Origin of the sequence: Nioella sp. MMSF_3534 (genome assembly GCF_030732985.1) — a bacterium.
In the GTDB taxonomy this organism is placed as follows: Bacteria; Pseudomonadota; Alphaproteobacteria; order Rhodobacterales; family Rhodobacteraceae; genus Nioella.
In genome coordinates, this window is the sequence record NZ_JASHJX010000033.1 from 1 (window position 1) to 49,927 (window position 49,927).

Annotated in this window: 54 protein-coding genes; 35 read left to right on the forward strand and 19 right to left on the reverse strand. The window is 64.6% G+C overall.

Translation table 11 applies throughout. The features are described from left to right. The first annotated feature begins 157 nt into the window (after positions 1–157). Positions 158–1,039, forward strand: coding sequence for a Hint domain-containing protein (locus tag RBB16_RS13970; protein WP_306046757.1), 882 nt, complete (start codon positions 158–160; stop codon positions 1,037–1,039). Between the two features lie 30 nt (positions 1,040–1,069). On the opposite strand, the gene RBB16_RS13975 is transcribed toward RBB16_RS13970, so the two are convergent. Beyond that, the gene (locus RBB16_RS13975; RefSeq protein ID WP_306046758.1) at positions 1,070–1,900 is read right to left on the reverse strand and encodes a protein-disulfide reductase DsbD domain-containing protein; all 831 of its coding nucleotides are present in this window, start codon (positions 1,898–1,900) and stop codon (positions 1,070–1,072) included. 136 nt (positions 1,901–2,036) lie between these two features. Between RBB16_RS13975 and RBB16_RS13980 the strand changes: the two genes are divergently transcribed. Continuing rightward, positions 2,037–2,594 (forward strand): YqgE/AlgH family protein, encoded by a 558-nt coding sequence (locus RBB16_RS13980; protein ID WP_306046759.1) that lies wholly within the window; start codon positions 2,037–2,039, stop codon positions 2,592–2,594. 167 nt (positions 2,595–2,761) lie between these two features. On the opposite strand, the gene RBB16_RS13985 is transcribed toward RBB16_RS13980, so the two are convergent. Beyond that, the gene (locus tag RBB16_RS13985) at positions 2,762–3,721 is read right to left on the reverse strand and encodes an L-threonylcarbamoyladenylate synthase (protein WP_306046801.1); all 960 of its coding nucleotides are present in this window, start codon (positions 3,719–3,721) and stop codon (positions 2,762–2,764) included. A 115-nt stretch (positions 3,722–3,836) separates the two neighbouring features. Between RBB16_RS13985 and RBB16_RS13990 the strand changes: the two genes are divergently transcribed. From RBB16_RS13990 to RBB16_RS14015, 6 genes are all read left to right on the forward strand, one after another. Beyond that, entirely contained in the window at positions 3,837–5,534 is a 1,698-nt protein-coding gene (locus tag RBB16_RS13990; RefSeq protein ID WP_306046760.1) for an acyl-CoA dehydrogenase, read from the forward strand. Continuing rightward, positions 5,531–6,559 carry an MBL fold metallo-hydrolase gene (locus tag RBB16_RS13995; RefSeq protein WP_306046761.1) on the forward strand — a complete coding sequence of 343 codons (1,029 nt, stop codon included), beginning with the start codon at positions 5,531–5,533 and terminating at the stop codon, positions 6,557–6,559. Before RBB16_RS13990 ends, RBB16_RS13995 begins: the two co-directional genes overlap by 4 nt. Continuing rightward, positions 6,556–7,023, forward strand: a complete 468-nt coding sequence (locus RBB16_RS14000) for a DUF6173 family protein (protein WP_169829070.1) — start codon at positions 6,556–6,558, stop codon at positions 7,021–7,023. Before RBB16_RS13995 ends, RBB16_RS14000 begins: the two co-directional genes overlap by 4 nt. Continuing rightward, positions 7,023–7,853 (forward strand): endonuclease/exonuclease/phosphatase family protein, encoded by an 831-nt coding sequence (locus RBB16_RS14005; protein WP_306046762.1) that lies wholly within the window; start codon positions 7,023–7,025, stop codon positions 7,851–7,853. Before RBB16_RS14000 ends, RBB16_RS14005 begins: the two co-directional genes overlap by 1 nt. Before the next feature lie 94 nt (positions 7,854–7,947). Continuing rightward, positions 7,948–8,088, forward strand: coding sequence for an aa3-type cytochrome c oxidase subunit IV (locus RBB16_RS14010; protein ID WP_306046763.1), 141 nt, complete (start codon positions 7,948–7,950; stop codon positions 8,086–8,088). Next, positions 8,085–8,735 carry a hypothetical protein gene (locus RBB16_RS14015; RefSeq protein ID WP_306046764.1) on the forward strand — a complete coding sequence of 217 codons (651 nt, stop codon included), beginning with the start codon at positions 8,085–8,087 and terminating at the stop codon, positions 8,733–8,735. The genes RBB16_RS14010 and RBB16_RS14015 overlap by 4 nt, the downstream gene beginning before the upstream one ends. Positions 8,736–8,922: 187 nt before the next feature. On the opposite strand, the gene rpsU is transcribed toward RBB16_RS14015, so the two are convergent. Beyond that, positions 8,923–9,129 (reverse strand): 30S ribosomal protein S21, encoded by a 207-nt coding sequence (rpsU, locus tag RBB16_RS14020; RefSeq protein WP_025310998.1) that lies wholly within the window; start codon positions 9,127–9,129, stop codon positions 8,923–8,925. A 114-nt stretch (positions 9,130–9,243) separates the two neighbouring features. On the opposite strand from rpsU, the gene RBB16_RS14025 reads away from it, so the two are divergent. The 3 genes from RBB16_RS14025 (at position 9,244) to RBB16_RS14035 (ending at position 12,506) form a co-directional block, all read left to right on the forward strand. Then, the gene (locus RBB16_RS14025) at positions 9,244–9,945 is read left to right on the forward strand and encodes a COQ9 family protein (RefSeq protein WP_306046765.1); all 702 of its coding nucleotides are present in this window, start codon (positions 9,244–9,246) and stop codon (positions 9,943–9,945) included. A gap of 3 nt (positions 9,946–9,948) precedes the next feature. Further along, positions 9,949–10,938, forward strand: a complete 990-nt coding sequence (locus tag RBB16_RS14030; RefSeq protein WP_306046766.1) for an NAD(P)H-quinone oxidoreductase — start codon at positions 9,949–9,951, stop codon at positions 10,936–10,938. Between the two features lie 239 nt (positions 10,939–11,177). Further along, positions 11,178–12,506, forward strand: a complete 1,329-nt coding sequence (locus tag RBB16_RS14035; RefSeq protein WP_306046767.1) for an MFS transporter — start codon at positions 11,178–11,180, stop codon at positions 12,504–12,506. Between the two features lie 33 nt (positions 12,507–12,539). Here the strand turns inward: RBB16_RS14035 and RBB16_RS14040 are convergent, their stop codons facing one another. The 4 genes from RBB16_RS14040 to RBB16_RS14055 form a co-directional block, all read right to left on the reverse strand. Further along, positions 12,540–12,851, reverse strand: a complete 312-nt coding sequence (locus RBB16_RS14040) for a hypothetical protein (RefSeq protein WP_306046768.1) — start codon at positions 12,849–12,851, stop codon at positions 12,540–12,542. A 19-nt stretch (positions 12,852–12,870) separates the two neighbouring features. After that, complete coding sequence (locus RBB16_RS14045; RefSeq protein WP_306046769.1) at positions 12,871–13,305, reverse strand: SRPBCC domain-containing protein; 435 nt, start codon at positions 13,303–13,305, stop codon at positions 12,871–12,873. Between the two features lie 2 nt (positions 13,306–13,307). Continuing rightward, positions 13,308–13,643, reverse strand: a complete 336-nt coding sequence (locus RBB16_RS14050) for a metalloregulator ArsR/SmtB family transcription factor (RefSeq protein ID WP_306046770.1) — start codon at positions 13,641–13,643, stop codon at positions 13,308–13,310. Positions 13,644–13,891: 248 nt separating this feature from the next. Further along, positions 13,892–14,596, reverse strand: a complete 705-nt coding sequence (locus RBB16_RS14055) for an HAD family hydrolase (protein WP_306046771.1) — start codon at positions 14,594–14,596, stop codon at positions 13,892–13,894. A 107-nt stretch (positions 14,597–14,703) separates the two neighbouring features. On the opposite strand from RBB16_RS14055, the gene clpS reads away from it, so the two are divergent. From clpS to RBB16_RS14070, 3 genes are all read left to right on the forward strand, one after another. Next, a complete protein-coding gene (gene clpS / locus RBB16_RS14060) occupies positions 14,704–15,048 on the forward strand; it encodes an ATP-dependent Clp protease adapter ClpS (RefSeq protein WP_071691286.1) in 345 nt (114 codons plus the stop codon). 64 nt (positions 15,049–15,112) lie between these two features. Next, positions 15,113–16,078 (forward strand): class I SAM-dependent methyltransferase, encoded by a 966-nt coding sequence (locus tag RBB16_RS14065; RefSeq protein ID WP_306046772.1) that lies wholly within the window; start codon positions 15,113–15,115, stop codon positions 16,076–16,078. A gap of 20 nt (positions 16,079–16,098) precedes the next feature. Beyond that, a complete protein-coding gene (locus RBB16_RS14070) occupies positions 16,099–16,908 on the forward strand; it encodes an SDR family NAD(P)-dependent oxidoreductase (protein ID WP_071691284.1) in 810 nt (269 codons plus the stop codon). Between the two features lie 18 nt (positions 16,909–16,926). Here the strand turns inward: RBB16_RS14070 and RBB16_RS14075 are convergent, their stop codons facing one another. From RBB16_RS14075 to RBB16_RS14085, 3 genes are all read right to left on the reverse strand, one after another. After that, on the reverse strand, positions 16,927–17,505 hold the full coding sequence (locus RBB16_RS14075; RefSeq protein WP_306046773.1) for a YARHG domain-containing protein: 579 nt from the start codon (positions 17,503–17,505) through the stop codon (positions 16,927–16,929). 101 nt (positions 17,506–17,606) lie between these two features. Further along, positions 17,607–18,182, reverse strand: a complete 576-nt coding sequence (locus RBB16_RS14080) for a DUF4453 domain-containing protein (RefSeq protein ID WP_306046774.1) — start codon at positions 18,180–18,182, stop codon at positions 17,607–17,609. A 109-nt stretch (positions 18,183–18,291) separates the two neighbouring features. Further along, on the reverse strand, positions 18,292–19,044 hold the full coding sequence (locus RBB16_RS14085) for a DUF1013 domain-containing protein (RefSeq protein WP_071691281.1): 753 nt from the start codon (positions 19,042–19,044) through the stop codon (positions 18,292–18,294). A gap of 131 nt (positions 19,045–19,175) precedes the next feature. Here RBB16_RS14085 and RBB16_RS14090 point away from each other — a divergent pair, with 131 nt between their 5' ends. Beyond that, positions 19,176–19,808, forward strand: coding sequence for a ribonuclease T2 (locus RBB16_RS14090; protein ID WP_306046775.1), 633 nt, complete (start codon positions 19,176–19,178; stop codon positions 19,806–19,808). Positions 19,809–19,814: 6 nt separating this feature from the next. Here RBB16_RS14090 and RBB16_RS14095 read toward each other — a convergent pair whose 3' ends face one another. Next, on the reverse strand, positions 19,815–20,723 hold the full coding sequence (locus RBB16_RS14095; RefSeq protein WP_306046776.1) for a sugar kinase: 909 nt from the start codon (positions 20,721–20,723) through the stop codon (positions 19,815–19,817). Beyond that, a complete protein-coding gene (locus tag RBB16_RS14100) occupies positions 20,720–21,409 on the reverse strand; it encodes a GntR family transcriptional regulator (RefSeq protein ID WP_306046777.1) in 690 nt (229 codons plus the stop codon). Before RBB16_RS14100 ends, RBB16_RS14095 begins: the two co-directional genes overlap by 4 nt. A gap of 74 nt (positions 21,410–21,483) precedes the next feature. Here RBB16_RS14100 and uxaC point away from each other — a divergent pair, with 74 nt between their 5' ends. Both uxaC and RBB16_RS14110 read left to right on the forward strand, forming a co-directional pair. Continuing rightward, complete coding sequence (gene uxaC / locus RBB16_RS14105; RefSeq protein WP_306046778.1) at positions 21,484–22,890, forward strand: glucuronate isomerase; 1,407 nt, start codon at positions 21,484–21,486, stop codon at positions 22,888–22,890. Next, positions 22,887–24,323 carry a mannitol dehydrogenase family protein gene (locus RBB16_RS14110; RefSeq protein WP_306046779.1) on the forward strand — a complete coding sequence of 479 codons (1,437 nt, stop codon included), beginning with the start codon at positions 22,887–22,889 and terminating at the stop codon, positions 24,321–24,323. Before uxaC ends, RBB16_RS14110 begins: the two co-directional genes overlap by 4 nt. A gap of 7 nt (positions 24,324–24,330) precedes the next feature. Here RBB16_RS14110 and RBB16_RS14115 read toward each other — a convergent pair whose 3' ends face one another. Continuing rightward, positions 24,331–25,494, reverse strand: a complete 1,164-nt coding sequence (locus RBB16_RS14115; protein ID WP_306046780.1) for an amidohydrolase — start codon at positions 25,492–25,494, stop codon at positions 24,331–24,333. Between the two features lie 105 nt (positions 25,495–25,599). Here RBB16_RS14115 and RBB16_RS14120 point away from each other — a divergent pair, with 105 nt between their 5' ends. The 5 genes from RBB16_RS14120 to RBB16_RS14140 all read left to right on the forward strand — a co-directional run bounded on the left by RBB16_RS14120 (position 25,600) and on the right by RBB16_RS14140 (position 32,427). Continuing rightward, positions 25,600–26,496, forward strand: coding sequence for a LysR family transcriptional regulator (locus RBB16_RS14120; RefSeq protein WP_306046781.1), 897 nt, complete (start codon positions 25,600–25,602; stop codon positions 26,494–26,496). 82 nt (positions 26,497–26,578) lie between these two features. After that, positions 26,579–28,666: a hydantoinase/oxoprolinase family protein gene (locus RBB16_RS14125; protein ID WP_306046782.1), complete on the forward strand. Its 2,088-nt coding sequence runs from the start codon at positions 26,579–26,581 to the stop codon at positions 28,664–28,666. Further along, positions 28,659–30,365 carry a hydantoinase B/oxoprolinase family protein gene (locus RBB16_RS14130; protein ID WP_306046783.1) on the forward strand — a complete coding sequence of 569 codons (1,707 nt, stop codon included), beginning with the start codon at positions 28,659–28,661 and terminating at the stop codon, positions 30,363–30,365. The genes RBB16_RS14125 and RBB16_RS14130 overlap by 8 nt, the downstream gene beginning before the upstream one ends. Further along, positions 30,365–31,582, forward strand: coding sequence for an FAD-binding oxidoreductase (locus RBB16_RS14135; protein WP_306046784.1), 1,218 nt, complete (start codon positions 30,365–30,367; stop codon positions 31,580–31,582). Before RBB16_RS14130 ends, RBB16_RS14135 begins: the two co-directional genes overlap by 1 nt. A gap of 17 nt (positions 31,583–31,599) precedes the next feature. Next, entirely contained in the window at positions 31,600–32,427 is an 828-nt protein-coding gene (locus tag RBB16_RS14140) for an NAD(P)-dependent oxidoreductase (protein WP_306046785.1), read from the forward strand. An 88-nt stretch (positions 32,428–32,515) separates the two neighbouring features. Here the strand turns inward: RBB16_RS14140 and RBB16_RS14145 are convergent, their stop codons facing one another. Together RBB16_RS14145 and RBB16_RS14150 are read right to left on the reverse strand one after the other, a co-directional pair. Then, positions 32,516–33,568: a sn-glycerol-3-phosphate ABC transporter ATP-binding protein UgpC gene (locus tag RBB16_RS14145; RefSeq protein WP_306046786.1), complete on the reverse strand. Its 1,053-nt coding sequence runs from the start codon at positions 33,566–33,568 to the stop codon at positions 32,516–32,518. A gap of 24 nt (positions 33,569–33,592) precedes the next feature. Then, entirely contained in the window at positions 33,593–34,372 is a 780-nt protein-coding gene (locus RBB16_RS14150) for an IclR family transcriptional regulator (RefSeq protein WP_071691269.1), read from the reverse strand. A 137-nt stretch (positions 34,373–34,509) separates the two neighbouring features. Between RBB16_RS14150 and RBB16_RS14155 the strand changes: the two genes are divergently transcribed. The 10 genes from RBB16_RS14155 to RBB16_RS14200 all read left to right on the forward strand — a co-directional run bounded on the left by RBB16_RS14155 (position 34,510) and on the right by RBB16_RS14200 (position 46,017). After that, on the forward strand, positions 34,510–35,772 hold the full coding sequence (locus RBB16_RS14155; RefSeq protein WP_306046787.1) for an ABC transporter substrate-binding protein: 1,263 nt from the start codon (positions 34,510–34,512) through the stop codon (positions 35,770–35,772). 127 nt (positions 35,773–35,899) lie between these two features. Continuing rightward, positions 35,900–36,811 carry a carbohydrate ABC transporter permease gene (locus tag RBB16_RS14160; protein WP_071691267.1) on the forward strand — a complete coding sequence of 304 codons (912 nt, stop codon included), beginning with the start codon at positions 35,900–35,902 and terminating at the stop codon, positions 36,809–36,811. 14 nt (positions 36,812–36,825) lie between these two features. After that, positions 36,826–37,674, forward strand: a complete 849-nt coding sequence (locus tag RBB16_RS14165) for a carbohydrate ABC transporter permease (protein WP_071691266.1) — start codon at positions 36,826–36,828, stop codon at positions 37,672–37,674. Next, positions 37,671–39,014, forward strand: coding sequence for an alpha-glucosidase/alpha-galactosidase (locus tag RBB16_RS14170; RefSeq protein WP_306046788.1), 1,344 nt, complete (start codon positions 37,671–37,673; stop codon positions 39,012–39,014). Before RBB16_RS14165 ends, RBB16_RS14170 begins: the two co-directional genes overlap by 4 nt. A 22-nt stretch (positions 39,015–39,036) precedes the next feature. After that, positions 39,037–40,746: an IlvD/Edd family dehydratase gene (locus RBB16_RS14175; protein WP_306046789.1), complete on the forward strand. Its 1,710-nt coding sequence runs from the start codon at positions 39,037–39,039 to the stop codon at positions 40,744–40,746. Positions 40,747–41,008: 262 nt separating this feature from the next. After that, the gene (locus RBB16_RS14180) at positions 41,009–41,776 is read left to right on the forward strand and encodes an SDR family oxidoreductase (protein WP_306046790.1); all 768 of its coding nucleotides are present in this window, start codon (positions 41,009–41,011) and stop codon (positions 41,774–41,776) included. Continuing rightward, on the forward strand, positions 41,773–42,675 hold the full coding sequence (locus tag RBB16_RS14185) for a 2-dehydro-3-deoxygalactonokinase (RefSeq protein ID WP_306046791.1): 903 nt from the start codon (positions 41,773–41,775) through the stop codon (positions 42,673–42,675). The genes RBB16_RS14180 and RBB16_RS14185 overlap by 4 nt, the downstream gene beginning before the upstream one ends. Next, positions 42,672–43,277, forward strand: coding sequence for a 2-dehydro-3-deoxy-6-phosphogalactonate aldolase (locus RBB16_RS14190; RefSeq protein ID WP_306046792.1), 606 nt, complete (start codon positions 42,672–42,674; stop codon positions 43,275–43,277). The genes RBB16_RS14185 and RBB16_RS14190 overlap by 4 nt, the downstream gene beginning before the upstream one ends. Continuing rightward, entirely contained in the window at positions 43,274–44,125 is an 852-nt protein-coding gene (locus RBB16_RS14195) for an SMP-30/gluconolactonase/LRE family protein (RefSeq protein ID WP_306046793.1), read from the forward strand. Before RBB16_RS14190 ends, RBB16_RS14195 begins: the two co-directional genes overlap by 4 nt. After that, complete coding sequence (locus tag RBB16_RS14200; protein ID WP_306046794.1) at positions 44,122–46,017, forward strand: beta-galactosidase; 1,896 nt, start codon at positions 44,122–44,124, stop codon at positions 46,015–46,017. The genes RBB16_RS14195 and RBB16_RS14200 overlap by 4 nt, the downstream gene beginning before the upstream one ends. Here the strand turns inward: RBB16_RS14200 and RBB16_RS14205 are convergent. Further along, entirely contained in the window at positions 46,014–46,823 is an 810-nt protein-coding gene (locus RBB16_RS14205) for a division plane positioning ATPase MipZ (RefSeq protein WP_306046795.1), read from the reverse strand. The two genes, RBB16_RS14200 and RBB16_RS14205, sit on opposite strands and share 4 nt — an antisense overlap. Before the next feature lie 111 nt (positions 46,824–46,934). Then, positions 46,935–47,621: a helix-turn-helix transcriptional regulator gene (locus tag RBB16_RS14210; RefSeq protein WP_306046796.1), complete on the reverse strand. Its 687-nt coding sequence runs from the start codon at positions 47,619–47,621 to the stop codon at positions 46,935–46,937. 77 nt (positions 47,622–47,698) lie between these two features. Between RBB16_RS14210 and RBB16_RS14215 the strand changes: the two genes are divergently transcribed. The 3 genes from RBB16_RS14215 to RBB16_RS14225 all read left to right on the forward strand — a co-directional run bounded on the left by RBB16_RS14215 (position 47,699) and on the right by RBB16_RS14225 (position 48,996). Next, the gene (locus RBB16_RS14215; RefSeq protein ID WP_306046797.1) at positions 47,699–48,022 is read left to right on the forward strand and encodes an NIPSNAP family protein; all 324 of its coding nucleotides are present in this window, start codon (positions 47,699–47,701) and stop codon (positions 48,020–48,022) included. After that, the gene (locus RBB16_RS14220) at positions 48,019–48,363 is read left to right on the forward strand and encodes an antibiotic biosynthesis monooxygenase (RefSeq protein ID WP_306046798.1); all 345 of its coding nucleotides are present in this window, start codon (positions 48,019–48,021) and stop codon (positions 48,361–48,363) included. Before RBB16_RS14215 ends, RBB16_RS14220 begins: the two co-directional genes overlap by 4 nt. 150 nt (positions 48,364–48,513) lie before the next feature. Next, entirely contained in the window at positions 48,514–48,996 is a 483-nt protein-coding gene (locus tag RBB16_RS14225; protein ID WP_306046799.1) for a hypothetical protein, read from the forward strand. Positions 48,997–49,071: 75 nt separating this feature from the next. Here the strand turns inward: RBB16_RS14225 and rpmE are convergent, their stop codons facing one another. Together rpmE and rplS are read right to left on the reverse strand one after the other, a co-directional pair. Then, positions 49,072–49,293, reverse strand: a complete 222-nt coding sequence (gene rpmE / locus RBB16_RS14230) for a 50S ribosomal protein L31 (protein ID WP_306046800.1) — start codon at positions 49,291–49,293, stop codon at positions 49,072–49,074. 11 nt (positions 49,294–49,304) lie between these two features. Continuing rightward, positions 49,305–49,688, reverse strand: coding sequence for a 50S ribosomal protein L19 (gene rplS, locus RBB16_RS14235; protein WP_071691255.1), 384 nt, complete (start codon positions 49,686–49,688; stop codon positions 49,305–49,307). Positions 49,689–49,927 lie beyond the last annotated feature (239 nt).

Genomic DNA, 49,927 nt, shown 5'->3' on the forward strand with positions numbered 1-49,927 from the left:
TCGCTGCCCAAGGGTCTTCCTATCGGCAATCGCCCTCGCAGCGACCGTCATCTATTGGCTATGAGTCCTGAGCCTAGGCTTGGTTCAGCCAGGACTCTTCTGCGACAAAGCGCGTAGGCATCTCAGTTTCACAAGAATAAGCGAGAGGTAGCAGCAAATGGCTCAGGAAACATACGCCTATTGGAATAGAATTGGGGATGTCAGCGGAGGTGGCGGCAACTACGTGATTTACGCGTTCGGCAGCGCCAGTTCCGACCCTCTTATCGAAGCGGATGGTCTCATCGACGGAAGCACACCTGCGGGCGGCACAGTCTCGTTTCAGGGAACCAGCTACTATTTCATAGGCTATACCACTGCCGGTGATCCTGTAATTTCTCTGCTAGCATCCGGCGATACTGCCGATAGTTTTGTGCTATCGAACGGAAACCTGATCGGAAAAACGGTCACCTTCGTGCCGGGCGGAACCTACACCTATTGCTTTTGCTCGGGCACAGGCATTGCGACCCCGACCGGTGAAGCACTGGTTGAGGATCTGGCGATTGGCGATCTGATTTTGGCAGAGGGCGGGCGCATTGTTCCCGTCAAATGGATCGGTCGCCAGACGGTGATGACCCGCTTCGGCCCCGCAGAACGGCTGATGCCGGTGCGCTTTGCTGTCGGGTCTCTGGGTGCGGGCCTGCCGCATGCTGACCTGACCGTCACCGCCGATCACGGGATGCTGGTGGATGGGGTGATCTGTCACGCCGGGGCGCTGGTGAATGGAACGACGATCACCCGAGTGCCTTTGGCCGAGATGGGCGAGAGCTACACCGTCTACCACATCGAGACGGAAGTGCACGAGATCATCCTCGCCAATGGCGCGCCCGCCGAGACGTTTATTGACAACGTGAGCCGCCGGGTCTTCGACAATTATGCCGAGTTCGACGCGCTTTATGGGGACGTGCCGGAGATGGAAGAACTGCCGTATCCTCGTGCCATGAGCGCGCGGCAGGTGCCGGGGCGGATTGTCTCAAAGCTGGCCGGAAAGGCCGTGGCCTAGATAGAAGTTCCGAATACCGGCTGACCGGGGTTATCCCTGACAGCCGGTCAGTTCCACCGCCGTTCCCGCAGCCAGCACGGTCATCCTCAGGGAAGACCGGTCCATTGCGAAGGGGCCGGCATCGGGGGGGACGATATCGGCGGTGGCGGTGAGCGTGGTGCCGCTGCGCGTGACCATCGCCTCGGATATCCAGATCGAGGGGTCGGGCAGCTCGAAGACCACGGTTTCGGCGCTGCCCTGACGGGGCAGGGGAATGCGGGCGACGACCCGCAGACCGTCGCTGATCGGGGTCAGATCACAGGACACGCGCCCGGCCCCGGCTTCGGCCCCTGTCAGGGGACGGTCGGCCAGCGCCGCGGCGATCCGGGGATCGGGGCGCCCGCCCGCGGGCAGGGTGCCGCGCAGGTCCAATGACACCGGCATGCAGATATCGTGACAGACGCCCAGGTCTATCCGGCCCGCAAGGCGCAGGGCACCGGTGCCCTCGGCAAGGGTCAGTTCCAGCGGGAAGATCACGTCAGAGCTGTAGCCGATGGATTGCATGCCGTTCGAATGAAAGACCTCGGGCACCGGCCAGTGCAGGGCGGCGGATAGCAGGCCGCTGCGGTCGCGCAATTGCAGGCGCGGGGGAATGCCCGCTTCGCCCGGCGCGCGCCAATAGGTTTTCCAGCCGGGGCTGAGCCGGATCAGAAGACCGGCCATATGGCTGCCATCGTCCCGCCGCCAGCCTTCGAGCAGCTCGATCTGGACCACGTCTTCCGGCACTGCGCCGGATTGGGCGGAGGCCGCCCCGGGCGCAAGATGCAAGGTCAGACAGCAGGTCAGCGCAATCAGCGCGCGGGAGAGGATGGATTTGCTCATGGCATGTCAGGTATTGCCTCGGTCGATCAAAGGGAAGTCACGTTTTGGCGAATTGGCCCCCGTCGGATAGGTTTGCGCGCTTGCACCCATGCAGAATTCCGCACATGTTCATGGGGAGGCACGAAAAATATCGGTTATGACCACATATCTGACGGGACAGCTTCTGATCGCCATGCCCGGAATGGGTGACCCCCGGTTTGCCGGGGCGGTGATCCTTCTTTGTGATCATTCCGATGACGGGGCCATGGGGCTGATCGTGAACAAGCCCGTGACCGAGGTGAGCTTTGCCGAGATGATCAGCCAGCTGGGAATCGAGGCCATGCAGCCGCCGAAAATCCCGATCCTCTATGGCGGGCCGGTTGAAACCGGGCGCGGGTTTGTGCTGCACAGCGCGGAATATGGCGACGAGGGTGGCACAATGCGTGTGCCCGGTGGCTTCGGAATGACGGCGACCCTCGATGTTCTGGAAGACCTGGCCAATGGCGAGGGGCCTGACAGGGCGGTCATGGCGCTTGGATATGCGGGTTGGGCACCGGGGCAGCTGGAGGCCGAGATCGGCCAGAACGGCTGGCTGACCTGCGACGCGGATGCGGGGATCGTCTTTGGCAGCGATATGGATGGAAAATGGGAGGCGGCGCTGGCCAAGCTGGGGGTGTCGCCCCTGATGCTGTCCGCCGAAGCCGGGCGCGCCTGACCCGCGTCGGCGGGGGAGCGTGCCTCCTCAAGCCCCCCTTTCAGGGGAGCCTTCGTCGGCCCGCGTTGCCACGGGCCTGTGGTGAGGGGCGGCTTTTTACGGTCAATGTGGTGGTTGTTGAGAGCGCGGATGCCTCCGGCGGAGGTATTTTTGCCAAGATGAAAGGCTTAGCGCGGTGCGGCGGCGCGGGTCAGGCGATCGTTGATGGCGCGGCCGAAGCCCTGGTCGGGGATCGGGGCGATGTGAATTTCGCGGGCGTTTCTGGCCTGGGCGAGATCATCGGCGGCATGCAGCGTCGAGAAGAGGTTTGCTGCGGCCTCGATCAGGTCGCCTGACGGGGACAGGGAGAGGTCCGCATCACCTGGGCCGAAACCCACGCGGATGGCGTTCGGATCGGTGAGCGGGGCGTTCAGTCGGACCTGTGCCTTTGGCGCGTAATGGCTGCTGAGCTGGCCGGGGGCCTGAACCTTGCCGGGCGTGGTGTCGGTGGTGAGCGGGCCGGTCAGCGGCTCGATCGCCTCGCGTGGCAGGCCGCCCTCGCGCAGCAGCCGTGTGCCGGTGTCCTGTGGCGCGAGGATGGTGGATTCCAGGCCGACCCCGCAAGGACCGCCATCGAGAACGGCGGCGATCCGGCCATCCAGGCCGCTCAGCACATGGTCGGCTGTCGTCGGGCTGATCCGGCCGGAAGGGTTGGCGGAGGGCGCGGCGATGGGTCCGCCGAACGCGTCAAGCACGGCGCGCATCAGGGGATGGGCGGGCAGGCGGATGGCGACGGTCTGCAGTCCGGCGGTGACAAGCGGCGAGAGGCCGTGGCCCTCGCGCAGCGGCAGGACCATCGTCAGCGGGCCGGGCCAGAAGGCGGCGGCGAGCGCGCGGGCCGGGTCGTTGAGGATTGCGATCCGCTCCACCGCATCGAGGGACGGCAGATGCACGATCAGCGGATTGAACCGGGGGCGGCCCTTGGCCTCGAAGATCCGGGCGCAGGCCATGTCGCTGGTGGCGTCGCCGGCCAACCCGTAGACGGTCTCGGTCGGCAGCGCGACAAGCTGCCCGGCAGACAGGAGATCCGCCGCGCGGGCGATGCCTGCGGAGGTCGGGGAAAGCAGTTCTGTCTTGCCGTTGGACATGAGCGACGTAACGTTTCTGTTGATCGGGGCGGGTATGGCAAAATATCTGCCGCAAGGACAGGCCCAAAGCGAGCGGCCCGCCCCGGTGCCAAGCCCGTGCCAAGGAGGAATGACCATGCCCTATACCGCGCCCGTGACCGATTTCGAATTTATCTTCCAAAATATTGTTGGCCTCGACCGAGTGGCCGCGACTGAACGATTTGCCGAGGCCACGCCGGATATGGTCACCGCAATCCTGACGGAAGCGGGCAAGATGGCGGAGACGGTGCTGGCGCCTTTGAACCGGGGGGGGGACCTGCAGGGGGCCTATCTGGAAAACGGCGTGGTGCGCACGAGCCCCGGCTTTGGCGATGGTTATCGGGCGATTGCGGAGGGCGGCTATGTGGGGATGTCGGCAGATCCGGACTATGGCGGGCTTGGCCTGCCGATGGCTTTGACGACGGCAGTCAATGAGATGGTGGGCTCTGCCTGCCTGTCGCTGCAACTGAACCCGCTGATGACCCAGGGCCAGATCGAGGCGCTGGAGCATCATGCGAGTGATGAGCTGAAGGCGATCTACCTGCCCAAGCTGATTTCGGGCGAGTGGAACGGGACGATGAACCTGACCGAACCGCAGGCCGGGTCGGATGTGGGTGCGCTGCGGTCGAAGGCGGAGCCCAATGGCGACGGCACCTATGCGGTCACGGGGCAGAAGATCTATATCAGCTGGGGCGACAATGACTTCACCGCCAATACCTGCCATCTGGTGCTGGCGCGGCTGCCCGACGGGGTGCCGGGGACCAAGGGGATCAGCCTCTTCATGGTGCCCAAGTTCATCCCCGACGAGAACGGCGAACCGGGCGCGCGCAATTCGCTGAGCGTCGTGAGCCTGGAACACAAGATGGGGCTGCATGGCTCGCCCACGGCGGTGATGCAGTATGACGGCGCAAAGGGCTGGATGATCGGCAAACCGCATGGCGGGATGGCCGCGATGTTCACCATGATGAACAACGCGCGGCTTGGCGTGGGGGTGCAGGGGCTTTGTGCTGCCGAGGGCGCCTATCAACACGCGCTGGCCTATGCGCTGGAACGCAGGCAGGGCCGCAGCCCGGTTGAGGGCGGCACGGGCACGATCCTCGATCATGCGGATGTGCGCCGGATGCTGATGCAGATGAAGGCCGAGATCTTCGCGGCGCGGGCGATTGCACTCGACAACGCGGTGTCGATCGACATGGCGACGGCGACAGGCGATGCGGCCTGGGCGGCGAGGGCGGCTCTGCTGACGCCGGTGACCAAGGCTTACGGGACCGAAACCGGCATCGCGGTCAGCCAGTTGGGCATTCAGGTGCATGGTGGCATGGGGTTCATCGAGGAAACCGGCGCGGCGCAGTATCTGCGCGATGTGCGGGTGACAGCGATCTACGAAGGCACCAACGGCATTCAGGCGATGGACCTTGTGGCGCGCAAGATGATGGATGGCGGTGCGGCGATGTTCGCGCTGCTCGATGAAGTCGATGCGACGGCGGCGGCGGGCGATCACGCCGGGCTGGCGGCGGCCTCCAAGGCGCTGCGCGCGGCCACGGAAACGCTGGTCGGCATGGAGATGAACGACCGCTTCGCCGGTGCGGTGCCCTATCTGATGGGCGTCGCGCGGGTTCTGGGCGGGCACTATCACCTCAAGGCATCGCTGGCCGAGGGGGGCGAGGGTCCGCGCACGAAACTGGCGCGCTTCTTCCTTGGCCGTCTGCTGCCAGAGGCCCATGGGCTGCTGACGCAGGCGCTGGCCGGGGCGGAGGATGTCTATGCCCTCAGCGCGGACGAGTTCGCGGCGTGATCCGCTACCCGTTCGAAACGCCCCCCGCCCCCGGTGAGGCCATCGAGGTCGCCGAGGGTGTCCTCTGGCTGCGCTTCCCGCTGCCGATGGCGTTGGACCATGTGAATATCTTCGCCCTGCGGGATGCGGAGGGATGGACCATCGTCGATACCGGGTTCGACAGCCGCAAGGGGCGGGCATTGTGGGAGGCCGTGCTGGCCGGGCCGCTTGGCGGCCTGCCCGTGGCGCGGGTTCTGGTCACCCACCACCACCCCGATCATGTGGGTCTGGCGGGCTGGTTGCAGTCCCGTGGGGCGGAGCTGATCACCACCCGCACCGCCTGGCTGATGGCGCGGATGCTGGTGCTCGATGTGCAGGAGGCGCCGACCGAGGAAACGCTTACCTTCTGGCGTGGCGCGGGGATGGACCCGGAGATCTACGCCAGACGCGCGGCGGAGCGGCCCTTCAACTTTGCCGATGTGGTGGCCCCGATGCCGCTTGGCTACACCCGCATCCGAGAGGGCGACCACCTGCGGATTGGCGGGCGCGACTGGGACGTGCGGATTGGCCATGGCCATGCGCCGGAACATGCGACGCTGTGGTGTCGGGATGAGGCTCTGGTTCTGGGTGGGGATCAGCTGCTGCCGTCGATTTCCCCCAACCTCGGCGTCTACGCGACCGAGCCGATGGCCGACCCCGTCACCGACTGGATCGAAAGTTGCGGTCACCTGGCCCGCTATGCCCGTGCCGATCAACTTGTCCTGCCCGGACACAAGCTGCCCTTCACCGGATTGCCCGACCGGATGCACCAGCTGATCGAGAACCACCACGGCGCCCTGTCACGTCTGCGTGAGCATCTGGACCGGCCCCGCGTTGCTTCCGATTGCTTTCTGCCCTTGTTCAAAAGGCAGATCGGCGAGGGCACCTATGGGTTGGCGCTGGTCGAGGCCATGGCCCATCTCAATCATCTGCTTGCCCTGGGCGAGGTCACGCGCGAGAAACGGGAGGACGGCGCGTGGCTGTGGCAACTCAGGGAGGGGACGTGACACAGGATATCCAGACATCGGCAGAGGCCATGGAGGCAGCAGCGTTGCCAGATGCGGGCGTTGTGCATTGCGATCCCTGCACGCCGCCAACGCCCGAGCAACTGCCCCTGCCCGCGAAAGTGCAGGAAAAACCGGTGGAAGAGAAATCGCCCGCCGAATGGGCCTATGAACGGATCATCCTCTACATCCAGAATTTCGAGAAGCAGCTCGATGCGGAGCACGAGGTCGCCATGGGCTTTACCGGGTCCGACAGCGGCGTGATGCGGATCGAGGGGATGGGCTTTTTCGGCCCCGATATCCTCACCTTCTACGGCAGCGACGACGTGGGCATCAAAACCCAGATGATCCAGCATGTGAGCCAGTTGAACGTTACCCTGCGCGCCCTGCCGAAACTGCCCGACCGGCCCGCTCAGAGGATCGGGTTCCGGCTGGCGGGCGATCTGGAGGCCGAGGCCGAGGGCTGATGCGCGTTCTGTGCCTGAATGCCTGGGGTGGCAAGCTGCATGACGCGCTGATCGCGTATCTTGCGGACGCGTCCCCGGACATTCTGTGCCTGCAAGAGGTGACCCACAGCCCCGAAAGCGACAAGGATTGGCTGACCTATCGGGACGGCGATCATGTGCTGAACCAGCGCGCCAACCTGTTTCGCGATATTGCCGCCGCGCTGCCCGATCATGCGGGGCAGTTCTGCCCGGCCGCGCAAGGCGTGCTGTGGGACGGGGACCGCCCGGTGCCCTCGCAATGGGGGCTGGCGACGTTTGTGCGGCGGACGGTGCCGGTGATCGGGCAGGTGCAAAGATTCGTTCACAAGGGCTATGGGGCACAGGGGTTCGGGGACCATCCACGGTCCAGGAATGCCCATGGCGTCCGGGTCTGGGACCACACCCGCGACCGGGCTTTGACCGTCGTTCACATGCACGGGCTGCGTGATCTGTCCGGCAAGGGCGACACCCCCGAACGGATTGCGCAGGCGAAGCGTCTTGCGGCCCTGATCCAAAGCCTGGCCGAGCCAATGGGTGACGTTGTGGCCTGCGGCGATTTCAATGTTCTGCCTGACAGTGCCAGCTTCGATATTCTGGCCGGGATCGGGCTGCGCGATCTGGTCACAGGCCGGGGCCATGACGGGACGCGCACCGGGCTCTATCCCAAGCCGGGCAAGTTTGCCGACTACATGCTGGTCAGCGCCTCTCTGGCGGAGGCCGGGTTCGACGTGGTGCGGAACCCGGAGGTGTCGGACCACTGCCCGCTGTTGCTGACCATAGAGCCCCGAGAGCCGGGTAAAACGGTCACATAAGGCCGCTACAACGGGGTGAAGCCCGTGACAGGCGCGGCGAAATCGTCTAATTCGAATCGCAACGCAACACACAGGACGAATGGGGACAGACCCGATGGCAGACAACACCCACAAGCACGGTGAAATGGAGATCCGTGATCAGGAAGCAACCTTCAACGGCTTCGTGAAATTCCTGACCAACAGCATCATTGCCTGTCTGGTCGTGGTGGTGATCCTGGCGGTGTTCTTCCAATGATCTTCCGGCGCGCGTTTCTGGCCCTCGGGCTCCTGCTCGGATTGGCCGCCTGTGGCGCGGAACCGGTCTGGGCCCCGGACGAGGCCGTTGCGCGTGCCCGCTACGTTCCCGCCGGTCCGCCGACGGTGACGCTTTATACCATGATCTCGAACACCTCGGGGGCTGGTGGCCATTCCGCTCTCATGATCGACGGGGAACAGCGGCTGCTGTTCGATCCGGCTGGCACCTGGCACCACCCGCAGGCCCCCGAACGCAATGACGTGTTCTTCGGGATGAGCCCGCAACTGCATGACTTCTACATGGATTACCACGCGCGCGAGACCTACCACGTCGTGGTGCAGGAGGTCGAAGTGACTCCGGAGATTGCTGCACAGCTGAGCCAGGCGGTGCTGTCCTACGGCGCGGTACCCAAGGCGCAGTGTTCCTTCTCGATCTCGCATATCCTCAGCCAGGTTCCCGGATGGGGTCACATCCAGCGATCCTATTTCCCACGCCGGACCATGGAATCCTTCGCGGAAATCCCCGGTGTGCGTGAAGAGCGGGTCTATGACGATGATTCCGACAACAACCGCGAGATTCTGGCACGACAGGCGGCGGTGGAACTGCGCAATCAGCGGGTGGCCGAGATTATCGCAGATGGCGGCTGACCGTTGCCGCCAGGTCTGACCGCTTTCGCACCCCGCACCATCCGGTAGCGGGGTGTTTTCTTGCGCCCCCCCCCGCGCCGGTCTGACTGATCGCCACGCGATGCCAAGGAAAAACCCCCGGGCCGGGTGGCGCGGGGGCGTCGTTCGGGCGGCAAGCCGCCCCTTGGTTCGCAAAGCCTGAAGGCCCTTAGAGGAGACCCTCGCGCTGCGCTTTCTTCCGAGCCAGCTTGCGAGCACGGCGAATTGCTTCGGCCTTCTCACGCGCTTTTTTCTCGGACGGTTTTTCGTAATGCTGCTTGAGCTTCATCTCACGAAAAACACCCTCACGCTGCAGCTTTTTCTTCAGAGCCCGGAGGGCCTGATCGACATTGTTGTCACGAACGCTAACCTGCATGTGGTTTTCACCACCTTTCTAAGTTGGAGTTGCAAGAATTTGCAGGAGGTGGCCGTTTAGCAAAAGCCCGGCTATATGTCCAGCATCTGCCACGCGTCCCGAAAGGAGACCCCGATGCAAGATCTGAAAGACCAAATTCTCGATGCCGCCCTGCTGCATGTCGTCTTTGACGGCTGGTCCGAGGCCACGCTTACCGCCGCAATCGCGGACACCGGCGCCGATGCGGGCGAGGTGCGGGCGCTGTTCCCGCGCGGGCCAGTGGATCTGGCGCTGGCCTTTCATCGGCGCGGCGATGACGCGATGGTCGCGGCCCTGACGCCTGCGGCGCTGGCGGGCCTGAAGATCCGCGAAAAGATCACGCACGCGATTCGGCTGCGGCTGGAGCTGATGGAACTGGACAAGGAGGCGGTGCGGCGCGGCACGACGCTCTTTGCGCTGCCCATTCATGCGGGCGACGGGGCCAAGGCGCTGTGGGAAACCGCCGACAAGATTTGGACCGCGATCGGGGATACCAGCGACGACTACAACTGGTACACCAAGCGCATGACTCTGTCGGGGGTCTATTCCTCGGTCGTGCTCTACTGGTTGGGAGATCACTCCGAGCGGCACGAGGCGACCTGGGCCTTTCTCGACCGGCGGATCGAAGACGTGATGCGCTTCGAGAAGTTCAAGGCACAGGCGCGGGACAGCAAGCTGCTGAAACCGCTGATGGCGGGGCCGGAATGGCTGCTGAGCCAGATCAAACCGCCCTCGAAAACGGGCATGGCCGACATGCCGGGACATTGGGGCCGGGGTGACGGCCAAGGGGAAGGATAAGCGATGAACCTGCCAGAGATGATGCGCGCGGTTGAAATCACGGAAGCCGGCGGGCCGGAGGTGCTGCGCCCGGTGGAGGTGCCGGTGCCGACCCCCGGTGCCGGGCAGATCCTGATCGCCGTGGACTATGCGGGCGTGAACCGCCCCGACGCGCTGCAACGGGCAGGCAGCTACGCGCCGCCCCCCGATGCCTCGCCCTTGCCGGGGCTGGAGGCGGCGGGGACCGTGGCTGCCGTGGGGCCGGGCGTGTCACAGTGGCAGGTGGGTGACAGCGTAACGGCGCTGCTGCCCGGTGGCGGATATGCTGAATACGTGCTGACCCATGCCGACCATGCTTTGCCGGTTCCGCAAGGCATGGCGATGGACCGCGCGGCGGCGCTGTGTGAGACCTTCTTCACCGTCTGGTCCAACGTCTTCATGCGCGGCGGGCTGCAGGCGGGGGAGCGGTTCCTTGTCCATGGCGGATCGTCGGGCATCGGCACGACAGCGATCCAACTGGCGCGGGAATTCGGCGCGCGGGTCTTCGCGACGGCGGGTTCGGCAGACAAATGCGCGGCTTGCGAGGAATTGGGGGCCGAGCGGGCGATCAACTATCGCGAGGAGGATTTCGCGGAGGTGCTGCGCGGGATGGGCGGCGCGGACCTGATCCTCGACATGGTGGGCGGGCCCTATATCGCCCGGAACCTCAAGGCGCTGGCCGATGACGGGCGGCTGGTGCAGATCGCGTTCCTGCAAGGCCCCAAGGCCGAGGTGAACTTCGCACAGCTTATGACGCGGCGGCTGACCATGACGGGATCGACCCTGCGCCCGCAAAGCGTGCAGGCCAAGGCGCGCATCGCGGCGGAGCTGGCGACCCATGTCTGGCCGCTGCTGGAGGCGGGCAGGATCGGGCCGGTGATGGATTCCGAATTCCCGCTGGAAGATGCCGCCGGGGCGCATGCGCGAATGGAAAGCTCGGCCCATATCGGCAAGATCGTCCTGAAGGTCCGCTGACGCGGTTTCGCCGACTGCGTCGTCGACCCGGGAGCGCCCCTCGTCAAGCCCCTGCGGGGCCCTCCTCGGGCCGCGTTGCCACGGGATGGGGGTGAGGCAGGTTTGGACCGGTGAGGATTGCTCCGGGCCGAACGGGAGGCGGGTCGCGCCCGTGCGTCGTGCCGGTACCAGGGATTGCTGCCGGGCTGCTTTTGTCGCTGAATACGTGGCATACGGCCCTGTCCGAGGAGTGACCGACCATGCTGCGCATTCTGAAACATCCGGTGTTCCTCCGCCTTTTCACGGCGCAGGTCGTGGCATTGCTTGGCACCGGACTGCTGACCGTTGCGCTGGCGCTGCTGGCCTATGATCTGGCGGGCGAGCGGGCGGGGACGGTTCTGGGCACCGCGCTGACGATCAAGATGGTGGCCTATGTGGTACTGTCGCCGGTGCTGGCCGCCGCATTGGCGCATGTGCCACGCAAGGCGGTGCTGGTGGGGGCGGACCTGATCCGGGCAGGCGTGGCGCTGGCGCTGCCCTTCATCGACGGGGTCTGGCAGATCTATGGGCTGATCTTCGTATTGCAGGCGGCCTCGGCCAGCTTCACGCCCGCGTTTCAGGCCACAATCCCGGATGTGCTGACGGATGAGGCCGATTACACCAATGCGTTGTCGCTGTCGCGGCTGGCCTATGATCTTGAAAACCTGCTCAGCCCCACGATTGCCGGTCTTCTGCTGCTGGTTGTCAGCTATTCGATGCTGTTCGTCGGCACCGTCGCGGGCTTCCTGATTTCGGCGGTCCTGATCCTGAGCGTGTCCCTGCCTGCACGGGCCAGCGGAACGCAGCGACCCTTCCGCGAACGGCTGACACGCGGGACGTTCATCTACCTCGCCACGCCCCGTCTGCGGGGGTTGCTGGCCCTGAACATGGCCGTCGCCGCCGTCATCGCCTTCGTGCTGGTCGATACGGTGGTCCTGGTGCGGGGGCGATTTGACGGAGGAGAGCGAGAAGTGGCCATTGCGATGGCAGCCTTCGGGGCCGGGTCCATGGCAGCGGCGCTGGTGCTGCCCCGGTTGCTGATCCGGCTGGCCGATCGGGCGGTGATGCTGGCGGGTGGAACCGGACTGGCCCTGATCGGGTTCGGCTATGCGCTGGTTCTCCGGGGGGAGGGGCAAAGCTGGGGCCTGCTGCTGGCGATCTGGGCGGTTCTGGGCCTGTGCAATTCGGCGGTGATGACGCCCTCGGGCCGCTTGCTGCGCAGGTCCGCGCATGAGGAGGACCGGCCGGCGATCTTCACGGCACAATTCGCGCTGTCCCATGCCTGCTGGCTGCTGGCCTATCCCGCGGCGGGGTGGCTGGGGCCGTGGCTGGGGCTTGAGTCGACGCTGGCCGTGCTGGCAGTGCTGGCGGGCGGTTCGGTTCTGCTGGCCATGCGGGTCTGGCCCGCCAGCCGCCCCGACGTGATTGAACACAGCCACCCTGATCTGCCGCCCGATCACCCGCATCTGCGCGCGCATGGCGGCGCGCGGCGGCATAGCCACCGGATCATCATTGATGATGAACACCTGCACTGGCCGTCCCAGGGCTAGGGGGCGGGGAACGCTCCCGCCCCTTGGGGGCCGTCACATGGACAGGATCTCGGCCACCTCAACGCTGCCGCCATCGTCAAGGATCGGGCAGGTCCCGGCCATTCCGGCTGCGGCATCCTGATCGGCGGCCTCGACAATGGAATAGCCCGAAACAGGGTTCGATCCGCCATCATCGGCCACACCAGCGGAGCTGACGGTCTTGGACAGCCCAACCGGCGCGCCGCCATCCACGAGGGCGTTGCCGAGGCTTCCCATCCAGGCGCCCCAGGCAGCCATGACACGCTCCTGCTCGGCGGGGTCGGATGGGGCCTTGCCGCCGTGATAGACGAAAATGAACTTGGACATGGGGAGGATCTCCTTCGGGTCAGGCGGCGAAAAGGGCGTCGAGCTTGGTCAGCGACGAGCTCCAGCCGGTGTTGTGGTTTGCGACGGCATCTTCATCGGCCAGATCGACATGAGAGAGACGGAACACTGTGCCGCCCGATCCGTCCGGTTCCACCGTGAAGGTCACGTGGCTTTCCGGCCCGCGCGTGTCAGTGTCGTCATGCCAGGCCCAGGTGAAGCCGACAGAGCGGGGCGGGTCCACATGGGTGACCTGGCCCGTCACCTTGTAGCGCGCGCCGTCGGCATTGATCATGACCGAGCCCCAGGGGCCGAGCCGGGTGAAATCGAGAGTGTCGGGCTCGACCCGGAGCCCCTCGGGACCCCACCATTGCACAAGAACCTCTGGCCGGGAGATCGCTTCGAAAACCCTTTCGGGGTTTGCCGCGAAGTGGCGGGTCAGGGTGAGATCGGCCATTGTCAGCTCTCCTTCTGGCTGTCGAGGATCTGGGCAAGTCGGTCGAGGCTGCCCTCCCAGAACTCCCGCTTTGAAATGGTCCAGCTGGCGATGGCCTGAAGGGCCTCGGGCTCGACTGAATAGATGCGCCGCTGCGCGTCGATCTGCTGGCGGATGACACCGGCCTGGCGCAGCACCTTGAGATGCCGGGAAATGGCCGGGGCGGAGATATCGGCGATATCCTGAAGCTGGCCGGCGCTTTGCGGTCCATCCGACATCAGCCGGGTGACAATGGCCAGCCGTGTGGGGTCGCCGAGGGCCGCGAATGTGGGCGCGAGGGGGGTGCGGGTGCTCTCCATGGTTGAATAATATATTAGTTAATTAACGAAGAAGTCAATCGAGTCCTGTCAGCTGCTGTGCGAAACCCGGTTTCGCCGCCTTTGGCGTCGACCCGGGAGCGGCCCTCCTCAACCCCCGGCTGACGCCGGAGGCCTCGTCTGGCCGCGTTGCCACGGATGCGTGGTGAGGGAGGAGCACGATGGACACGAGCGGTCCAGTGGCGCGGGAGGGATGCCTCCGGCGGGAGTATTTGGGCCAAGAAGAAGGATCAGGATTCGATCTCTTCGATCAGCGCGGGCAGGGCAGAGAGATCGGGGATTTCGCGGAAGCGAGGATGGGTGTCGGGGGCATCCGCATGTTCCAGCTCCCATGTCAGGCCATGGGGCACATGGGTGCCGAAGGCCCCGGCCTCGATCGCGGGCACCACGTCGGATTTCATCGAATTGCCGACCATCATTGCGCTTTCGGGGCCAGTGCCGTGGCGGGCGAAGGCGCTCGCATAGATTGCGGGCGTCTTGTGCGAGACGATCTCGACCCCGTGGAACAGATCCCCGAGCCCGGATTGTGCCAGCTTGCGTTCCTGATCCAGGAGATCGCCCTTGGTGATCAGCACGATCCGGTGACTGTTGGCCAATGTCTCTACCGCCTCCTGCGCATGGGGCAGCAGGTGGATCGGGTGGCCAAGCATGTCCTGCCCGGCGGCAAGGATTTCGGAGATCACGCTGGCGGGCACCTTGCGATCAGTGACCTCGATGGCGGTTTCGATCATCGACAGCATGAAGCCCTTGATGCCGAACCCGTAGTGGCCGATGTTGCGCTTTTCCGCCTGCAACAGCCGGTCCATCAGGTGATCGCGTTCCGTGAAGTCGGCCAACAGCGCGGCAAATCGGGCCTGGGTGATGTGAAAGAAGGTTTCATTCTGCCAGAGCGTATCGTCGGCATCGAAACCGATTGTTTGCAATTTCACCGGCATTCTGCCCCCCTGATACGTGATCGCGTGACAATCCCCCCCTTTTCTGCGAGGGGGAGCAGCTTATATAGTGACCCCTACCGAAACTCTGCGACTCCCGGAACCCTGTGATGGCAATCGACATCCCGACATATCTGGCGGACAAGACTGCCCCCGGCAATGATGCCGACCTGCTGACGCAGACCAAGCCCAAGACGCAGCGGCCACCCTTGTACAAGGTGCTGCTGCTGAACGACGACTATACCCCGATGGAATTCGTCGTGCATGTGCTGGAACGGTTCTTCGGGATCGGCCACAGCCAGGCGGTGGAAATCATGCTGACGGTGCACAAGAAGGGGTTGGCCGTTGTCGGCGTGTTCTCCTATGAGATCGCGGAAACCAAGGTGGCGCAGGTGATGGATTTCGCTCGCCGCAATCAGCACCCCCTGCAATGCACCATGGAGAAAGAGGAATAGCCGCCCGGCCGTTCCCTGACCTATGACTCCCGATCGTTGGACCCTCGCGCTGGAAGACGGCGACATGACCTGGCCAGGGGATGGCCCGGTGCTGGTGTTGCGTGCCCGGGCCGAGGCGGATTTTGATGCGCTTGGCCGCGACCGGGTGCAGGCCGTGCAGGGCTTTGCCCCCGATCATGACCGGCTGACGGCGCGCGGGCTGGATGCGCGGGTGGAGCCCGAGGGCGAGTTCGCCGCCGCGCTGGTGCAGATCGTGAAAAGCAAGGGCGAGAGCCTGTCGCTGGTAGCCGAAGCGCTGACGCTGGTCCGCCCCGGCGGGGTGATCGCTGTCGATGGGCAGAAGGATGAGGGGATCGAATCGATCCTCAAGGCGGTGAAGAAGCTGCTGCCGCTCGACGGGACGCTTTCGAAGGCGCATGGCAAGCTCTTCTGGCTGACCCGGCCGGACGTCCTGCCCGACGGGGTGGCCGACTGGATCGCGGAACCGGGCGAAACCGAGGATGGTTTCGTCACCGCCCCCGGCATGTTTTCGCCCGACGGTGCCGATCAGGGGTCGGAGGTTCTGGTGGCGCTGGTGCCGCAACTGAAGGGCCGGGTGGCCGATCTGGGGGCGGGCTGGGGCTATATGTCGGCGGTGCTGCTGGACGAGCAGGAGAGCATCGCGGCGATGGACCTGATCGAAGCGGAATACTCCGCATTGCAGGCGGCGCGGGCCAATGTGGACGATCCGCGCGCGCGGTTCTTCTGGGCCGATGCCACGGCGTTCGAGCCGGAAGAGCGCTACGACGCCATTATCTTGAACCCGCCGTTCCACACCGGACGGGCCGCCGACCCCGCGCTTGGGCAGGCCTTTATCGCGGCGGCGGCGCGGATGCTGAAACCCACGGGGCAGTTCTTCATGGTGGCGAACCGGCATTTGCCCTATGAAGCGACGCTGAAAGCGCATTTCGGCACCGGCAAGCTGCTGGCGGAAATCGCGGGCTACAAACTCTATCAGGCGGGCAAGCCCAAGGGCACGCGCCGCGGCTGAGGGACGAACGGAGACGGACCATGTCGCTTTCCATCCAGGGCAAAACGGCCATCATCACCGGCGCGGCCAATGGCGTCGGGCTGGCGATTGCCCGTCATTTCATCGAGCGCGGCGCCAAGGTGATGCTGGCTGACCGGGACGAGACACGCCTTGCCGATGTTGTCGGGGATTTCGTGAAGGAAGAAAGCCGGGTGCGCTATTTCGCCGGTGATCTGCGGGAAAGGCTGACCGTGGCCAATCTGCTGTCGGCCACCATCGACGCCTTCGACCGGGTTGATATTCTTGTGAATGCGTCGCGCCAGGTGATGTCATCCGACCCGCTCGATCCGTCGGACAAGACAGTCGAGACGCTGATGGAACAGAATATGTTCACGGCGCTGCGGCTGTCTCAGGCGGTGGCCAAGCGGATGATCGCGCAGGCAGAGGAAGATGGTGTCGAAGAGGGTCCGATCGGGGCGATCGTGAACCTGTCATCCATCGCCGCGCGGCGCACCCATCCCGATCTGCTGGCCTATTCGATCAGCGCCGCGGCGCTGGATCAGGCCACGCGCAGCCTGGCCGTGGCGCTGGCCCCTCACCGGATTCGCGTGAACGGTGTGGCCTTCGGGTCGCTCATGTCGAACAGCCTGAAGGAATCGCTGAAGGACAATCGCGACCTGCGGCAGGAGATCAAGCATTGTACGCCCATGGGCCGCATTGCCTCGGCGCGCGAGGTCACGGGCGCGGTGCAGTTCCTGTGCTCCGATGGGGCGGCCTTCGTGACCGGCGAAGTGATCACCGTGGATGGCGGCCGCACCTTGCTTGACAGCGTCGGAACGGCGGCCCACTGAGGCGCAACCGATAGCCTGCTAACCCGCGATCTCGCGGCATTGTGGCTGCTGCTGCCCCAGGTCGATCCAGCCGGATGGGCCGGGCGGGCCTTCCCAGCCGTTGGGGTACACGGTGACGAATTCCCAGCCATCCTCCGGCAGGAAGTCGAACAGGATGCTGCTTTCCAGTGTCAGGGTGCCCAGAACCGGCCCGTCATAGGCCCCCGGTGCAACAAGCAGAGGCAGTTGAGGACCGAGATAGCCGATACAGCCGCTGGCGGCGTTGACGGGGATCGGCAGCAACGCGAAGCGGCGCAGCTGGTTTAGCTCTGGCAATGTGGACAGGGTCTGAACCGACGTGTCCATATTACAGTCCAGCAGGTCTTCCATCTCGCGGATCAGGGCCACAGCCTCGCGGTCGCGTTCTGAAAGCGTCACATCGGTTCCGGTGCAGTCCGCATTGTCGAAGACTGCCCGCCCAAGCGGGGAGGAGAAACAGTATCCGGCGCGGTCGAATATCAGGTTGCGAATGAACCAGGGTTCCTCGCAATAGGGCTCGTTTGCGAAAACCGGGCCTGACAGGCCAAGCAGGGCAAGCGCAAGGACAAGACGGGGCATGGCAATCCTCCGGTGCGATGTCTGTTGCAAGTATAGAGTACCGGCCCGTTCAGTGCAAAACGCGCTGAAATCCCGCGCATTGTACGTCGCGGACCGATGGGCTACCCGGCATACATCTCGCATTCGATGCGGCCCAGTCCGACCGGCGCCCACCCCGCTTCACGCAGCGTTGACATGTCGTCCGGGTCGTTGATCAGCACGTAGTCCCAGATGCCTTCATTGAGAAAGATGAAGCCGACATTGTCACCGGGGCGCAGTTCGCCGATCACGCGCGCATCTGCCTGCGGCGCGGCGCGTAAGGGCAGGACCGGGCCGGTATATCCGATGCACCCGCTTTCATGCTCAACCGGGGCGGGCACCACGTCGGCATTCCGCAGATGTTCGAAATGGGCCAGATGTTCCAGCCGGGGCCTGCTGCTGTCGATGGCGCAGTCCAGCGCTTCTTCCAGATCGAGGATATGATCAATGGCGGCGCGATCCCGCTCTGACAGGGTCACATCCGATCCGGTGCAGCCGGTGTTGTCGAATGTCGCGCGTCCGAGCGGGGAGGCAAAGCAATACCCGGCCCGATCGAAGATCAGGTTGCGGGCGAACCACGGCAACTCGCAATAGATGACATCGGCAAAGGCGGGAACCGGCAGCAGCGCAAGCGCGGCAGAAAGGGCAAATCGTTTCATCAATGACTCCGCTTCAAAATAGCACGGGGTCAATCTAACGCGGAGCCGGGCCAAGAAAAAACCCCCGACCGCAGGGCGACCGGGGGCTGTTCTGGCGGATCCGAAAGGATCAGGGCTGTTCGTCTTCGTCGTCATCCCCGCCGGAGGGCAGGTTGAAGAAGCTGTCGGCATCCAGCAGGTCGCCCTTGTCGTCGTCCTCGGACTCATTGTCGGACAGCGAGAAGGTCTCCAGCCCCGAGATCGACGAGGGGATGCGCGGTTCCGTATCCATGCCGAGCGAGGTTTCGGTCGAGACCAGCTTGCGCCGTTCATCATCGCTCATGGCGCCGCCTTCACGGGCGGCCTTGGCGGCGGCCTTCTGCACGGCGGCATCAAGTTCGGACTGTTTGCACAGGCCAAGCGCCACCGGGTCGATGGGCTGCATGTTCGAGATGTTCCAATGGGTGCGTTCGCGGATCGACTGGATCGTCGGCTTGGTGGTGCCGACCAGCTTGGCAATCTGGCTATCGGTCAGTTCGGGGTGGAACTTGACCAGCCATAGGATCGAGTTGGGCCGGTCCTGACGCTTGGACAGCGGCGTATAGCGCGGGCCACGGCGCTTTTCCTCGCCGACGGCGGCGGCGTAGAATTTCAGCTTGAGCTTGTGCGCCGGGTCTTTTTCGGCCGCGTCGATTTCATCCTGGGTCAGCTGGTTGTTGGCGATCGGGTCGAAGCCCTTGACGCCTGCCGCCACATCGCCATCGGCGATGCCCTGGACCTCCAGCTCGTGCAGGCCACAGAAATCGCCGATCTGCTTGAAGGACAGCGTGGTGTTGTCCACCAGCCAGACAGCTGTGGCTTTTGCCATGATCGGTTTGTTCATCTCGGTCGCTCCTTCGCGAAAACAAATCTCCCTCGGGCCGTGACTCGGCTGGCGGGGCGGGCCCCGCGCTTCCTTATTGTAAGGGAGGTCGAGGCGTATATAAGCGGGAAGGCACGACTTGGGAAGGGCAAATGATCAGAGCATTCTTGGCATTTCTCATGCTGGCAGGCATGGCACGGGCCGACGGGGAACCGGCGGGGGACTTCGATTACTACGTCATGGCGCTGAGCTGGACACCCTCCTGGTGCGCCATCGAGGGTGATGACAGGGATTCGCCGCAATGCGACCCCGGGCAGGGGTTTGGGTTCACCCTGCACGGGCTCTGGCCGCAATACGAAGATGGCTGGCCAGCCTTCTGCCCCACTGTCGAACGCAATCCGTCGCGCGGGATGACCAACGCCATGGCCGATATCATGGGCACGTCCGGCCTCGCCTGGTACCAGTGGAACAAGCATGGCGTCTGCTCGGGCCTGTCGGCCAGCGATTATTACGCCCTGTCGCGTCTGGCCTACGAAAGCGTTGAACGCCCGGCCCTGCTGCGCCAGTTGACCCGAGAGGTGCGCCTGCCCGCCGAAGTGATCGAAGAGGCATTCCTGGAGGCCAACCCGCAGCTGTCAGACGACATGCTGACCGTCACCTGTCGCGCGGGCCGCGTGCAGGAGGTGCGCATCTGCCTGACCAGAGAGCTGGAGCCGCGCGCCTGTGCACCTGACGTGGCGCGCGATTGCACCCTGACCGACGCGCTGTTTTCACCGATGCGGTGACGTGGCTCAGGCCCTGGCGCTTCTGACCGGCACCAGGGCACCGCGCGCCCCGATCACCTGAGCGGCCACGGTGCATCCCGCGTGAATGCTGTCCGTCAGGGATGCACCGGTAAGTCGCGCACTGAGGAAACCACCGTTGAAGGCATCGCCGGCGGCGGTTGTATCCACCACGGCCGGGATTTCCGGCGGATGAACCGTCACCGCCGGTGCCTCCCCCTCGGACGCCATGACCGGGCCTGCCCCGTTCTTGACCACGACGCTTGCCGCCCCCGCCGCGCGGTAGCGGGCGAGCGTGGCTTCGGGCGAGGCATCGCCGAAATGGGTGGCCTCATCGTCGAAAGAAGGCAGCACAAGGTCTGACAGCGCCGCCGTTCTCATGATCTGGCGGCACATCTCCTCGGGGCTGTCCCACAGGCGCGGGCGAATATTTGGATCGAACGCGATCAGCACCCCCCGCGATTTCGCTTCATGCAAAAACCCAAGCAGCCGCGCGCGCCGGTCATCGTCCAGAATGGCGAGTGTGATGCCCGAGACCAGAACCCAGTCACCGGACACCAGCCCCGGCAGGCGGTCCAGCCCGTCCGTCAGCCGCCGCGCGGCGGAATCCGAGCGCCAGTAGGAAAAGCTGCGCTCCCCGTCTTTCAGCGAAATCACGTAGAGCCCGACGCTCTTGCCGGGCACCACGGATAGCAGCGGCTCGACCCCCGCATCGCGGATGAACTGCTCCATCTTGCCCGACACTGCGTCGTCTCCGATCGCCGACAGGAAGGCCACGCTCAGCCTATCCCCCGCCACCTGCCGTGCATACCAAGCGCTGTTGAACATGTCCCCGGCAAAGCCCATGGCAAAGCGCCCGTCGTCGCCCGGCGCCATTTCCACCATGCATTCTCCGATGGTCATCAGGGTACGGGTCATGTGCCGGTCTCCTCGAAATAGGCCGGGTGGTCGCCCCGCAGCCGGTCCATGGCGCCTTTGACGCGGCCCAGATGTTGCTTCATGACCGTTTCCGCGTTGTCCCGGTTTTTTGCGCGTATTGCGCGCAACAGGTGACGGTGGTCGTCCAGCGCGTCGGCGCTGCCGATGGCCAGCGAAAGAAAGCGGACCCGGTCCATATGCGCCTTCTGCTCGCGGATCAGATCCCAAGCATAGCCGTGCCCGGCAATCTCGCAGATGCGGCGGTGGAACCGGTCATCCAGTGCGTGGAAACCGGGCCGGTCCCCGGCGGCGATGGCATGGTCCTGCGCGGCGATATCGGCGGCCAGATCGTCCAGATCGGCTGCGGTCAGGCGGGGCAGGGCGGCGTTCAGGCAGGCCAGTTCCAGCGCCGTCCGGATGAAGGCGGCGCGCAGAACGGCGGTTTCTGATATGCGCGTGACCAGGGTGGCCCGCTGCGGACGGATGCTCAGGAACCCAAGTTTCGACAGCCGAAAGAACGCATCGCGCACCGGCTGGCGAGAGACGTCGAGCGATCTGGCGATCTCGGCTTCCGAGATTTTCGAGCCCGGCGGCAGGTCCAGCGACACCACGGCGTCATGAAGCCGGTCAAAGACCATGTCCGTGGTGCTGGCTGGCTGGATCGGGGACAGGGGGGCTAGGGGCATCTGGTTCGGCTTTGACAGGTCTGATAGACTAGCATATTAGTTGGCGAAACACCGTTGCTCAAGGATGTATTCGCATGGCGCTGACCGACCCGGACCGCCTGTTTCCGCTCGATCCCGGTGCGCGCGGGCTGGCGCGGGCGCTTTACGATACAGTGTCCGATCTGCCGATCATCAGCCCCCATGGCCATTGCGATCCGGCGTGGTTTGCAGGGAATGAGCGTTTCCCGAACCCCGCCGCGCTGTTTGTGATCCCCGACCACTACGTGTTTCGGATGCTGGTCTCGCAGGGCGTGCCGCTGGCCGATCTGGGCGTGCCCTCTGCCGATGGCCGCCCGGTGGAAACCGATCCGCGCGTGATCTGGCGACGCTTTGCCAGCCAGTTCCACCTGTTTCGCGGCACCCCCTCGGCCCTGTGGCTGAACCACGCGTTCGAGCATGTCTTCGGGCTGACCGAGCCCCTCAACGCCGACACGGCGGACGCCGCCTATGATCGGATTGAGGCGCTGCTGGCGACAGATGCCTACCGGCCCCGCGCCCTGTTCGACCGTTTCGGGATCGAGTGCCTCGCCACCACCGACAGCGCGCTGGATGACCTCTCGTCCCATTCCGCCATCGCCGCCAGCGGGTGGTCGGGCCGGGTCATTCCCACCTACCGGCCTGATACGGTCGTGGACCCCGAAACGCCGGGCTTCGCCATCCAGATCGACCGCCTTGGCGCGCTGACGGGCGAAGACACGCGCACATGGCAGGGCTATCTGGCTGCGCATCGCGCCCGCCGGGCCTATTTCAAGCGCCACGGCGCGACGGCCAGCGATCATGGCCATGCCAGCGCCCGCACCGCCGACCTGCCCGCGGCGGAGGCCGCAGCGCTGTTTCAGAAGGCGTTGAACGGGGCCTGCACGGCAGAGGAGGCCGATCTCTTCCGGGGTCAGATGCTGACGGAAATGGCAAGGATGAGCCTCGATGACGGGCTGGCCATGCAGATCCATCCCGGATCGTGGCGCAACCATTCCGGGCCGGTCTTTGCGCAGTTTGGCCGCGACCGGGGCTTTGACATCCCCATGCGGGCAGATTTCGTCGGCGGGCTGAAACCGCTGCTCGATGCCGTGGGGATGGAACCGGGCCTTGCGATCATTCTGTTCACGCTCGACGAAACCACGCAAAGCCGCGAGCTTGCGCCCCTGGCGGGCGCCTATCCGGCGCTGAAACTCGGCCCGCCCTGGTGGTTCTATGACAGTGCCGAGGGGATGCGCCGCTTCCGTGAAGCCACGACCGAGACCTGCGGGTTTTACAACACCGTCGGGTTCAACGACGACACCCGCGCCTTTTGCTCGATCCCCGCCCGCCATGACGTCGCCCGCCGCGTGGATTGCGCCTATCTGGCGACGCTGGTGCGCAGCGGGCGGTTGCGTGAAAACGAGGCGGTCGAGCTGGCCCATGACCTCAGCTACCGGCTGGCGAAGGAGGCCTACCGCCTGTGACTCATCCCCGCCTGTCCCGCAGTACCCCCGCCGCCCCTGTGGGCATCGTCCATCTGGGCCCCGGTGCCTTTTTTCGGGCCTTCAACGCCGTCTATACCGCCGATGCAATGGCCCGCGATGGTGGCGATTGGGGGATTTGCGCCGTCAGCCTGCGCAGTCCCGAGGCACGCGATCAGCTGACGCCGCAGGGCGGGGCCTATACAGCCGTGTCGCTTGGTCCGGACGGGCCAGCGCCGCGCGTCATTCAATCTGTGTCAGAGGTCTTGGTCGCCCCGGAAGACCCCGCCGCCGTGCTGGACCGGATGACTGCTCCGGCAACACGGGTCGTCTCCCTGACGATCACCGAGAAGGGCTATTGCCACAATCCGGCAACCGGACAGCTGCGACGCGACCACCCCGACATCGTGCATGACCTAGCCCATCCCGACACCCCCCGCAGCGCGCCGGGATTTCTGGTGGAGGCCCTGGACCGCCGTCGCCATGCAGGCACCGCGCCCTTTACGGTGCTGTCTTGCGACAACCTGCCCTCCAACGGCCATCTGGCGCGCGGCGTGGTTCTGGATTTCGCCCAAGCCCGCGACCCCGAGCTTGCCGATTGGATCGCACAGAAGGTCAAGTTCCCGGCCACGATGGTCGACCGGATCACACCTGCAACCACGTCCGAGGATATCGAGCGGCTGGCCGCGCTCACCGGCTATCACGATCCGGCCTGTGTCTGGCACGAACCGTTCCGCCAATGGGTGATCGAGGATGATTTCACCGACAACGCCCGCCCCGGCTGGGACGCGGGCGGGGGGCAGTTCGTGCGCGATGTATCAGCCTTCGAGACGATGAAACTGCGTTGCCTGAACGGCACCCATTCGGCGCTGGCCTATCTGGGCTACCTCGCCGGATACCAGACCATCAGCGAAAGCGTTGCGGACCCGGCTTTCGCGGCTCTGTGCCAAAAGCTGTGGCGGGACGAGATTCTGCCCACGGTTCCGCAACCCGAAGGCGAAGACCTGACCGCCTACACCGGTGCCCTGCTGGCCCGCTACCAAAACCCGTCGATCCGGCACCGTACCTGGCAGATCGCCATGGACGGCTCGCAGAAACTGCCGCAACGCATTCTGGGACCGGTGGCGGAGAACCTTGCTTCCGGTCGCCCGGTTCCGGGACTGGCGCTCGTGGTGGCGGCCTGGATGCGCTACGTGGGCGGCGTGGATGAGGCGGGCCAGCCCATTGACGTGCGCGACCCGCTGGCGGATCATCTGCGTGCTGTCTCGGACGAGGCCGCTGACCCCGCCGCCAAGGTCGCCGCGCTTCTGGCGGTCGATCAGGTGTTTGATCCGGTGCTTGCCGGGCATCCTGTTTTCCGCGAGACCGTCACCCGCGCCTATCTCGGCCTCTGCCAACACGGCGCAGCCGCCAGCGTCACGGGATATATCGCCTGATCAGGCGTCAGTCGCCCAGTATTTCCCGCAGAATCTCACCCAACAGCGCCGTGCCCGGTCCGATCAGGTCATCGGGAAAGTCGTAGTCGGGATTGTGCAGGTCGGGGCCGTCCTTCCCCGCCCCGAGCAGGATGAAGGCGCTTTCCGCCCCTGTGGCCATGCCGAAGTGGCCGAAATCCTCTGACGGGCGCATCGGCAACAGGCCCGGCCCCGTGGGCAGACCCGCCCGCGCCCCGGCCCGGCGGACGATCTCTGCCGCGACCGGGGTATTCGTGCAGGCCGGGAAGATGTCGTGATAGTCGACGGACAGGGCCAGGTTGCCCGCCGCGTCCCGCGCCATGGCTTCGGCATCGGCGATCAGCCGCTCCATGCGCGGATCGGTCAGGCTGCGCAGAGTAGCATAAAGTTCGGCCTCTCCCGGTGCGATGCCGAAAGCCGGTTCGCCAAGCCGTGCGTGACACACCGTGACCAACGCGAAATCGGGGTCGCTCAGATCCGCGCCCCGGGACAGGCCGGGCAGGTCCAGCATCAGCCGCGCGAGGGCAGGGGCAGGGGAAACGCCCGTTTCGGGCTGCGACGCATGGGCCGTGCGCCCCGTCAGCCGCACCCGCATCCCGCGAGAGGCGCAGCTTGCCGGGCCGTCCACCACGCCCACATGGCCAAGCGGCATGCCGGGGAAATTGTGGATGGCGAAGGCATAGTCGGGCCTCAGATCGGCAAAGCCCGGATCGGCCACCACCCGCGCCGCGCCTTCGCCGGTTTCCTCGGCGGGCTGGAACATCAGCACGACCGACCCCCGCGCGGGCCGCTGGCGCCCCAGAAGCCGCGCCATGCCCGCCAGCATCGTCATATGCCCATCATGGCCGCACAGATGCCCCTTGCCGTCGATCTGCGACCGGTGGGGGTGATCCGACAGTTCCTGTATCGGCAGCCCGTCCAGCTCACACCGCAGCAAAACCCGTGGCCCCGGCTGCCCGCTGTCATAAAGCGCCGCAACCCCGTGCCCGCCAAGCCCGGTGACGATCCGGTCCGGCCCCGTCGCAGTCAATGCCGCCTGAACGGTACGCGCGGTCTCGGCCTCCTCGCCCGACACTTCAGGGCGCCGGTGCAGGGCGCGGCGCCATTCGGTCAGGTCCGCAAGGTCGGAATTGGTCAGTCTGAGCTCTATCATGGGGCCATGTTTGCGCTCTGCCCGGCATCGGGGCAAGGGCAGATCGGGCATGGACATTCACGACACAACGGGGAACCCTGCCGTCAGACAGCGGACCCGGACGACATGCCCAAATTCAATCTCAAGCATATCGAAGCCTTCGTGCATGTGGCCGATCTGGGCAGCTTCCGGCGGGCGGCGGCCCGGCTGAACACCACGCAGCCCAATATCTCGAACCGCATTTCGCAGCTGGAACATCACCTGCGCCTGACCCTGATGGAGCGTGACGCGGGGTCCGTGCGCCTGACCCGCGAGGGGCGGCAACTGATTGGCCCGGCCCGGCGCATTCTGGCCGCCGTGGACGGGTTTCTCGAGGCCACGGGCGACGGCACGGTGTTTGACGGGCTGCTGCGGCTTGGCGTGACCGAACTGGTGGCCCAGACATGGCTGCGGCCCTTCCTGATCCAGATGAAAGACCGGTTTCCCTCCGTCGATGTGGAACTGACCATCGACCTGTCAGAGAACCTGTCCAATCTGCTATTCGCGCGGGAAATTGACCTCGCCTTCCAGAACGGCCCTTTCGACCAGCGCACCCCCAATACCGAGCCTCTCGGCCAGTCGCCCTATATCTGGGTCGCAGCCCCCGCCTTGGGGTTCCCCACCGGCCCGGTCGCGGCGGACCAGATCGCGCGGCATCGCATTCTGACCCATGCGCGCGGATCCTATCCTTACACCCAGCTTGACGCGCATTTCCGCCAGATCGAACAGCCGGTGCGGCTGGTGCCCTCGTCCAACATCGCCGCCTGCCTGCAAATGGCCAATGACGGGTTGGGCGTGGCCTGCGTACCCGCGTTGATGGCAGCTGAGACGCTGGCCGCCGGGCGGTTGCAGGTGCTGGATTATGACTGGCACCCCGAAGACCTGCACTTCGCCGCCCGCTGGCTGGTCGATCCGGCCCCAACCTTTTTGGTCGCAGCGGTGGAGATTGCTGCGGGGCTCTATCCGCCGGAGGATCACGATTAGTTATCCAATCCATATGATCATTCGATTTTTCCAAATACTTCCGGTCGGCTATCCTCCGCCCGTCACGTAAGCGGAGGTCAAAATGGGCGAGTCGTACAGATTGGGGGCCGATATCGGCGGCACCTTCACCGATCTGGTGCTGGAAGGGCCGGGGGGCCGGTTTTCCACCAAGGTGCTGACCACCTATGCCGCGCCTGAAAATGCGATCATCGAGGGGATGCACCGGGTCTGTGACAAGGCCGGGGTCGCGCCCTCTGCGATTTCGCAGGTCATCCATGGCACGACGCTGGCCACCAACGCGCTCATCGAACGGCGCGGGGCCAAGACGGCGCTGATCACGACCGAAGGCTTCCGCGACGTGATCGAAATGCGCACCGAAAGCCGGTTCGAGCAATATGATCTGAACCTGAAGCTGCCCGACCCCCTGCTGCCCCGCAACCTCCGCTATACCGTGCGCGAGCGGCTCGATGCCGATGGCGGAACGCTCATCCCGCTCGACCGGGCCGAGGTGGAGCGGCTGGCCGATGACTTGCGCGAGGCAGGTTACGAAAGCATCGCCGTGGGCCTGCTGCATTCCTACGTGAACGACGCCCATGAACGGCTGATCGCCGAGGTTCTGGCCGAGAAACTGCCCGGCGTCATGGTCTCGCTGTCCTCGCAGGTCAGCCCCCAGATGCGGGAATACGAACGCTTCAACACCACGATCGCAAACGCCTATATCAAGCCGCTGATGAAATCCTATCTGGGCCGCCTGAAAGGGCGGCTGGCCGATGAAGGTGCCGATTGCCCGGTCTTCCTGATGCATTCCGGCGGCGGCATCATCGACATCGACACGGCGGCCAATTTCCCCGTTCGGCTGGTGGAATCCGGCCCCGCAGGCGGCGCGGTTTTCGCCGCAGACATCGCCGCGCGGCATGGGCTGGACAAGGTGCTCAGCTTTGACATGGGCGGCACCACGGCCAAGATCTGCCTGATCAAGCACCAGACGCCCAAGACCGCCCGCGTGTTCGAAGTGGCCCGCAGTTACCGCTTCAAGAAGGGCTCCGGCATGCCGATTTCCATTCCGGTGATCGACATGGTGGAGATCGGGGCCGGGGGCGGGTCGCTCGCCCATGTGGATGCGCTGAACCAGATCCGTGTGGGGCCGGAAAGCGCAGGGTCCGAACCCGGCCCCGCCTGCTATGGGCGCGGCGGCGACAGGCCCGCGGTGACGGATGGGGACCTCGTGTTGGGCAAGCTTGATCCGGCCCATTTCGCCGGGGGCTCCATCCCGCTTTATCCTGATCGGTCCGAGGCGGCGCTGAAAGCCCACCTTGGCGACCGGCTGGATATGGACGCGACGGAAGCCGCCTTCGGCCTTGCAGAGGTGGTGGATGAAAACATGGCCAACGCCGCCCGCGTCCATGCGGTGGAGAATGGCGAAGACCTCAGCACCTACACCATGATCGCCTTTGGCGGCGCGGCGCCCCTCCATGCCGCGCGGCTGTGTGAGAAACTGGGCATCGACCGCTGTCTGGTGCCCGTGGGCGCAGGCGTCGGCTCCGCCATCGGCTTCCTTCGCGCGCCGTTCAGCTTCGAGGCGAACCGCTCGGTCTTTACCAAGATGTCCGCCTTCGACCCGGCCCGCGTCCGCGCGCTCTTCGAAGAGATGGAGGAGGAGGCGCGCAGTTTCGTACGCTCCTGCGATGCAGAGGCCGAGATCCTGACCGACTACAAGATCTACATGCGTTACGCAGGCCAGGGCTGGGAAATCCCCGTGCCGCTGACACCCGAAGAGGCCGCCAACCCCGATGCGGCAACGTTCCTGAAACGCTTCGAGGAAGACTACACCCGCCTCTTCGGCCGCTCCGTCGACGGGATGGAAGCCGAGATCACCGTCTGGTCGGTGAATGCCTACACACCCACGCCGCCGGTGGATCGCATCGCGCCCGCCAAAACCGCCGAGGCCCCGGCCGCACAGGGCACCCGCGATCTCTTCGATCCGGCACTGGCCAAACGCACCGCTGCCGCGATCCACCCGCGTGCCGACCTGCCGACCGGGGCCACCGTTCAGGGCCCTGCCGTCATCACCGAGGACGAAACCACCATCGTCCTGCCCACCAGCCGCAACGCCACCGCGCAGCCCGATGGCTGTATCGACATTCGCACGAAGGAGCCCCGCCATGACTGAGCTCTCCAAAGTCGCCTACCAGGTCATGTGGACGCGCCTGATTTCCGTGGTCGAGGAACAGGCGCAGGCGCTGGTGCGCACCGCGTTTTCGACAAGCGTCCGCGAGGCGGGCGATCTGTCCGCCGGGGTCTATAACGATAAGGGTGAGATGCTGGCCCAGGCCGTCACCGGCACGCCCGGTCACGTCAACGCCATGGCCGATTCCGTGGGTCATTTCATTCGCCGCATCGGGCGGGACACCATGGCCGAGGGCGATGTCTATATCACCAACGACCCGTGGGAAGGCACCGGCCACCTGCATGACATCACCGTTGTGACGCCGTCCTTCCACAAGGACCGGCTCATTGGCTTCTTCGCCTGCACCGCGCATGTGACCGATGTCGGCGGGCGCGGCTTCGGGGCGGATGCGAATTCCGTCTACGAGGAAGGGCTCTACATCCCGATCATGCGCTTTGCCGACAGGGGTGAGGTCGACCGCACCCTGCTGGCCATGATCCGGGGCAATGTGCGCGAGCCCGATCAGCTGGTGGGCGATCTCTATGCGCTGGCGACCTGTAACGAGATCGGGCATCGGCGGCTCACCGACATGATGACGGAATTCGGGCTGGCCGACCTCTCAGGTATCTCCGAGTTCATCCTCACGAACTCCCGCCAAGCCACGCTTGACCGGATCAATGCGCTGACGCCCGGCACGGCGGAAGGCCACATGCGGATCGACGGTTATTCCAAGCCGATTGACCTCTGCGTGAGCCTTAGCATCGAAAAGGACCGCATCCGTTGCGATTGGGCCGGAACAAGCGGCGTGGACCCGAAGGGCATCAACGTGCCGCTCGTCTACACCAAGGCCTATGCCTGCTACGCGCTGAAATGCGCCATCGCGCCCGAGATACCGAACAATGCGGCGAGCCTCGCGCCCTTCGAGATCACCGCGCCCGAAGGCAGTATCGTGAACGCGCCGCACCCCGCGCCGGTGGCGCTGCGCCACGTGATCGGCCACATGGTGCCCGACACGGTCTATGACGCGCTCGACAAGCTGTTGCCCGATACGGTGCCCGCCGAGGGCGCTGGTTGCCTGTGCAACTTCCAGATCAGCCTGCGCCCCCGCAGCGACGCCCCCGCGCCCGCCCATGCCCGCCGGGCCGAGGTGCTGATCTTCAACTCCGGCGGCTCCGGCGCGCGGCCTGGCCTGGACGGGATGAGCGCCACCGCTTTCCCCTCGGGCGTCATGACCATGCCGGTGGAGGCGACAGAACAGGTTGGCCCGGCGATCATCTGGCGCAAGGAGTTGCGGCCAGACAGCGGCGGTGCGGGCAAGTATCGCGGCGGTCTGGGGCAGTTCATGGACGTGGGCGCGCGCGAGGGGCACGAATTCGACTTCTCCGCCATGTTCGACCGGGTGAACCATCCGGCTCGCGGCAGACGCGGCGGAGCGGAAGGCGGCCCCACCACCATTGGGCAGGATGACGGTACACCGATGAAGGGCAAGGGCAAGCAGTTCGTTCCCCATGGGCGTGTGGTGCAGATGGGCTTCCCCGGCGGTGCTGGCTATGGCGATCCGGGCCAGCGCCCCCGCGAAGATGTGCTGAGAGACCTTGCCCACGGCTTCATTTCGCCCGAGGCTGCGGCAGAGCTTTACACCCTCGACCGGGCCACCATCGACGACACGCTGGCCCGCGCCAAACGCGGAGACATCTTCTGATGCTGCCAAAGGGATTTTCCCAAGCGCCCTCACGCGACAGCTATGACGTGGTCATCATCGGCGGCGCGATCATGGGCTCGTCGCTGGCCTGGTGGCTGACGGAGAGCGCGGATTTCGACGGCTCCGTGCTCGTCGTGGAACGCGACCCGAGCTATCTGTGGTGTTCCACCGCCCACACCAATTCCTGCATTCGCCAGCAGTTCTCGACCGAGCTGAACGTCCGCATCTCTCAGTTCACGGCAGAGTTCATCAAAAACCTGCGCGCCAATATGGGCGGGGATGAACGGGTGCCGAACCTGTCGGTTCAGGATTACGGCTACCTCTACCTCGCCGATACCGAGGCCTTCGCCGATGTGTTGCGCGCCAACCAGAAGGTGCAACTGGCGGCAGGCGCCGAAACCCGCCTGCTGACGCCCGATCAGATCGCTGCCGCCTATCCATTCTATGACCTCGACGGGATCGTTCTGGGCAGCATCAACACCAGGGACGAAGGCTATTGGGACGGTGGCACTCTGTTCGAGTGGTTCCGTCGCAAGGCGCAGGCGCGCGGGGTGGAGTATGTGCAGGGTGAAGTGACTGCCATGACCCGCACAGGGGGGCGCATCGACAGCGTGACGCTGGCCAGTGGTGACACCATCGCCTGCGGGCAGGTGGTGAATGCCGCGGGTCCCCGTGCTGCCGGTGTGGCCGCAATGGCGGGCCTGCACCTGCCCGTCGAACCCCGCAAGCGCTACACGTGGATCTTCACCGCCGAAACGCCGCTTGACCGGGAATTGCCGCTGACCATCGACCCTTCGGGCGTGCATGTGCGGCAGGACGGTCCGACGACCTATCTCGCGGGCAGCAAGGGCGACCCGGACCCCGCCGCCGATCCCGGCGATTTCCATATGGATCACGGCTTGTGGGAAAACCACGTCTGGCCGGTTCTCGCGACCCGCATCCCGCAGTTTGAAGCCATTCGGATCGTCACCGAATGGACCGGCCATTACGCCTACAACACGCTCGACCAGAACGCCGTTCTCGGCCCGCATCCCGAGGTGGAGAATTTCCTGTTCATGAACGGGTTTTCCGGCCACGGGCTGCAACAGTCGCCCGCCATGGGACGGGGGCTTGCCGAATGGATCACACATCACGAATACCGCAGCCTTGACCTGACGCCCTTCAGCTACGCCCGCGTGGCAGCGGGCGAAGCGATGGTCGAAGGCGCGGTCATCTGACATTGCAGGAGACCAGAATGAAGAAAATCGTCCTCACTGGCGCCGCCGGCCGGCTTGGCACCATCTTGCGCGGACCGCTGTCGCAGCTGTGCGACACGCTTGTCAGCTCCGACATCGTCGAAAGCGTCAAGGACCTGCGCCCGAACGAGACCTATTTCCGCGCCGATCTGGCCGACAAGGCGGCCATCATGGCGCTGCTCGAGGGGGCCGACATCGTCGTGCATTTCGGCTCCATCGTCGATGAGGCCCCGTTCGAGGAATTGCTCGGCCCGAACTTCATCGGCGCCTACAATATCTGGGAAGCGGCCCATCAGAACGGTTTGAAACGCGTCGTCTACGCCTCGTCGATCCATGCGGTCGGCATGTATCCCAAGAACGAATGCATCGGGCTGGATGCCCCGCACCGGCCCGACACGTTTTACGGGCTCGCCAAATGCTTCGCCGAGGATCTGGGCCGCATGTACTGGGAAAAGCGCGGGCTGGAGGCCGTCTGCATGCGCATCCTGTCCTGCGCGCCGGTCGGCAATGCGCGGGCTTTGGGCAGCTGGCTGTCGGATGGCGACCTCGTGCATCTGGTGGAACGGGCCATCGACACGCCCGTCACCGGATTTTCCATCATCTACGGCGTGTCCGCGAATGACCGCTGCCCGGTGGACAATTCCAAGGCGTCGTTCCTGGGTTACCGTCCCAAGGACAATGCAGAGCAATTCGCGGATCGGATTCTGGCCGAAGCGGGCCCGCACGATCCGCAGGATGTGGGGCAGATGTGCCATGGCGGGCCCTTCGCCAGCATTGAGCTGGGACAGGGGGCCAAGGCATTGCTGAACATCCCCGAAGAAGACTGACCGCCTCGGGAAAGGAACGCCACCCGCCGGGTGGCGATCCTCTCCCCCGATCCGTTTCGCGCAGGGCGGCTGCCTGCACGGAACTCCGCTATCGCAACCGCGCCCCGCTATCCGCGTCAAAGAACAGCGCGGCACCGTCGGTCACGCTCAGGCCCACCTTGCTGCCGGGCTTCGGCGCGCTCTGGTCATGGGCCTCGACCGTGATGCGGGTGCCGTCGCCTGCCACGAGGTAGTGATAGGCCACGCCACCCAGTTGCTCTGACAGATCGACGGTATGCGTGTCCCCGTCCGCCAGCCGCAGCATCTGCGGGCGCACGCCGACCGTGATCGGCCCGTCGCTGGCCGATCCCGGCGCATCGAGTTCCATCACCCCAAGCCCCGGCACGCGCACCTTGCCGCCCGCCACGCGGCCCGAAAAGAAGTTCATCGCCGGGCTGCCGATGAAGCCCGCCACGAACTGGTTGTCGGGGTCGTTATAGAGGTCGAGCGGCTTGCCCGCCTGCTCGATCACGCCGCCGCGCAGAACCACGATCTTGTCGGCCAGCGTCATCGCCTCGACCTGGTCATGGGTGACATAGATCATCGTCGCGCCGATCTCGTTATGCAGCCGGGCGATTTCCACGCGCATCTCGACGCGCAGTTCCGCGTCAAGGTTCGACAAAGGCTCGTCGAACAGGAACACTTCCGGCCCACGCACGATGGCCCGCCCGATGGCCACCCGCTGCCGCTGCCCGCCGGACAGCGCCTTGGGCTTGCGCTTCAGATACTCGTCCAGCTTGAGGACGCGGCTCGCCTCGGCCACCTTGGCCTTGATCTCGGCCTTGGGATGGCCGTTCATACGCAGCCCGAACCCCATGTTTTCCTCTACGGTCATATGCGGGTAGAGCGCGTAGGTCTGGAACACCATCGCCACGCCGCGTTCGGCCGGGTCCATCCGGGTCACATCCCGCGCGCCGATGGCGATCTGGCCATCGGTGGTTTCCTCCAGCCCCGCGATCATCCGCAACAGGGTGGACTTGCCACAGCCAGAGGGGCCGACGAAGACGCAGAATTCCCCGTCTTCAATTTGCAGGTCGACCCCGTGGATCACCTGCGTTTCTCCGTATTTCTTGATGACCTTGTTCAGCGTTACACCGGACATGTCCTTGGTCCTCCCAGACTGGGGTCAATTGACGGTGGGGAATTGCCACGCGGTGGCTTCTTCCCCGATCTTGCGGGCGGTTTCGAGCAGATCGGGCTGAAATGCCCGGATACTGTCGAGCGAATGGCGCGTGGTGGAGGTCGCAATCGACAGCGCCCCGATGACGCGCCCCCCGTTTGTCAGGATCGGTGCGGCGATCGAGATGATGCCGGCCTCGTGTTCTTCCCGGTCGAAGGCCACGCCCTCGGCCCTGATCTGCTCCAGTTCCTTCAGCAGCGTTTCGGGGCTGGTATGGGTCGATGGCGTGTTCTTCAGGAACAACTGCTGGCGCAGGGCGCGTTCCAGCCGTTCGGGCGTCATATGGGCCAGGATCGCCTTGCCCACCCCGGTGCAATAGCCCGGCGCGACCTTGCCGGTTTGCGCGAGCGTCTCGAACCGGTCGCTCATCTTCTGCTTGTCGACGAACAGAACCTGACCCAGTTCCATCTGTGCAAGGTGAATGGTTTCTCCGGCCTTTGCGGCCAGCACATCCACATAGGGCCGCGCCACCGTTGCCAGCGTCGCCTGTTTCCACGCCGAATGGGCCAGCTTCACCAGCCGCAGGCCAAGCGTATAGCTGCCCGTGTCGGGGTCATGCGACAGCATCCCCTGATTCGTCAGCGTCTGGAGCAGCCGGTAGAGCGTCGCTTTGGGGTGCTCGCTGTTTTCCAGCAATTCGGTGAACTTCACCGGGTGCCCCGCCGCAGCGACAGAATCCAGCACGTCCAATGCCTTGCCGACCGTGCCGTCGCCTGACTTCGCCATGAAAGACCTCCCCTGCGTATCCTCAGCCTTCGAGGAAACTGTTGACACAGTATCCGGCGTCCGGCTAGTTTTCAACTATAGAAACCTAGTTTCAAATAATGAAACCGTTTCGTCAAGTGGAACCAAGGGAGGACACTATGCGTTCCATCATCAAGACACCGCTGGCCGCGCTGGCGGCGACAACTCTGCTTTCCGGTATGGCGATGGCCGATGGTCACGGCCTGACCGGTGATCTGCGCATCTTCTCGGACATGTCGAACCCGGCGCCCCGCGCGATCATGGAAGGGCTGGTCGAGGAATTCGGGGAACTGCACCCCGGCCTTGAGATCGAGCTGACCGTTGTCGACCGCGAAGCGTGGAAAACCCAGATCCGCAACGCGCTGACGGCGAACCCGCCGGACGTGGTGAACTGGTACGCCGCCAACCGCATGGGCCCCTATGTGGATGCGGGCCTGTTCATGGACATCACCGACATGTGGGACGCGGGCGATTTCGCCGGTCTGGAATCAGTGCGCGGCGCGATGACCATCGACGACCGCCAGTGGGGCGTGCCCTATACCTACTATCAGTGGGGCATCTACTACCGCGAAGACATCTTCAACGAGCTTGGCCTGTCGGAACCCGCCACCTTCGAGGAAGAGATCGCCAACTGTCAGGTGATCGTCGATTCGGGCCGCAGCTGTTACACCATCGGTTCGCGTTACCTGTGGACCGCCGGTGGCTGGTTCGACTACCTGAACATGCGCACCAACGGCTTTGACTTCCACATGGAACTGGCCCGCGGTGAAGTGGCCTGGACGGATGAGCGCGTGCGCGCAACCTTCGCCAACTGGCGCCGCCTGATCGACATGGGCGCCTTCATCGACGACCACCAGACCTATTCCTGGCAGGAGGCGCTGCCCTTCTTCGTCAACGGCGAAGCGACCGCCTACCTGATGGGCAACTTCGTGGTGCCGCACCTGCGCGAAGCGGGTCTGTCCGACGACCAGATCGATTTCTACCAGTTCCCGGCCATCGTCGAAGGCATGCCGATGGGTGAAGACGCCCCTACCGATACGTTCCACATCCCCGCGGGTGCGCAGAACGTGGCGGCGGCACAGGAATTCCTGCGTTTCGTCACCTCGGCGGACGTTCAGTCCCGGATCAACGGCCCCGATGGCCTTGGTCAGCTGCCCGTGAACGCGAACGCGGAAGTGGCAGATGATGAATTCATCCAGCAGGGCTTTGCGATGCTCAGCCAGAACGCAACCGGCGGCATCGCGCAGTTCTTCGACCGTGACTGGCCGGCGGAAATGGCGTCGATCGGCATGGAAGGCCTGCAGGAATTCATGGTCTTCCCGGACAACCTGGATGACATCCTCGAACGTCTGGAAGACGCGCGCCAGCGCATCTACGAATAATCCATGATACCCTGCGCCTCGCCCCCCAACCGGGGCGAGGCGCGCACCGCCCCCCCCCGCGTATCCGCAAGCCGCGCCATAGCCTCGCGCGCGGTTTCCGAATGCGCTGTCCAACGGAGGATAGGAAATGACCCCCGCCACCGACACCCGCAGTTGGCTGCAAAAGAACCGCATGACGGTCACGCCGCTGCTGTTCCTGCTGCCCGGTCTGTTGTTCTTCGTGGTCTACGTGATCAGCCCGATCTTCCAGTCCTTCAACATCTCGCTCTATGACTGGGACGGCTTGGGCGAGGCGACCTATATCGGCCTCGACAACTACCGCGAGCTTGTGGACGACCGCGCCTTTGAAACCTCGCTCTGGAACAACCTCAAATGGCTGGCGCTCTACCTGCTGGCAATTCCGGCGGGGCTGTTCATCGCGTTGTTCCTGAACCAGACGGTCACCGGCATCCGGCTCTACAAATCGCTGTTCTTCTTCCCCTTCGTGCTGAGCCAGGTGGTCGTCGGGCTGGTCTTTTCGTGGTTCTACCTGCCGCGCGTGGGGCTTCTGAACGCGGTGCTGACCTTCTTCGGGCTGGACTCGATCAACGTATTGGGCGACCCCGACCTTGCCACCTACGGCATCATCGCCGCCGGGCTCTGGCCGCAGACCGCCTATTGCATGATCCTCTACCTGACGGGCCTCAACGCCGTGGACCCCGAACAGATCGAGGCCGGGCGGCTGGACGGGGCCAAGGGTTGGAAAATGCTGTGGCACGTCGTGCTGCCGCAACTGAAGCCGGCCACGTTCATCGCCTTCGTGGTGACGATCATCGGCGCATTGCGCAGCTTCGACCTGATTTCCATCATGACCAATGGCGGACCGTTCGGGTCGACCCGTGTGCTCAGCTTCATGATGTTCGAACAGGCCCTGTCCGAATACGGGTTCCGCATGGGCTATGGCTCCGCCATCGCGGTGGTGCTGTTCCTGATCATGCTGGTCTTCATCGGCTACTTCCTGTGGCAGATGTGGCGCGACGAGCGCGAAGCGCGGCACTGAGCGAGGAGAGACAGATGTTCCCGACCCCGATCCAGAAACGCAGCCGCGCCACGCAGGTCACCTATCAGACGCTGCTGCCGCTCGCCTTGATCCTGTGGCTTCTGCCCTTGCTGGCCGTGATGCTGTTTTCCATCCGCCCGCTCAGCGATTTCACCAATGGCAACTACTGGGGGATACCCTCGTCCTTCGATCTCTTCGCAAATTATGGCCGGGTGTTCTTTGAATCCGACATGCCGCGCTACCTGTTGAACTCGGTCTTCATCACCGTGCCCACGGTCATCGGCGCGGTGGCCCTGTCCTGCATGACCGGCTTTGCGCTTGGCATCTACCGGTTCAGGGGCAACCTGCTGATCTTCTTCATGTTCATCGCGGGCAACTTCGTGCCGTTCCAGATCCTTATGGTGCCAGTGCGCGACCTGACCGTGTCGACCGGGCTCTATGACACCAAGACCGGGCTGGTCCTGTTCCATATCGCGTTCCAGACCGGGTTCTGCACGCTCTTCATGCGCAACTTCATCCGCGCGCTGCCCTATGAACTGATCGAGGCCGCCCGCGTCGAAGGCGTCGCTGAATGGCGCATCTTCTGGTACGTGGTCCTGCCGCTGATGCGGCCCGCCATCGCCGCGCTTTCGGTGCTGATCTTCACCTTCATCTGGAACGATTACTTCTGGGCCATCGTCCTGACGCAAGGACCAGAGGCACAGCCCGTCACAGCAGGCATCACCAGCTTCAACAGCCAGTTCGTGGCGCAATACCACCTGATGAGCGCGGGCAGCATCGTCGCCGCGATCCCGCCGGTGGCCATGTTCTTCGCCATGCAACGCCACTTCATCGCAGGTCTGACACTAGGGGCCGTCAAATGACCAAACTCACCTTCATCGGGGCCGGGTCTACCATCTTCATGCGCAACATCGTGGGCGACATGCTCCACTTCGAGGCGCTTCGCGATGCCGAGATCGCGCTGATGGATATCGACCCGCAGCGCCTGGCCGAATCCGAACAGGTCGCCCGCCGCATGATCGCCACCATGGGCACCGGCGCGAACGTCACCACCCATACCGACCAGCGCCGCGCGCTGGAGGGGGCCGATTTCGTCGTCACCGCCTTCCAGATCGGCGGCTACGACCCCTGCACGATCACCGATTTCGAGATCCCCAAGGCTTACGGTCTGCGCCAGACCATCGCCGATACGCTCGGGGTGGGGGGCATCATGCGCGGCCTGCGCACCGTGCCGCATCTGTGGAAGGTGGCCGAGGATATGGCCTCCGTCTGCCCCGACGCGCTGCTGATGCAATACGTGAACCCGATGGCCATCAACACCTGGGCGCTGGCCGAACGGTTCCCCCGGATCAAACAGGTGGGCCTCTGCCACTCCGTGCAGAACACCGTGCAGGAACTCGCCCACGATCTCGACATGGCGGAAACGGACATCCGCTACAAGGTCGCGGGCGTCAATCACGTCGCCTTCTTCCTGCGCCTTGAAGACGCCAGCGGCGCGTCCCTCTACCCCCGCCTGCGCGACGGCTACCGCGCCGGTACCCTGCCCAAACCCCCGCTCCTCATGCCCCGCTGCGCCAACAAGGTCCGCTACGAGGTGATGGACCAGCTGGGCTATTTCTGCACCGAAAGCAGCGAGCACTTCGCAGAATACGTCCCGTGGTTCATCAAGGAGGGCCGCGAGGATCTGATCAAGCAATTCTCCATCCCGCTCGACGAATACCCCAAGCGCTGCATCGAGCAGGTGGCGGAGTGGAAGACACAGGCCGCCGAGCTTGCCCAACAGGCCAGCATGGACGTGCCCAAAAGCCACGAATTCGCCGCCGAGATGATGAACGCCATCGTCACCGACCGCCCCTTCACCGCCTATGGCAACCTGCCCAACCGCGGCCAGATCCCGCAACTGCCCCTTGGCGCGGCGGTGGAAACCCCCTGCCTCGTGGACATGAACGGCGTGCAACCCTCGGTCGTCACCGACATCCCGCCGCAGCTCATCGCCCTCATGCGGACCCAGGTCAACGTGCAGGAACTCACCGTCCGCGCCCTGCTGGACGAGAACCCCGAACATATCTACCACGCGGCCATGATGGACCCGCACACCGCCGCCGAACTGGACCTGCGCCAGATCCGCAGCCTGGTCAGCGACCTGCTCGCCGCCCATGGCGACTGGCTGCCAGACTGGGCGCGGGTAAGACAAGCGGCCTGAGGGCCAGAACGGACGAAAGACCATGACCAAGACAAGACGCAGTGCAGGGTGGTACGGCAAACTCGACCGCGACGGGTTCATTCACCGCAGCTGGATGAAGAACCAGGGCTTCCCGGATCATGCCTTTGACGGTCGTCCCATCATCGGCATCTGCAACACATGGTCCGAACTCACCCCCTGCAATTCCGGCCTGCGCGACCTTGCAGAGGGCGTCAAACGCGGCGTGTGGGAGGCGGGCGGTTTCCCCGTCGAGTTCCCGGTGATGAGCCTTGGCGAAACCCAGATGAAGCCCACGGCCATGCTGTTCCGCAACCTGTTGGCGATGGATGTGGAGGAATCGATCCGCGCCTACGGGCTCGATGGGGTCGTGCTGCTCGGCGGCTGCGACAAGACCACGCCGGGCCAGCTGATGGGCGCGGCCTCCGTCGATCTGCCCACAATCGTGGTCAGTTCTGGCCCGATGCTGAACGGCAAGTGGAAGGGGCAGGATATCGGCTCCGGCACCGACGTGTGGAAATTCTCTGAGGCCGTGCGCGCGGGCGAAATGACGCTTCAGGATTTCATGGCGGCAGAATCGGGCATGTCGCGCAGCAAAGGCGTCTGCATGACCATGGGCACCGCCTCCACGATGGCCTCGCTGGTGGAAGCCATGGGCATGTGCCTGCCAACCAACGCCGCGCTGCCTGCCGTCGATGCCCGCCGCATGGCGCTGGCCCACCTGACCGGCAAGCGCATCGTGGAAATGGTCGATGAGGACATCAAACCCTCAGACGTGCTCACCCGCGAAGCGTTTGAGAACGCCATCCTCGCCAATGCCGCCGTGGGCGGCTCCACCAACGCCGTGGTGCACCTTCTGGCCATCGCGGGCCGTGTCGGCGTGGATCTGACATTGAAGGATTTCGAATTGGCCAGCGACATTCCCCTGCTGGTGAACTGCATGCCCTCGGGCAAATACCTGATGGAGGATTTCTGCTATGCGGGCGGCATGCCCGTGGTGCTGAACGAGTTGGGCGACCGGCTGCGCAGTGCGAAAACCGTCCTCGGTGGCGACATCTCCGCCTATGCCGACGGGGCCGAATGCTACAACCGCGACGTGATCCGCGCCTTCGACGATCCGCTGAAACCGGCGGCGGGATTGCGCGTGCTGCGCGGTAACCTTGCCCCAGACGGGGCGATCATCAAGCCCTCTGCCGCGACCGACGCGCTTCTGGAACATGAGGGTGAGGCCTATGTTTTCGAGTCGATCGAGGACTTCAAGGCCAACGTGGACCGCGACGACTTGGCCGTGACGCCGGATACGATCCTCGTGCTCAAGGGCTGCGGCCCCAAGGGCTACCCCGGCATGCCCGAGGTCGGCAACATGCCGATTCCGAAAAAGCTCGTCCAGCAGGGCGTGCGCGACATGGTCCGCGTGTCCGACGCCCGCATGTCTGGCACCGCCTATGGCACGGTCGTTCTCCATGTCTCACCCGAGGCGCAGGCCGGCGGTGCGCTGGCGCTGGTAAAAACCGGCGACCGCATCCGCCTCTCCGCCAACGAAGGCCGGCTGGAACTGCTCATCCCGGACGAAGAGCTCGCCACCCGCCGCGCCGCATGGCAGCCCGATCCGCCCCACTACACACGCGGCTACGCGAAGATGTATGTCGACCACGTGCTGCAAGCCGACAAGGGGGCCGATCTCGACTTCCTCGTCGGCAAGGATACCCGCCCCGTCACCCGCGAAAGCCACTGACCGCGCCCCTTCTTCTTGGTGAAAATACTCCCGCCGGAGGCACTCCAAACCCGCAACAGCAACGGCCATCGAACAATGCGCTTCCTGATCAGATTTCCCGTGGCAACGCGGCCCGAGGATGGCCCCGAAGGGGCTTGACGAGGGGCGCTCCCGGGTCGACGCCGAAGGCGGCGAAACAGCAAAACGTATGCACGGGGGGTGTACAGGGGGTGTACGCCCGGTGCACGGGGGGCACTCCCCAATTTTCGAAGGATAAGAACCGATGACGCATCCCACCTATCCCGACCTTCAGGGCGCCTCCGTCTTCGTCACCGGCGGCGGCTCCGGCATCGGCGCGGCGCTGACGGAAGGCTTCCTCCGGCAAGGCGCGAAAGTCGCTTTCGTCCAGCGCTCCGACGCGTCGGATTTCGTTGATGAGATGGAGGCAAGTACCGGAAATCGCCCGCTTTTCTTGCCCTGCGACATCACCGACATTGCCGCCCTGCAAGGCGCGATTGCCCAGGCGGTGGAGGCGCATGGGGCCCTTGATGTGCTCGTCAACAACGCCGCCAACGACAAGCGCCACACGACCGAGGAGGTGACGGAAGAGTTCTGGGACTGGTCCCAGTCGATCAACCTCAAGGCCTATTTCTTCTCCTGTCAGGCCGCCGCCAAGTCTATGAAAGAAAACGGAAAAGGCGCGATCATCAACTTTTCCTCCATCTCCTACATGATGGGCAATTCCGGCTATCCCGCCTACACGACGGCCAATGGCGGCATCACCGCGATGACCCGCAGCCTTGCCCGCGAATTCGGCCCCGACCGCATCCGCGTCAACGCCCTCGCGCCGGGCTGGGTTCTGACCCAGAAACAGAAGGATCTGTGGGTCACGCCCGAGGGCCTCGCCGCGCATCTGGACCGGCAATGCCTGAAGGATACACTGGCCCCCGAAGACATCGTCGGCGGTACGCTGTTCCTGGCCTCCGACAGTTCAAAAATGATGACAGGTCAGGTACTTGTCATAGATGGCGGCGTTGTGGTGACGGGATGAGAAAGACGGATTGGATCGCGGTCGACTGGGGCACCTCGCATCTGCGCGTCTGGGCGATTGGCGTGGATGGCGCGGTGCTGGACAAGGCCGGGTCAGCGGATGGCATGGGCAGCCTCGCACAGGCCGATTTCGAACCTGCCCTCCTGCGCCTGATCGACCCATGGCTTGGCAACGACCCGACGGATGTCATCGCCTGCGGCATGGTCGGCGCGAAACAAGGCTGGGTCGAGGCCCCTTACCGCCCCGTCCCCTGCAAACCGGGCGAGGCCACGCCGATCACGCCCGCCACGCAGGACAGCCGCATCCGGCTCCATATCCTGCCCGGCGTCAGCCAGGACAGCCCCGCCGACGTGATGCGGGGCGAGGAGACCCAAACCGCTGGAGTCATTCACGAAAATCCGCAGTTCGATGGCATCCTCTGCCTGCCCGGAACGCATACGAAATGGATCCATATCTCGGCGGAAGAGATCGTCAGTTTCCGCACCGCGATGACCGGGGAGCTTTTCGCGCTTCTGTCGCACCACTCCGTCCTGCGCCATTCCGTGGGTGGTGAGGATTTCGACCGCGATGCCTTCGACAGTGCCGTGGCCGAGACCCTCTCTCGACCCGAAAGGCTCGCGCAGTCGCTGTTCAACATCCGTGCAGAAGGGCTGCTCCACAATCAATCTAATGCCGCTTCAAAGGGTCGCCTCTCCGGCCTGCTGATCGGTGCGGAACTGGCCGCTGCAAAGCCCTACTGGCTCGGTCAGCAGGTGCTGATCGGCGGCGCGCCAGCGCTGGTGGCGCTCTACGAGCGAGCTCTGCAAAATCAAGGGGTTACCTGCCTGACCCGCGACGCGGAAACCCTGACCCTCGCGGGGCTGCGCCTCGCCCATGCCAAGTTGACGGAGGCACCATGAGCCGCCCCATCATCGCCATTCTGCGCGGGATCACCCCGCCTGAGGCCGTGCCCATCACCGAGGCGCTGATCGCCGCCGGGATCTCCCGGATCGAGGTGCCGCTGAACTCCCCCAAACCGCTGGAAAGCATCGCCGCCATGGCCCATGCCTTTGGCGATCATGCGCTGATCGGCGCGGGCACCGTCACGGCCCCCGACGAGGTGCGCGAGGTGGCCGATGCGGGCGGACAGCTGATCGTGTCGCCCAATGCCGACGTTGACGTCATCGCGGAGACCAAGCGCCTCGGCCTGCAAAGCTTCCCCGGTGCGATGACGCCGACGGAGTGTTTCGCGGCGCTCAAGGCCGGGGCGGACGGGCTGAAGATTTTCCCGGCGAGCCTGATCGGCCCCGGTGGCGTCAAGGCGATCCGCGCGGTGCTGCCCAAGGGCACGCAGGTCTTTGCGGTCGGTGGCGCGGGGCCGGAGAATTTCGCGGAGTGGTGGCAAGCGGGTGTCGACGGGTTCGGGATCGGAACCGCGCTTTATACGCCGGGGCTATCGGTCGAGGAGATCAGCCGCCGCGCGACGGCTCTGGTCAAGGCCTTTGACGAGGCCACAAAATGACCGCACAGGTCTTCGATAACCGCCCCTGCGATCTTGGCGAAGGGCCGCTCTGGCACCCGGAGCGGGGGCAGCTTTTCTGGTTCGATATCAACGGGAAACGGTTGATGACTGCGGGGCAGGAATGGGTCTTCAACCGTCATGTCTCTGCCGCCGGTTGGGTTGGGCGTGACGCTCTGCTTGTCGCGACGGAAACCGACCTGATCCGGCTCGACCTCGAAACCGGCGCGCAGGAGGTCATCACGCCGCTGGAGGCCGACAACCCGGTCACACGCTCGAACGATGGCCGCGCGGACCCGTGGGGAGGGTTCTGGATCGGGACCATGGGCAAGCGGGCGGAACCCGGCGCGGGGGCGATCTGGCGCTACTACCGGGGCGAGCTGCGCAGGCTTTACGACCGGATCACCATTTCCAACGCGATCTGTTTCGCGCCGGATGGCAGCTACGCCCATTTCGCGGATACGGCGCCGGGAAAGGTCTGGCGGCAGCGCCTGTCGGACAAGGACGGCTGGCCCGTGGGCGAGCCGGAGATTTTCCTCGACCACGGCCCCGATGGCCCCAACCCCGATGGGGCGGTGCTGGACGCCCAGGGCAATTTCTGGTGCGCTGAATGGGGATCGTCCCGTGTGCGCTGCTACGCGCCCGATGGCAGCGTGTTGCGCGACGTTATGCTTCCCGTGTCGCAGCCCTCCTGCCCGGCGTTCGGCGGGCCGGATTTGCGCGATCTCTACATCACCACCGCCCGCGAAAGCCTGACCGCGACCGATCTGGCCAAGGAACCGCTGGCGGGGCAGGTCTTCATCGCCGCTGACATCGCCCAGGGACAACGCGAACATGAGGTCATCCTGTGAAACGCACGCTCGGCACCTGCTACTACCCTGAACACTGGCCCGAGGCACAGTGGGCGGAGGATACCGCCCGCATGGCGGAGCTCGGCCTGACCTGGATCCGCATCGGCGAATTCGCGTGGTCGCGGCTGGAACCCACTCCCGGCGATCTGCGCTTCGACTGGCTCGACCGGGCGATTGAAACGCTTGGGGCGGCGGGGCTCAAGGTGGTTCTGGGCACCCCCACGGCGACACCGCCGCGCTGGATGCTGGACAAGCACCCCGATATGCTGGCGGTGGATGTCGATGGCCGCCCGCGTGGGTTCGGCTCCCGCCGACACTATTGTTTCAGCCATGACGGCTACCGCGAGGAAAGCGCGCGGATCACGCGGCTGCTGGCGGAGCGCTACGGGCGCAACCCCCATGTGGCCGCGTGGCAGACGGATAACGAATACGGCTGCCATGACACGGTGATTTCCTATTCCGACGCCGCGCGGGCGGCTTTTCAGGGCTGGTGCAAGGATCGCTACGGCAGCATCGAGGCGCTGAACGCGGCCTGGGGCAATGTCTTCTGGTCGATGGAGTATCAAGGCTTCGATCAGATCGGCCTGCCCAACCTGACGGTGACGGAGCCGAACCCGGCGCATGGGCTCGCCTTCCGGCGCTTCAGTTCCGACCAGGTGGCGCGGTTCAACGCCGTGCAGGTGGATATCATCCGCGCCCATTCCGACGCGCCGATTTCGCACAATTACATGGGGCGGATCACCGAGTTCGATCACTACGAGACCGGCCGCCAAATGGAGATCGCCACCTGGGACAGCTACCCGATGGGGTTTCTGGAGGATCGGATCGAGGCGGATGACGCCCACAAACGCCGCTACGCCCGGCAGGGCGATCCCGATTTTCAGGCATTCCACCATGACCTTTACCGCGCCGTGGGCAATGGCCGCTGGTGGATCATGGAACAGCAGCCCGGCCCGGTAAACTGGGCCCCCTACAACCCCGCGCCGCTGCCCGGGATGCCGCGCCTTTGGGCGTGGGAGGCCTTTGCGCATGGGGCCGAGGCGGTGTGTTACTTCCGCTGGCGACAGGCCCCCTTCGCACAGGAACAGATGCATGCGGGGCTGCTGCGCCCCGACAGCCAGCCGGCGCAGGCCTATCACGAGGCGGCGCAGGTGGCGCGGGAACTGGCGGAATTGCCGGAGGTGGAGGCGGGTCAGGCCCCCGTGGCTTTGGTCTTCGATTACGCCGCCCAGTGGGCGTGGCTGGTGCAGCCGCAAGGCCAGGGGCAGGACTATTTCCGGCTGGTGTTCGAAACCTACCGGGCGTTGCGCAAGCTTGGCCAATCGGTCGATATCCTGCCGCCCGATACTGCCGATCTGTCCGGTTATCGGCTGGTGCTGGCCCCCGGCGCGGTGACGCTGACGGAGCCGTTCAAGGCGGCCATAGCCGCCCATGACGGGCCGGTGATCCTCGGCCCGCGTACCAATGCGAAGACCGCAGACATGCACATCCCCCTGCCGCTTCCCCCCGCGATCCCCGGTCTCGACGTGACCGTGTCCCGCGTTGAATCGCTGCGCCCCGACATGCCGCGCCCTGTCGAGGGTGGCGGGCATGTACAGCTTTGGCAGGAGGATCTGGAGGGGACCGCAGAGGTCACGCTGCGCGGTGCGGATGGCCAGCCGCTGGCGATGACGAACGGGCGGATCACCTATTTGGGCGCGTGGCTGGACCCCGAAGCGTTGACAGCGTTTCTGCGCGATGCGTTGACGAGGGCCGGGGTCAAGACCACCGACATGCCCGGAGGTCTGCGCCGCAGACAGGCGGGCGCGACGGAATTCCTGATCAATTACGATCCCGAACCGCAGACATGGGACGGCGTGACCGTCCCCGCCGCGGGCGTTGCCTGGCGCTAGAAATCCACCGATACGCCGGGCAGGTTCAGCGTCTTCATCAGGTCGCGCAGTTCCTGCCGAGCGGCAAGGTTCGAGATGTTCAGCCGGTCCACGCCCATGGCGCGCAGGTCCAGCAGCGTCATGCCCGTCGGGAACAGCTCGCGGAAAATCACCCGCTCGCTCATCCCCGGCGCGACGCGGAAGCCGATGCGGCGCGACAGGTTGGTCAGCGCCTCGCCCACCTTGCGCTTGTTATGCATCATCTGCGCGCCCAAGCGGTTGCGCACCACGATCCAGTCAATGGGCTTTAGCCCGGCCTTGGCGCGCAACTGGCGGGAATGCCAGACCATCTCGGAATACACCGACGGGCCTTTGATTTCGTAGGTTTCCGGGTCGATCCGCGCCAGAAGGTCGAAATCGACGAAACTGTCATTCATCGGCGTGACCAGCGTATCGGCCAGCGAATGGGCCACCTGGCTGAGCCTTGTGTGCGATCCGGGGCAGTCGATGACAATGAAATCGCAGCGCGGGTCGAGGTCCGCCACGGCCATGGACAGCCGCCGGTCATAGATGTTCTCGTCGGGGCCAAGCGTGGCGGGGTCTATGTCGGGCAGCTCGATCAGGAAGGGCGCGGGCAGGTCCAGTTCGCGCGCGGTGATCGTGTTCTGACGGTTTTCCAGGTAGCGCCCGAAGGTGCGTTGCCGCAGGTCGAGGTCGAGCCCCCCCACGCGGTGCCCCAGATTGGCAAGGGCCGTGGCCACATGCATGGCGGTGGTCGACTTGCCCGACCCGCCCTTTTCATTGCCGAAAACGATGATATGCGCCACCGGAGTCCCCTTCGCGGTCTTGGTCTCGTTTGCCCTCATTTCGTGGGGCAAATCGGTTTGGCCGCAATATACGGGGTTAAGCGGGTGGTGTTAAGCGCGAATGACCGGCAATCAATCCATTGCGGGGAATGCCCTGTGAAACGCTGTTTTTCCGGTCGGGCTGAACCGGATCACGCGGCTGTCGGGCAGGCGGCGGGCCCATCCCTTGACCAGCATCAAGTCGAGCAGCGCCTGCCCCAGACCGCCGGCCAGATGACTGCGCCGTTCGCTCCAGTCCAGGCAGGCGCGGCAGATCGGTCGACGGGCGCCTTGCAGAGCGGGGATGTCGAGGCCGAGGGTGGTGAAACGCGCTGCTCCATCGTCGGTGATCACAGGAAACTCCGGGTCATCCGTCAACCAGCCCTGTGCCAGCAGCCGATCATACAGCAGGATACCCATGTCGCCCGCCAGATGGTCATAGCATATGCGCGCCTCGCGCAGCGCCTGATCGCGGGGGCCGGTCCGGGTGCGCAGGTGGCCGGTTCCGGCGGCCAGCCCCATCAGCGCCTCCAGCGTTTCGGCCACCTGATCGCTGGCGAGGCTCGCATATTTGTGCCGCCCCTGGCGGCGCATATGTAGCAACCCGCCCTCTTCCAGCTTGGCCAGATGGGCGCTGGCGGTTTGCAGGGTCACCCCCGCCTCTGCCGCCAGTTCCGTCGCGGTCAGGGCCTTGCCGCTCATCAATGCGGTCAGCATGTTGGCGCGGGCGGGGTCACCAATCAGCGCGGCGATGCGGGCGATGTCTGGTCCATCTTTCATAGTTCGATCGTAGCCGAAGCATTGGCGTGAGGCAATCCGCTATGGTTCGGGCATCATCGAACCATGAAGGACAAGATATGCTGACCTGCGTGATCCGCTACCAGATCGACCCGACCAAGAAAGCCCAGTTTGAAACCTATGCCCGGAATTGGGGTCAGGCCATTCCGCGTTGCGGGGCGGACCTGATCGGGTATTTCGCCCCGCATGAGGGATCGTCGACCCTGGCCTATGGTATCTACAACATCGAAAGCCTCGCAGCCTATGAAGCGTATCGGGCGCGGTTGTCTGCCGATCCGCTCGGGCAGGAAAACTACGCCTTCGCACAGCGCGAGAAGTTCCTGATGCGCGAGGACCGGACGTTTCTGAAGCTGGCTTCTGCCCCGCATGGGGACCGGCCATGATCGCCGTGATCTTCGAGGTCTCACCCGCAGACGGGCAGCGTGATCGCTATCTCGATATTGCGTCAGGGCTGCGGACCGAGCTGGAGCAGATCGAAGGCTTTCACTCGGTCGAACGGTTCGAAAGCCTGACGACCCCGGGAAAGCTGCTGTCCCTGTCGTTCTTCGAGGATGAGGCAGCAGTGGCCCGCTGGCGGTGTCTGCACAGGCACAGAGCCGCCCAACAGGCCGGGCGTAGCGGGGTCTTTGCCGACTACCGCCTGCGTGTGGCCCATGTGTTGCGCGACTACGGCCTGGCGGATCGGGCAGAGGCCCCACGAGATAGCCGGATCGCGAACGGATGATGCCGCCGGGTCAGGTCCAGATCTGCCCGCGTGTTTCCTTCCTTTTTCGCGCTTGCCTCCCGATATTGGCCGCAATCACCCGGTAGCTGGCAGAATGGGGACGTAGAACTTGTCCTAAATTGTATCAGCAGTACTGAACGGAGCAGTAAAATGTGGAAAGACTTTCTAGGAAATGAAAGCGGTGCCGTGACCGTGGATTGGGTCGTGCTGACCGGCGGCCTCGTGGGTCTCGGTCTGGCAACGACGGCCATCGTTTCGGCGGGTGTTCAGGACCTGTCCGGGGACACGCGGGGCGCATTGGAATCGGACAGCATCATCGCGGCGAGTTTCGGCACCGAATGGCCCGAATTCGTACTTGGAAACTATCAGCGCCCGCGCCCGGACCATCATACCGGTAACTGGAACCACCTTGTTGGTGCGATTGGCAGCTACAACGAGGATCAGCTGAATCTTCTGATGACGCAGGGGCTGGATCTTTACGAAAACGGTGGAACGGCCGAAATCCAGGCATGGGGGATCGACACCTATGCCCTTGGCTATGACCAGATGCAGGCGCGTGGTATGGACACGACCGGCATGACCAACCCCAACGAACTGCTTGCCGGTTTCGACGCGCAGCACGGGGCCACCTGACGGCCCCGGCACCAAAGACGAAAAACGCCGCCCCGAATGAGGGCGGCGTTTCTCTGTTTCGATAACCGGGCTGGCTCAGAAGCCGAGGCCTTCGTATTTCTTCTTGAACTTCGACACGCGGCCGCCGGTGTCCATCAGGCGCGAGGTGCCGCCGGTCCAGGCCGGGTGCACGGTGGGGTCGATGTCCAGCGACAGCTGATCGCCTTCGGCGCCCCAGGTGGATTTCATCTGGATGATGGTGCCATCGGTCATCTTGACGTCGATCAGGTGATAATCGGGATGGATGTCTTTTTTCATGGTCCCGGTCCTTACGCTTCTGCGCCAGCTTTGGGCTTGTAGTTGGAAACTTCCGCGATACGGGCGGATTTACCGCGACGCGACCGCAGGTAATACAGCTTGGCGCGACGCACGCGGCCACGGCGCACGACGGTGATGCTGTCGATATTGGTCGAATGCAGCGGGAACACACGTTCCACACCTTCGCCAAAGGAAATCTTGCGGACGGTGAAGGACCCGGCGATGCCCGAGCCGTTCTTGCGCGCGATGCAGACGCCTTCGTAGTTCTGCACACGGGTGCGCGTGCCTTCGGTCACTTTATAGCCAACGCGGATGGTGTCACCCGCCTTGAAATCCGGAATCTCTTTGCCAAGCGCAGCGACCTGCTCGGCTTCCAGCTGTGCGATAAGATCCATCGCAACTCTCCATTTCTGATCGTGGTTTTTCCACGAATGTGATGTCCGCCCCAGAGCTCTTGGTCTTCTTCCGGGTCCGCCAATGCGCCCGCCAGAGATCAGGTCGTCTTTACCTTTGTGGCGTCTTGCGAAGCGGGGACCGCGACGCGAAGCCGAAGAAAGCTCCGCCGCAAATGATCCTGCGCATAGCAAAACAGCCCCGAGTCGGATTTCCGACCGGGACGGGCGGGGTATATGGG

Excerpts from the sequence above, each read along its gene's own strand:
- RBB16_RS13970 (WP_306046757.1), top strand. The coding sequence starts at position 158 with ATGGCTCAGGAAACATACGCCTATTGGAATAGAATTGGGGATGTCAGC.
- RBB16_RS13975 (WP_306046758.1), bottom strand. The coding sequence starts at position 1,900 with ATGAGCAAATCCATCCTCTCCCGCGCGCTGATTGCGCTGACCTGCTGT.
- RBB16_RS13980 (WP_306046759.1), top strand. The coding sequence starts at position 2,037 with ATGACCACATATCTGACGGGACAGCTTCTGATCGCCATGCCCGGAATG.
- RBB16_RS13985 (WP_306046801.1), bottom strand. The coding sequence starts at position 3,721 with ATGTCCAACGGCAAGACAGAACTGCTTTCCCCGACCTCCGCAGGCATC.
- RBB16_RS13990 (WP_306046760.1), top strand. The coding sequence starts at position 3,837 with ATGCCCTATACCGCGCCCGTGACCGATTTCGAATTTATCTTCCAAAAT.
- RBB16_RS14005 (WP_306046762.1), top strand. The coding sequence starts at position 7,023 with ATGCGCGTTCTGTGCCTGAATGCCTGGGGTGGCAAGCTGCATGACGCG.
- RBB16_RS14010 (WP_306046763.1), top strand. The coding sequence starts at position 7,948 with ATGGCAGACAACACCCACAAGCACGGTGAAATGGAGATCCGTGATCAG.
- RBB16_RS14015 (WP_306046764.1), top strand. The coding sequence starts at position 8,085 with ATGATCTTCCGGCGCGCGTTTCTGGCCCTCGGGCTCCTGCTCGGATTG.
- rpsU (WP_025310998.1), bottom strand. The coding sequence starts at position 9,129 with ATGCAGGTTAGCGTTCGTGACAACAATGTCGATCAGGCCCTCCGGGCT.
- RBB16_RS14025 (WP_306046765.1), top strand. The coding sequence starts at position 9,244 with ATGCAAGATCTGAAAGACCAAATTCTCGATGCCGCCCTGCTGCATGTC.
- RBB16_RS14030 (WP_306046766.1), top strand. The coding sequence starts at position 9,949 with ATGAACCTGCCAGAGATGATGCGCGCGGTTGAAATCACGGAAGCCGGC.
- RBB16_RS14035 (WP_306046767.1), top strand. The coding sequence starts at position 11,178 with ATGCTGCGCATTCTGAAACATCCGGTGTTCCTCCGCCTTTTCACGGCG.
- RBB16_RS14040 (WP_306046768.1), bottom strand. The coding sequence starts at position 12,851 with ATGTCCAAGTTCATTTTCGTCTATCACGGCGGCAAGGCCCCATCCGAC.
- RBB16_RS14045 (WP_306046769.1), bottom strand. The coding sequence starts at position 13,305 with ATGGCCGATCTCACCCTGACCCGCCACTTCGCGGCAAACCCCGAAAGG.
- RBB16_RS14050 (WP_306046770.1), bottom strand. The coding sequence starts at position 13,643 with ATGGAGAGCACCCGCACCCCCCTCGCGCCCACATTCGCGGCCCTCGGC.
- RBB16_RS14055 (WP_306046771.1), bottom strand. The coding sequence starts at position 14,596 with ATGCCGGTGAAATTGCAAACAATCGGTTTCGATGCCGACGATACGCTC.
- clpS (WP_071691286.1), top strand. The coding sequence starts at position 14,704 with ATGGCAATCGACATCCCGACATATCTGGCGGACAAGACTGCCCCCGGC.
- RBB16_RS14065 (WP_306046772.1), top strand. The coding sequence starts at position 15,113 with ATGACCTGGCCAGGGGATGGCCCGGTGCTGGTGTTGCGTGCCCGGGCC.
- RBB16_RS14070 (WP_071691284.1), top strand. The coding sequence starts at position 16,099 with ATGTCGCTTTCCATCCAGGGCAAAACGGCCATCATCACCGGCGCGGCC.
- RBB16_RS14075 (WP_306046773.1), bottom strand. The coding sequence starts at position 17,505 with ATGCCCCGTCTTGTCCTTGCGCTTGCCCTGCTTGGCCTGTCAGGCCCG.
- RBB16_RS14080 (WP_306046774.1), bottom strand. The coding sequence starts at position 18,182 with ATGAAACGATTTGCCCTTTCTGCCGCGCTTGCGCTGCTGCCGGTTCCC.
- RBB16_RS14085 (WP_071691281.1), bottom strand. The coding sequence starts at position 19,044 with ATGAACAAACCGATCATGGCAAAAGCCACAGCTGTCTGGCTGGTGGAC.
- RBB16_RS14090 (WP_306046775.1), top strand. The coding sequence starts at position 19,176 with ATGATCAGAGCATTCTTGGCATTTCTCATGCTGGCAGGCATGGCACGG.
- RBB16_RS14095 (WP_306046776.1), bottom strand. The coding sequence starts at position 20,723 with ATGACCCGTACCCTGATGACCATCGGAGAATGCATGGTGGAAATGGCG.
- RBB16_RS14100 (WP_306046777.1), bottom strand. The coding sequence starts at position 21,409 with ATGCCCCTAGCCCCCCTGTCCCCGATCCAGCCAGCCAGCACCACGGAC.
- uxaC (WP_306046778.1), top strand. The coding sequence starts at position 21,484 with ATGGCGCTGACCGACCCGGACCGCCTGTTTCCGCTCGATCCCGGTGCG.
- RBB16_RS14115 (WP_306046780.1), bottom strand. The coding sequence starts at position 25,494 with ATGATAGAGCTCAGACTGACCAATTCCGACCTTGCGGACCTGACCGAA.
- RBB16_RS14120 (WP_306046781.1), top strand. The coding sequence starts at position 25,600 with ATGCCCAAATTCAATCTCAAGCATATCGAAGCCTTCGTGCATGTGGCC.
- RBB16_RS14125 (WP_306046782.1), top strand. The coding sequence starts at position 26,579 with ATGGGCGAGTCGTACAGATTGGGGGCCGATATCGGCGGCACCTTCACC.
- RBB16_RS14130 (WP_306046783.1), top strand. The coding sequence starts at position 28,659 with ATGACTGAGCTCTCCAAAGTCGCCTACCAGGTCATGTGGACGCGCCTG.
- RBB16_RS14135 (WP_306046784.1), top strand. The coding sequence starts at position 30,365 with ATGCTGCCAAAGGGATTTTCCCAAGCGCCCTCACGCGACAGCTATGAC.
- RBB16_RS14140 (WP_306046785.1), top strand. The coding sequence starts at position 31,600 with ATGAAGAAAATCGTCCTCACTGGCGCCGCCGGCCGGCTTGGCACCATC.
- RBB16_RS14145 (WP_306046786.1), bottom strand. The coding sequence starts at position 33,568 with ATGTCCGGTGTAACGCTGAACAAGGTCATCAAGAAATACGGAGAAACG.
- RBB16_RS14150 (WP_071691269.1), bottom strand. The coding sequence starts at position 34,372 with ATGGCGAAGTCAGGCGACGGCACGGTCGGCAAGGCATTGGACGTGCTG.
- RBB16_RS14155 (WP_306046787.1), top strand. The coding sequence starts at position 34,510 with ATGCGTTCCATCATCAAGACACCGCTGGCCGCGCTGGCGGCGACAACT.
- RBB16_RS14160 (WP_071691267.1), top strand. The coding sequence starts at position 35,900 with ATGACCCCCGCCACCGACACCCGCAGTTGGCTGCAAAAGAACCGCATG.
- RBB16_RS14165 (WP_071691266.1), top strand. The coding sequence starts at position 36,826 with ATGTTCCCGACCCCGATCCAGAAACGCAGCCGCGCCACGCAGGTCACC.
- RBB16_RS14170 (WP_306046788.1), top strand. The coding sequence starts at position 37,671 with ATGACCAAACTCACCTTCATCGGGGCCGGGTCTACCATCTTCATGCGC.
- RBB16_RS14175 (WP_306046789.1), top strand. The coding sequence starts at position 39,037 with ATGACCAAGACAAGACGCAGTGCAGGGTGGTACGGCAAACTCGACCGC.
- RBB16_RS14180 (WP_306046790.1), top strand. The coding sequence starts at position 41,009 with ATGACGCATCCCACCTATCCCGACCTTCAGGGCGCCTCCGTCTTCGTC.
- RBB16_RS14185 (WP_306046791.1), top strand. The coding sequence starts at position 41,773 with ATGAGAAAGACGGATTGGATCGCGGTCGACTGGGGCACCTCGCATCTG.
- RBB16_RS14190 (WP_306046792.1), top strand. The coding sequence starts at position 42,672 with ATGAGCCGCCCCATCATCGCCATTCTGCGCGGGATCACCCCGCCTGAG.
- RBB16_RS14195 (WP_306046793.1), top strand. The coding sequence starts at position 43,274 with ATGACCGCACAGGTCTTCGATAACCGCCCCTGCGATCTTGGCGAAGGG.
- RBB16_RS14210 (WP_306046796.1), bottom strand. The coding sequence starts at position 47,621 with ATGAAAGATGGACCAGACATCGCCCGCATCGCCGCGCTGATTGGTGAC.
- RBB16_RS14215 (WP_306046797.1), top strand. The coding sequence starts at position 47,699 with ATGCTGACCTGCGTGATCCGCTACCAGATCGACCCGACCAAGAAAGCC.
- RBB16_RS14220 (WP_306046798.1), top strand. The coding sequence starts at position 48,019 with ATGATCGCCGTGATCTTCGAGGTCTCACCCGCAGACGGGCAGCGTGAT.
- RBB16_RS14225 (WP_306046799.1), top strand. The coding sequence starts at position 48,514 with ATGTGGAAAGACTTTCTAGGAAATGAAAGCGGTGCCGTGACCGTGGAT.
- rpmE (WP_306046800.1), bottom strand. The coding sequence starts at position 49,293 with ATGAAAAAAGACATCCATCCCGATTATCACCTGATCGACGTCAAGATG.
- rplS (WP_071691255.1), bottom strand. The coding sequence starts at position 49,688 with ATGGATCTTATCGCACAGCTGGAAGCCGAGCAGGTCGCTGCGCTTGGC.